The organism is Polaromonas aquatica (assembly GCF_050626995.1).
Taxonomy (GTDB): domain Bacteria; phylum Pseudomonadota; class Gammaproteobacteria; order Burkholderiales; family Burkholderiaceae_C; genus Polaromonas; species Polaromonas aquatica_A.
Genome location: NZ_CP192467.1, coordinates 667,813 through 723,712, shown reverse-complemented (window position 1 = coordinate 723,712; position 55,900 = coordinate 667,813). Strand labels below are relative to the sequence as shown.

At 60.6% G+C, this 55,900-nt stretch carries 54 protein-coding genes (2 of these 54 running past the window's edge); 23 read left to right on the top strand and 31 right to left on the bottom strand.

Annotated features, from left to right (window positions below):
* The 11 genes in view from ACQ4MS_RS03585 to ACQ4MS_RS03535 are tightly spaced (at most 23 nt apart) and all read left to right on the top strand, a layout consistent with a single transcriptional unit that may run on beyond the window.
* Positions 1 to 709 carry the 3' portion of an N-acetyl sugar amidotransferase gene (locus ACQ4MS_RS03585; RefSeq protein WP_431097781.1) on the top strand. 608 nt of this gene lie to the left of the window's left edge, so only the last 709 of its 1,317 coding nucleotides appear in the window; its start codon lies beyond the left edge, outside the window; its stop codon occupies positions 707 to 709.
* A gap of 4 nt (positions 710 to 713) precedes the next feature.
* Entirely contained in the window at positions 714 to 1,469 is a 756-nt protein-coding gene (gene hisF / locus ACQ4MS_RS03580; protein ID WP_431097779.1) for an imidazole glycerol phosphate synthase subunit HisF, read from the top strand.
* Entirely contained in the window at positions 1,466 to 2,110 is a 645-nt protein-coding gene (gene hisH, locus ACQ4MS_RS03575) for an imidazole glycerol phosphate synthase subunit HisH (protein ID WP_431097777.1), read from the top strand. The genes hisF and hisH overlap by 4 nt, the downstream gene beginning before the upstream one ends.
* Positions 2,110 to 3,078, top strand: a complete 969-nt coding sequence (locus ACQ4MS_RS03570; RefSeq protein ID WP_431097775.1) for a Gfo/Idh/MocA family protein — start codon at positions 2,110 to 2,112, stop codon at positions 3,076 to 3,078. The genes hisH and ACQ4MS_RS03570 overlap by 1 nt, the downstream gene beginning before the upstream one ends.
* Complete coding sequence (locus ACQ4MS_RS03565) at positions 3,075 to 3,764, top strand: acylneuraminate cytidylyltransferase family protein (protein ID WP_431097774.1); 690 nt, start codon at positions 3,075 to 3,077, stop codon at positions 3,762 to 3,764. Before ACQ4MS_RS03570 ends, ACQ4MS_RS03565 begins: the two co-directional genes overlap by 4 nt.
* Entirely contained in the window at positions 3,761 to 4,549 is a 789-nt protein-coding gene (locus ACQ4MS_RS03560; protein WP_431097772.1) for an SDR family oxidoreductase, read from the top strand. Before ACQ4MS_RS03565 ends, ACQ4MS_RS03560 begins: the two co-directional genes overlap by 4 nt.
* Positions 4,543 to 5,586 carry an N-acetylneuraminate synthase gene (neuB, locus tag ACQ4MS_RS03555; RefSeq protein ID WP_431097771.1) on the top strand — a complete coding sequence of 348 codons (1,044 nt, stop codon included), beginning with the start codon at positions 4,543 to 4,545 and terminating at the stop codon, positions 5,584 to 5,586. The genes ACQ4MS_RS03560 and neuB overlap by 7 nt, the downstream gene beginning before the upstream one ends.
* Positions 5,583 to 6,725 (top strand): UDP-N-acetylglucosamine 2-epimerase, encoded by a 1,143-nt coding sequence (gene neuC, locus ACQ4MS_RS03550; protein WP_431097770.1) that lies wholly within the window; start codon positions 5,583 to 5,585, stop codon positions 6,723 to 6,725. Before neuB ends, neuC begins: the two co-directional genes overlap by 4 nt.
* A 23-nt stretch (positions 6,726 to 6,748) precedes the next feature.
* On the top strand, positions 6,749 to 7,378 hold the full coding sequence (locus ACQ4MS_RS03545) for a NeuD/PglB/VioB family sugar acetyltransferase (protein ID WP_431097769.1): 630 nt from the start codon (positions 6,749 to 6,751) through the stop codon (positions 7,376 to 7,378).
* A complete protein-coding gene (locus ACQ4MS_RS03540; RefSeq protein WP_431097767.1) occupies positions 7,375 to 8,880 on the top strand; it encodes an aminotransferase class I/II-fold pyridoxal phosphate-dependent enzyme in 1,506 nt (501 codons plus the stop codon). Before ACQ4MS_RS03545 ends, ACQ4MS_RS03540 begins: the two co-directional genes overlap by 4 nt.
* Positions 8,867 to 10,675, top strand: coding sequence for a polysaccharide biosynthesis protein (locus ACQ4MS_RS03535; protein ID WP_431097765.1), 1,809 nt, complete (start codon positions 8,867 to 8,869; stop codon positions 10,673 to 10,675). The genes ACQ4MS_RS03540 and ACQ4MS_RS03535 overlap by 14 nt, the downstream gene beginning before the upstream one ends.
* Positions 10,676 to 10,690: 15 nt before the next feature.
* Here ACQ4MS_RS03535 and ACQ4MS_RS03530 read toward each other — a convergent pair whose 3' ends face one another.
* The 20 genes from ACQ4MS_RS03530 to ACQ4MS_RS03435 form a co-directional block, all read right to left on the bottom strand.
* Positions 10,691 to 11,353: an LON peptidase substrate-binding domain-containing protein gene (locus tag ACQ4MS_RS03530; RefSeq protein WP_431097764.1), complete on the bottom strand. Its 663-nt coding sequence runs from the start codon at positions 11,351 to 11,353 to the stop codon at positions 10,691 to 10,693.
* A 116-nt stretch (positions 11,354 to 11,469) separates the two neighbouring features.
* Positions 11,470 to 12,342 (bottom strand): acetyl-CoA carboxylase, carboxyltransferase subunit beta, encoded by an 873-nt coding sequence (gene accD / locus ACQ4MS_RS03525; protein ID WP_092131730.1) that lies wholly within the window; start codon positions 12,340 to 12,342, stop codon positions 11,470 to 11,472.
* A 128-nt stretch (positions 12,343 to 12,470) separates the two neighbouring features.
* A complete protein-coding gene (gene trpA, locus ACQ4MS_RS03520) occupies positions 12,471 to 13,289 on the bottom strand; it encodes a tryptophan synthase subunit alpha (protein WP_431097762.1) in 819 nt (272 codons plus the stop codon).
* A complete protein-coding gene (gene trpB, locus ACQ4MS_RS03515) occupies positions 13,286 to 14,587 on the bottom strand; it encodes a tryptophan synthase subunit beta (protein ID WP_431097761.1) in 1,302 nt (433 codons plus the stop codon). Before trpB ends, trpA begins: the two co-directional genes overlap by 4 nt.
* Entirely contained in the window at positions 14,565 to 15,296 is a 732-nt protein-coding gene (locus ACQ4MS_RS03510) for a phosphoribosylanthranilate isomerase (RefSeq protein ID WP_431099528.1), read from the bottom strand. Before ACQ4MS_RS03510 ends, trpB begins: the two co-directional genes overlap by 23 nt.
* Positions 15,293 to 16,087, bottom strand: a complete 795-nt coding sequence (truA, locus tag ACQ4MS_RS03505; protein ID WP_431097760.1) for a tRNA pseudouridine(38-40) synthase TruA — start codon at positions 16,085 to 16,087, stop codon at positions 15,293 to 15,295. Before truA ends, ACQ4MS_RS03510 begins: the two co-directional genes overlap by 4 nt.
* A gap of 50 nt (positions 16,088 to 16,137) precedes the next feature.
* A complete protein-coding gene (locus ACQ4MS_RS03500) occupies positions 16,138 to 18,789 on the bottom strand; it encodes a FimV/HubP family polar landmark protein (protein WP_431097758.1) in 2,652 nt (883 codons plus the stop codon).
* 317 nt (positions 18,790 to 19,106) lie between these two features.
* On the bottom strand, positions 19,107 to 20,246 hold the full coding sequence (gene asd / locus ACQ4MS_RS03495) for an aspartate-semialdehyde dehydrogenase (protein ID WP_431097756.1): 1,140 nt from the start codon (positions 20,244 to 20,246) through the stop codon (positions 19,107 to 19,109).
* A gap of 373 nt (positions 20,247 to 20,619) precedes the next feature.
* The gene (gene leuB / locus ACQ4MS_RS03490) at positions 20,620 to 21,705 is read right to left on the bottom strand and encodes a 3-isopropylmalate dehydrogenase (RefSeq protein ID WP_431097754.1); all 1,086 of its coding nucleotides are present in this window, start codon (positions 21,703 to 21,705) and stop codon (positions 20,620 to 20,622) included.
* A gap of 118 nt (positions 21,706 to 21,823) precedes the next feature.
* Complete coding sequence (gene leuD, locus ACQ4MS_RS03485; RefSeq protein ID WP_431097753.1) at positions 21,824 to 22,474, bottom strand: 3-isopropylmalate dehydratase small subunit; 651 nt, start codon at positions 22,472 to 22,474, stop codon at positions 21,824 to 21,826.
* Positions 22,474 to 22,614 (bottom strand): entericidin A/B family lipoprotein, encoded by a 141-nt coding sequence (locus ACQ4MS_RS03480; RefSeq protein WP_431097752.1) that lies wholly within the window; start codon positions 22,612 to 22,614, stop codon positions 22,474 to 22,476. Before ACQ4MS_RS03480 ends, leuD begins: the two co-directional genes overlap by 1 nt.
* A gap of 24 nt (positions 22,615 to 22,638) precedes the next feature.
* Positions 22,639 to 24,060, bottom strand: a complete 1,422-nt coding sequence (gene leuC, locus ACQ4MS_RS03475) for a 3-isopropylmalate dehydratase large subunit (protein ID WP_431097751.1) — start codon at positions 24,058 to 24,060, stop codon at positions 22,639 to 22,641.
* Positions 24,061 to 24,103: 43 nt separating this feature from the next.
* Positions 24,104 to 25,081 carry a LysR family transcriptional regulator gene (locus tag ACQ4MS_RS03470; protein ID WP_431097750.1) on the bottom strand — a complete coding sequence of 326 codons (978 nt, stop codon included), beginning with the start codon at positions 25,079 to 25,081 and terminating at the stop codon, positions 24,104 to 24,106.
* Between the two features lie 296 nt (positions 25,082 to 25,377).
* Complete coding sequence (gltA, locus tag ACQ4MS_RS03465) at positions 25,378 to 26,688, bottom strand: citrate synthase (RefSeq protein WP_431097748.1); 1,311 nt, start codon at positions 26,686 to 26,688, stop codon at positions 25,378 to 25,380.
* 27 nt (positions 26,689 to 26,715) lie between these two features.
* Positions 26,716 to 27,045, bottom strand: coding sequence for a succinate dehydrogenase assembly factor 2 (locus ACQ4MS_RS03460; RefSeq protein ID WP_431097747.1), 330 nt, complete (start codon positions 27,043 to 27,045; stop codon positions 26,716 to 26,718).
* Between the two features lie 107 nt (positions 27,046 to 27,152).
* On the bottom strand, positions 27,153 to 27,857 hold the full coding sequence (locus ACQ4MS_RS03455; protein WP_431097745.1) for a succinate dehydrogenase iron-sulfur subunit: 705 nt from the start codon (positions 27,855 to 27,857) through the stop codon (positions 27,153 to 27,155).
* Between the two features lie 66 nt (positions 27,858 to 27,923).
* A complete protein-coding gene (gene sdhA, locus ACQ4MS_RS03450; protein WP_431097744.1) occupies positions 27,924 to 29,717 on the bottom strand; it encodes a succinate dehydrogenase flavoprotein subunit in 1,794 nt (597 codons plus the stop codon).
* Positions 29,718 to 29,778: 61 nt separating this feature from the next.
* Positions 29,779 to 30,144 carry a succinate dehydrogenase, hydrophobic membrane anchor protein gene (sdhD, locus tag ACQ4MS_RS03445; RefSeq protein ID WP_431097743.1) on the bottom strand — a complete coding sequence of 122 codons (366 nt, stop codon included), beginning with the start codon at positions 30,142 to 30,144 and terminating at the stop codon, positions 29,779 to 29,781.
* A gap of 17 nt (positions 30,145 to 30,161) precedes the next feature.
* The gene (gene sdhC, locus ACQ4MS_RS03440; RefSeq protein ID WP_431097741.1) at positions 30,162 to 30,608 is read right to left on the bottom strand and encodes a succinate dehydrogenase, cytochrome b556 subunit; all 447 of its coding nucleotides are present in this window, start codon (positions 30,606 to 30,608) and stop codon (positions 30,162 to 30,164) included.
* A gap of 122 nt (positions 30,609 to 30,730) precedes the next feature.
* On the bottom strand, positions 30,731 to 31,528 hold the full coding sequence (locus tag ACQ4MS_RS03435; protein ID WP_431097740.1) for a GntR family transcriptional regulator: 798 nt from the start codon (positions 31,526 to 31,528) through the stop codon (positions 30,731 to 30,733).
* A 280-nt stretch (positions 31,529 to 31,808) separates the two neighbouring features.
* On the opposite strand from ACQ4MS_RS03435, the gene ACQ4MS_RS03430 reads away from it, so the two are divergent.
* The 7 genes from ACQ4MS_RS03430 to ACQ4MS_RS03400 all read left to right on the top strand — a co-directional run bounded on the left by ACQ4MS_RS03430 (position 31,809) and on the right by ACQ4MS_RS03400 (position 39,057).
* Positions 31,809 to 32,795, top strand: a complete 987-nt coding sequence (locus tag ACQ4MS_RS03430; RefSeq protein ID WP_431097739.1) for a malate dehydrogenase — start codon at positions 31,809 to 31,811, stop codon at positions 32,793 to 32,795.
* Positions 32,796 to 32,943: 148 nt separating this feature from the next.
* Positions 32,944 to 33,957: an HpcH/HpaI aldolase/citrate lyase family protein gene (locus ACQ4MS_RS03425; RefSeq protein ID WP_431097738.1), complete on the top strand. Its 1,014-nt coding sequence runs from the start codon at positions 32,944 to 32,946 to the stop codon at positions 33,955 to 33,957.
* 38 nt (positions 33,958 to 33,995) lie between these two features.
* Entirely contained in the window at positions 33,996 to 34,619 is a 624-nt protein-coding gene (locus ACQ4MS_RS03420; RefSeq protein ID WP_431097737.1) for a hypothetical protein, read from the top strand.
* A gap of 68 nt (positions 34,620 to 34,687) precedes the next feature.
* On the top strand, positions 34,688 to 37,303 hold the full coding sequence (locus tag ACQ4MS_RS03415) for a bifunctional aconitate hydratase 2/2-methylisocitrate dehydratase (protein WP_431097736.1): 2,616 nt from the start codon (positions 34,688 to 34,690) through the stop codon (positions 37,301 to 37,303).
* Positions 37,304 to 37,358: 55 nt separating this feature from the next.
* Positions 37,359 to 37,859 (top strand): BON domain-containing protein, encoded by a 501-nt coding sequence (locus ACQ4MS_RS03410; protein WP_431097734.1) that lies wholly within the window; start codon positions 37,359 to 37,361, stop codon positions 37,857 to 37,859.
* A 402-nt stretch (positions 37,860 to 38,261) separates the two neighbouring features.
* Positions 38,262 to 38,624 (top strand): DUF1428 domain-containing protein, encoded by a 363-nt coding sequence (locus tag ACQ4MS_RS03405; protein WP_431097733.1) that lies wholly within the window; start codon positions 38,262 to 38,264, stop codon positions 38,622 to 38,624.
* Positions 38,625 to 38,658: 34 nt separating this feature from the next.
* Positions 38,659 to 39,057 (top strand): VOC family protein, encoded by a 399-nt coding sequence (locus ACQ4MS_RS03400; RefSeq protein WP_431097731.1) that lies wholly within the window; start codon positions 38,659 to 38,661, stop codon positions 39,055 to 39,057.
* 16 nt (positions 39,058 to 39,073) lie between these two features.
* Here the strand turns inward: ACQ4MS_RS03400 and ACQ4MS_RS03395 are convergent, their stop codons facing one another.
* Positions 39,074 to 39,907 carry a helix-turn-helix domain-containing protein gene (locus ACQ4MS_RS03395; RefSeq protein ID WP_431097730.1) on the bottom strand — a complete coding sequence of 278 codons (834 nt, stop codon included), beginning with the start codon at positions 39,905 to 39,907 and terminating at the stop codon, positions 39,074 to 39,076.
* A 152-nt stretch (positions 39,908 to 40,059) separates the two neighbouring features.
* Between ACQ4MS_RS03395 and ACQ4MS_RS03390 the strand changes: the two genes are divergently transcribed.
* From ACQ4MS_RS03390 to ACQ4MS_RS03380, 3 genes are all read left to right on the top strand, one after another.
* A complete protein-coding gene (locus ACQ4MS_RS03390) occupies positions 40,060 to 40,473 on the top strand; it encodes a hypothetical protein (protein WP_431097729.1) in 414 nt (137 codons plus the stop codon).
* 106 nt (positions 40,474 to 40,579) lie between these two features.
* Positions 40,580 to 43,459, top strand: coding sequence for an aconitate hydratase (locus ACQ4MS_RS03385; protein WP_431097727.1), 2,880 nt, complete (start codon positions 40,580 to 40,582; stop codon positions 43,457 to 43,459).
* Positions 43,459 to 44,664 (top strand): FAD-dependent monooxygenase, encoded by a 1,206-nt coding sequence (locus tag ACQ4MS_RS03380; protein ID WP_431097726.1) that lies wholly within the window; start codon positions 43,459 to 43,461, stop codon positions 44,662 to 44,664. Before ACQ4MS_RS03385 ends, ACQ4MS_RS03380 begins: the two co-directional genes overlap by 1 nt.
* Positions 44,665 to 44,732: 68 nt before the next feature.
* Here ACQ4MS_RS03380 and ACQ4MS_RS03375 read toward each other — a convergent pair whose 3' ends face one another.
* The 9 genes from ACQ4MS_RS03375 to kynB all read right to left on the bottom strand — a co-directional run bounded on the left by ACQ4MS_RS03375 (position 44,733) and on the right by kynB (position 52,694).
* Positions 44,733 to 45,806, bottom strand: coding sequence for a hypothetical protein (locus tag ACQ4MS_RS03375; protein WP_431097725.1), 1,074 nt, complete (start codon positions 45,804 to 45,806; stop codon positions 44,733 to 44,735).
* Positions 45,807 to 46,007: 201 nt separating this feature from the next.
* Positions 46,008 to 47,720: a flotillin family protein gene (locus ACQ4MS_RS03370; RefSeq protein WP_431099527.1), complete on the bottom strand. Its 1,713-nt coding sequence runs from the start codon at positions 47,718 to 47,720 to the stop codon at positions 46,008 to 46,010.
* A gap of 64 nt (positions 47,721 to 47,784) precedes the next feature.
* Positions 47,785 to 48,024, bottom strand: a complete 240-nt coding sequence (locus ACQ4MS_RS03365) for a hypothetical protein (protein ID WP_431097724.1) — start codon at positions 48,022 to 48,024, stop codon at positions 47,785 to 47,787.
* A 23-nt stretch (positions 48,025 to 48,047) separates the two neighbouring features.
* Positions 48,048 to 48,668 (bottom strand): YqiJ family protein, encoded by a 621-nt coding sequence (locus ACQ4MS_RS03360; protein ID WP_431097723.1) that lies wholly within the window; start codon positions 48,666 to 48,668, stop codon positions 48,048 to 48,050.
* Between the two features lie 10 nt (positions 48,669 to 48,678).
* Complete coding sequence (locus ACQ4MS_RS03355; protein WP_431097722.1) at positions 48,679 to 49,344, bottom strand: PspA/IM30 family protein; 666 nt, start codon at positions 49,342 to 49,344, stop codon at positions 48,679 to 48,681.
* 14 nt (positions 49,345 to 49,358) lie between these two features.
* A complete protein-coding gene (locus ACQ4MS_RS03350; protein ID WP_431097721.1) occupies positions 49,359 to 49,853 on the bottom strand; it encodes a hypothetical protein in 495 nt (164 codons plus the stop codon).
* A gap of 39 nt (positions 49,854 to 49,892) precedes the next feature.
* The gene (gene kynA / locus ACQ4MS_RS03345) at positions 49,893 to 50,756 is read right to left on the bottom strand and encodes a tryptophan 2,3-dioxygenase (protein ID WP_431097719.1); all 864 of its coding nucleotides are present in this window, start codon (positions 50,754 to 50,756) and stop codon (positions 49,893 to 49,895) included.
* A complete protein-coding gene (gene kynU, locus ACQ4MS_RS03340) occupies positions 50,756 to 52,036 on the bottom strand; it encodes a kynureninase (RefSeq protein WP_431097718.1) in 1,281 nt (426 codons plus the stop codon). Before kynU ends, kynA begins: the two co-directional genes overlap by 1 nt.
* A 10-nt stretch (positions 52,037 to 52,046) precedes the next feature.
* Entirely contained in the window at positions 52,047 to 52,694 is a 648-nt protein-coding gene (gene kynB, locus ACQ4MS_RS03335; protein ID WP_431097717.1) for an arylformamidase, read from the bottom strand.
* Between the two features lie 225 nt (positions 52,695 to 52,919).
* Between kynB and ACQ4MS_RS03330 the strand changes: the two genes are divergently transcribed.
* A complete protein-coding gene (locus ACQ4MS_RS03330) occupies positions 52,920 to 53,684 on the top strand; it encodes an SDR family oxidoreductase (RefSeq protein ID WP_431097716.1) in 765 nt (254 codons plus the stop codon).
* A 101-nt stretch (positions 53,685 to 53,785) separates the two neighbouring features.
* Positions 53,786 to 54,934, top strand: coding sequence for a GntR family transcriptional regulator (locus tag ACQ4MS_RS03325; protein ID WP_431097715.1), 1,149 nt, complete (start codon positions 53,786 to 53,788; stop codon positions 54,932 to 54,934).
* A 53-nt stretch (positions 54,935 to 54,987) separates the two neighbouring features.
* Here ACQ4MS_RS03325 and ACQ4MS_RS03320 read toward each other — a convergent pair whose 3' ends face one another.
* Positions 54,988 to 55,900, bottom strand: the 3' portion of a protein-coding gene (locus tag ACQ4MS_RS03320) for an oxidoreductase (protein WP_431097714.1). The gene runs 146 nt beyond the window's last position; only the last 913 of its 1,059 coding nucleotides appear in the window; its start codon lies off the right edge, out of view — the gene reads right to left on this strand; its stop codon occupies positions 54,988 to 54,990.

The following is a 55,900-nucleotide window of genomic DNA, read 5'->3' as shown; positions in this document are numbered from 1 at the left end:
CGATATTCCCTTTGTCGTTTACGGCGAAAATGAGGCGGAATACGGCAATCCGATCGGTGATACAAATAGCGCCAAACGCGATTGGTCTTATTTCACCTCATCAGATAAGTCGCAAATTCACCTCGGGGGTACGGCTATCGAAAGCCTTTACACCGATTACGGTGTAGAGGAACAGGACTTACTGCCGTATCTGCCAGCTGATCCGCGGCAGGTTGAGAGGAAACAGATTGAAGTCCATTATTTGGGTTATTACCTGAAGTGGCATCCTCAGAGCTGTTATTACTACGCGGTCGAGCATGGTGGCTTCGAGGCTTCGCCGGAGCGTACCCCAGGCACTTACAGCAAATACAACAGTATTGATGACCGCATTGACGATTTCCACTACTACACGACTTTCATCAAATTTGGTATCGGTCGCGCGACTTACGACGCAGCGCAAGAAATTCGCTCACAAGACATCAATCGGGAAGAAGGCGTGGCATTGGTCAAGCGCTACGACGGTGAATTTCCGGAGCGATTTGCTGATGAGATATTCAGATATCTGAGTATTACGCAAAAGGATTTCCCTAGGGCGCACAAGATGTTCGAGAACCCGGTAATGGATCGTGGCTATTTCATGCGCTTAGCCGATCAGTTCCGCTCGCCTCACCTTTGGAAGCACGAACATGGGCAGTGGAAGCTGCGCCATTCGGTTTCGAACAACGTTTGAATGCATGGCAGGCTTGCGTATCATTCCGCGGTTGGATGTCAAAGGTTCCAATCTAATAAAAGGTATCAGACTGGAAGGCCTGCGTGTCGTTGGTGATCCTCACGAATTTGCGCTGCGATATTACGCCCAGGGAGCTGACGAAATCGTTTTCATGGATATTGTTGCTAGCCTGTATCAGCGCAACAATCTGACCGAGATTATTCAGCGCGCAGCCAATCGAATATTTATCCCGATCACCGTTGGCGGAGGCATACGTTCGTTGGATGACGTAAATACAATGCTGCGTTCGGGCGCCGACAAGGTCGCGATCAACACGGCTGCTATCGGGCGTCCTCAACTAATCTCCGAGGTTTCTAATCGTTATGGCTCGCAGTGCATGGTGCTTTCGGTCGAGGCCAAAAAAACAGCCACCCAGAAGTGGGAGGCCTACACTGACAATGGTCGTGAACACACCGGCCTCGACGTCGTAGACTGGATAGAGCGTGCCGTCGATCTTGGCGCAGGCGAGGTGCTGCTGACAGCTGTCGATCAGGAAGGAACCCGAAAGGGTTTGGATATCGAGCTGCTCCGTGCTGTCAATGCGCGCGTCAGTGTTCCAATTATTGCCAGCGGCGGTTTCAGTGATCCGATAGATCTCAAGCGAGCCAGCGAAGTTGGCACCTCGGCCGTGGCGATTGCAGACGCGTTGCACTGGCAGCGCACCACGGTCAACCAGATCAAGCGCCAAGCTCACAGCTTGGGGTTGGAGGTGCGTTTGTGAGCAAAGTCACCGTAATCGATTACGGCATCGGTAACCTGCTCAATGTGGTGAGAGCGCTGGAACATTGCGGCGCTGACGTTCGCATTGTGGATCGGGCCGATCAACTGCCTGTCTTGCCAGATCGGATGGTACTGCCTGGAGTAGGCGCTTTTGCTAACGGAATGTCGGAGCTTAAGGCAAGAGGCTTCGATGATCTTGTCAAACGGTACGTCGTTACCGAGCGGCCTTTCCTCGGCATATGTGTAGGTGCACAAATGCTCTTTGATGTTGGGGAGGAGTTCGGAGATCATCCCGGTTTGGGCCTAATTCCCGGTAAGGTTCAGGCTGTAGCCGCGTTCGATTGCAACGGCAAGCCACATAGGATTCCCCATATTGGGTGGAGTTCACTCCAGCGCCCCGCAACGCGCGCCTCTTGGAGAAATACCATCCTGAGCAAGATCACGCCGGGAGAGCCGATGTATTTTGTGCATTCATTTGCCCCATCGCCAGCAGATGAAGAGTATCGACTGGCCGATACCTATTACAACGGTCAGAGAATTTGTGCGGCGGTCGCCCGCGATGCCATCTTTGGTTGTCAGTTCCATCCGGAGCGCAGCGCTGAGCATGGCTTAAGCATTCTGTCTGCATTTATGGAGATGTGATGCCAAAACGAGTGCTTGTGACTGGCCGTGGCTCAATCGCGCAGCGACACGTCCGCCATCTGCGAGAGCTCGTGCCAGATGTAGATCTCGGAGTTGTTGCGAGCGTCGAACTCGGTTCGGTTTTTCAACCGTGCCGGCGCTTCGATAGTTTTGAGAGCGCACTAACCTGGTTGCCGGAAGCCGTGATAATCGCCAGCATTTCGAGCCGGCACGGTACCGAACTCGAATCGTGCCTGGCTCTGGGTCTCCCATGTCTCGTCGAAAAACCGCTAGTTACTTCACGCACGGAATTGAACCGGGTACGTGCGTTGCTGGAAGGAGCGCCGTTTACGGCGCTCGTTGTAGGTTGTAACCTGCGTCATCTGCCGGCACTGAAAAAGTTTCGCGCGGAGCTCGCGGGTAAGCTCGGGCGGCGTATTCTGCGCGCTCAATTTGAAGTTGGACAGGAGCTGACACAATGGCGGCCAGGTCGGAGCCTAGCGGATTCGTACAGTGCTATAGCCTCGCAGGGGGGGGGCGTTGTCTTTGACTTGGTGCACGAAATTGATATGGCGTTGTGGCTGTTAGGGCCATTGCACGTTGTGGCTGCAGTTGCCGGCCAGTTTAGCGAACTGCCTATAAATTCAGATGACGTGCATGTCGCGCTGTTACGGACAAATGACGGTGTACCGGTGGTGATCAGCCTGGACTATGTTTCGCAGCAGGTCGTGCGTCGCTACAGTATCGTGACCGAAATCGGCACCTATGAAATCGATATCCCTCGCAAGCACATCATCTTGCGCAAGCGTGACGGCAACCACATAGTTAACGATTGCGCTGAAGACTTCGATGTCGCATGCAGCTACCGTCTGCAAATGGCCGACTGGCTGGCTCTTATCGCCGATTCGGCTCACCATGTAGCTACGCCGATCGGTGATGCGTTGGAAACTGCTGGGTTGATGCTTGACCTGAAGGAAGCAGTATCATGAAGATCGTAAGTATCTGTGCACGTGGAGGCTCCATCGGCTTGCCCGGAAAAAACGTTCGCAAGCTTTGTGGAAAGCCGTTAATAGCCTGGAGTATCGAGCAGGCTTTGGCCTCAGGCATCGCTGATAGAGTGTATGTTTCGACCGACAGTGAGGAGATAGCTGACGTGGCGCGAACTCACGGTGCCGAGGTGCCGTTCCTGCGTCCCGCTGAGCTTGCGACCTCAACGACTGGTAAGCTGCCAGTCATTGGTCATCTGGTCAACTGGGTGGAGAAATATCACAGTTCAGTTGACACGATCATTGATCTTGATCCGACCTCCCCGTTGCGCGATGTCACCGACATTCAGATTTGTGCTGCCATGCTTGACATGGCGACCGATGTAGTGATCACGGGGTATAGATCTGATAAGAATCCGTATTTCAATATGGTTGAACAAAAGAGCAGCGGTTTCTTTGAGCGGGTCTGCAGGCCAGTCGACGAGGTATTGGGTCGGCAGTCGGCTCCTGAGGTCTATGCGATGAACGCTTCGATCTACGCTTGGCACAGGCATACCCTGTCATCATCGCTGTGGGATTTGCCGAGAATTCGGCTCCATGTGATGCCCCGCGAGCGGTCTATAGATATCGACCATCCTGTTGACTTCGACCTCGTGGAGCTGCTGATGAAACGGAAGGGCCTGGCATGAGCGACGAATTTGCTTTGGACGGGAAGGTGGTGGTATTGACTGGGGCGGCGGGGATCATCGGAAACCATGTGATCAAGGCATTTCTCGCATCAGGTGCTCGAGTCTTTGCGATTGACCGCGATGAAGAGGCGCTTGAAAAAAACTGCGGCTCATCACATGAGGGCCTGCTGACCTGCGTTGCCGATATCTCCTCATCGGACGCAGTCAAAAAGGCCTTTTTGACGCTAAGGTCCCATTGGGGCGAGCCGCATGTGTTGCTCAACAATGCCGCGACCAAAAGCGAAAACTTCTTCGAGCCTTTCGAAATCTTTCCAGTTGACGAATGGAACCAGGTGATGTCCGTCAATCTGACTGGCGCAATGCTTTGCGCGCAGGTGTTCGGGGGGGCAATGGCGAAACGTGGCGTTGGCAGTATTGTCAATACCTTGTCGATCTACGGGATCGTCGCGCCCGACCAGCGCATCTATGAAGGCTCGGAATATCTTGGACGAGCGATTAATACGCCCGCTATCTACGCAGCCAGCAAGGCCGGCTTATGGGGGCTGACAAAATACTTGGCGGCTTACTGGGGCCACCGCGGGGTGCGCGTGAATGCCGTGACACCGGGCGGCGTATTTAGCGGACAGAATAATAGGTTTGTGGAAAACTACTCTCGCCGTACTCCTCTGGGGCGCATGGGTGGAACCGATGACATAGTTAATGCAATGCGCTACCTCGCGAGCGACGCTTCCAAATACGTGACTGGGCACAATCTGGTCGTCGACGGCGGATGGACGGTATGGTGAGCGCCGCCCATGTCTTCGTCATCGCCGAGGCCGGCGTCAACCACAACGGCGAGATGGCTCTCGCGCTCGCCCTTTGCGACGCCGCGCGCGGGGCCGGCGCTGACGCCGTCAAGTTCCAGACCTTTCGCGCCGAGGACCTGGTCGTGCGCGGCGCGCCAACCGCCGAATACCAGGCGCGCCAGACCGGCGACCAGGATCAATTCGCGATGCTGCAGCGGCTCGAACTGTCCGAAGCGCAGCACCGGGAGATGCAGGCGCATTGCGCGACCATCGGCATCGAGTTCTTCTCGACGCCGTTTTCGGTCGGCGCCGTTGACATGCTGGTCAGACTCGGCGTACGCCGTCTCAAATTGTCCTCGGGAGAACTCACGCACCGCGCGCTGGTCGAGCACGCCGCCGCTACCGGGCTGCCGCTGTTGGTCTCGACTGGCATGGGCACGATGGATGAGATCCGCGAAGCGCTCGGCTGGATCGCCGGTGCCCGCGGTAACCTCGACGGTGTGCAGCTGCTGCATTGCACCTCGGCCTACCCGGCGCCCGACGAGGCGCTGAACTTGCGCGCGTTAGCGAGCATGGCGCGCGACCTCGGCCTCGCGACCGGCTACTCCGACCACAGCCTCGGCATCGTGGCGCCGCTGGCCTCGGTCGCGCTCGGCGCGACCCTAATCGAAAAACACCTGACCCTGGACCGCGCGTTGCCCGGCCCGGATCACGCAGCCTCGCTCGAACCCGAAGAGTTCGGCCGTATGGTTGCCGGCATACGCCGCGTCAGCGCGATGCTCGGCGACGGCGTCAAGGCACCGTTGCCGGCCGAACTCGACACAGCGCGGGTCGCGCGCCGCAGCGTCGTCGCGGCCGTCGACATCCCGGCCGGCCAGACCATCGCGGCGGCGCATTTGATCTGCCGGCGGCCAGCAACCGGCATCGCGCCGCGCGACTTGGATCTTGTCGTGGGACGGCGCGCGCGCGCCGCCATCGCCGCCGCGACGGTGCTGCAGTGGAGCGATTTTGAGCCGACTGTGGAGGCTCCGCGTTGAGCGGCCCGGTGCGCCGGAAAATCGTCTACCTGAGCGGCACGCGCGCCGACTTCGGCCTGATGGCGTCGACGCTCCGGCTGATCGCGCAGGTGGCCGACCTGTCGGTCGCCGTCACCGGCATGCACCTTGATCCGGTTTGGGGCCACACGATTGACGAGATCCGTGCGTCGGGTTTGCCGGTTTGTGGCGAGATCCCGATCGCGCTCGGCGCGCGTTCGGCGGCCGGCATGTCGCATGGTGTCGCTGCTTGCTTGGCCGGCGTTACCGACCTGCTGGCGCGCGAGCGACCCGATATGCTGCTGCTGCTCGGCGACCGCGGCGAGATGCTGGCCGGCGCGATCGCTGCGCTGCACCTGGGCGTCGTTTCGCTGCACACCCACGGCGGGGAGCGCTCCGGCACGGTCGACGAGCCGGTGCGCCACGCGATCAGCAAGCTCGCCCATTACCATTTTGCGGCGACCGAAGAGTCGCGCGGACGCCTGATCCGCATGGGCGAACTGCCTGAACGCGTCTTCGTGACCGGCGCGCCGGGCCTCGACCACCTGGCGGGGCAGGGCGCGGCGCTGTCGGCTGGGGAGTGCCGCGCCGCGCTGGGGCTGCCAGCCGGTCAGCCGTTCGTGCTTGTGCTGTTCCATCCGGTCGTGCAGCAGGCCTGCGATGCGGCCACACAGACCGGAGCGCTGCTGCGCGCGCTGCGCCAGACCGGCCTGCCGGTGCTCTGGGGCGAACCGAACGCTGATGCCGGTTCGGCCGGCATCCTGGAGGCGCTCGACACAATCGGCCTGCCCGACGGCTCGCGTCGCACTCGCAACCTGCCGCGCGCGCTGTTCTGCGCCGCGATGAAACATTGCGCCGTGATGGTCGGCAACTCGTCGGCCGGCATCATCGAGGCGGCAACTTTCGGCACGCCTGTCGTCAATGTCGGCGACCGCCAGCGCCTGCGCGAAAGAAACGCCAACGTGAACGATGCCACGCCCGAGCCGCAGGCGATCGCGACGGCGCTCGCGACGGCCCTCGTCGCTGGCAGGCGTCCATGTAACAATAGGTATGGAGACGGCCAGGCTGGCCCGCGCATCGCTAGGCTGGTGGCCGAGCTGCCGCTGAGCCCTTCGGTTCTGGAAAAAATCAACAGCTACTGAGCCATGACACCCGCGTTATCTGTATGAATCTGAACGACCTCCTATTTCAGGGCCACTTGCTGGTGTTCGGCGCGGGAGGTCACGGCAAGGTCGTGGCCGATGCGGCGCTGCTATGCGGTGCGCCGGCACTGGCTTCCGACCGCAACCCGGTTCTGTGTCACGGTGAGCTGTTGCCGGGGGTACGGCTGGTTGGGGTCGATGCGGTGCCGGCGGAAATCACGGCCGTGCATGTGGCGATCGGCAATAACCTCTGGCGCAAGCGCGAGGCAGACTTCTTTGGGCACGTGCGGCTGCGCTCAGTGATCCATCCGGCGGCCGTCGTCGCCGCGTCGGCGCGGCTCGGCGCCGGTAGTTTCGTTGCGGCGCTGGCTGTCGTTGCGCCCGATGCCTCGCTCGGCGTCGGCGCCATCGTCAACCATGGCGCGATCGTCGACCACGACTGCACGGTCGGCGCGTTCTGCCATGTCGCGCCGCACGCCACTCTCGGTGGCGCCGTCAGGTTGGGGCAGCGCGTGCTGGTCGGCTCCGGCGCCGTAGTGCTGCCTGGGGTCGAGATTGGCGACGACGTCGTCGTCGGCGGGGGCGCCGTCGTGCGCCATGACCTGAGAGAAGCCGGCACCTATGTAGGTGTCCCCGCAAGGAGAATTGCATGAGTCCAGACGGTCTTCAAGCTCTTTGTGTTGCGCCAGAGTTGACCCTGCGCGAGGCCCTGCTGCGCATGGACCAGACCGCGCGCGGCATCCTGCTGGTGCTGAATGCCAGCGGTGCGCTGCGCCACACGATCACTGACGGCGATCTGCGCCGTGCCATCCTCAAGAACGCCGGCGACTCGGTGCCGGTCGGTAGCCTGTCCGACACGGCGCCGATCACGGTCGGCGAGGAGGCCGACGCGGCATCGGTGCTGCTATGCATGGACCAGCACCAGATCGACCATATCCCGGTGCTCGACGGCGCTGGCAAGCCGGTCGACTTGATCTTCCGGCGCGAACTCTCGCAACGCGTCTGGCTCTCTTCGCCGCATCTCGGTGAGGAGGAAACGTTGTTCGTGGAGGACGCGTTCAAGACTAATTGGATCGCGCCGCTCGGGCCCCATGTCGACGGCTTTGAGGGCGAACTCGCCGCGCATGTGGGTGTTGCTCACGCCGCCGCCGTCAGTTCCGGAACCGCCGCCATTCATCTCGGGTTAATTTTGCTTGGGGTGAAGCCCGGCGATACGGTCTTTTGTTCTTCCCTGACCTTTGTTGGGAGTTGTAACCCGATTCTTTATTGCGGAGCGAAGCCCGTATTTATCGACTCCGAACCTGAGAGCTGGAATATGTCGCCGGCTGCGCTTGAGCGCGCTTTCGACTGGGCCCGGCGCGAGGGCCGAATGCCGTCCTGCGTCATCCTGGTTAATTTGTATGGCCAAAGCGCGGATATGGACGCGCTTCTTCCCATTTGCGAGCGTTATGGTGTCCCTGTACTTGAAGACGCTGCTGAGTCACTGGGTGCGCATTACAAGGGCAAAAGCAGCGGCGCCTTCGGAAAAATTGCCGTTTATTCGTTCAACGGAAACAAGATCATCACTACTTCGGGAGGAGGGATGCTGGTGGCTGATGATCCCGACCTTATCGCAAGAGCGCGAAAGCTCTCGACGCAGGCACGCGAGCCCGCTCCTCATTACGAGCACACCGAAGTCGGATTTAACTATCGCATGAGCAATGTTTTGGCTGGAATTGGACGAGGGCAATTGCGGGTTCTGGAACAGCGAGTCTCGCAGCGTCGGCGCGTTTTTGAGCGATATGTGGAAGCAATGGCGGATTTTCGGCAGATTCAGTGGATGCCAGAGCCGAAGGGTTGCCATTCGACTCGATGGTTGACTTGTTTCGCATTGCCGGGGACAGATGGTGAAGAGCGGAGCCGCCAGGTGATGAAGGCGCTTGAGAGGCACTTAATCGAGGCAAGGCCGGTCTGGAAACCTATGCATTTGCAGCCGCTCTTTGAGGGTGCTCCTTATTTTTCTCATGAACCCGGCGTTGATATTTCTGCAGACCTCTTTCGGAGGGGCATTTGTTTGCCGTCGGGCTCCAACCTCGGTTCGGTCCAGCAGGACCGTGTGATCGATCACCTGCAGCATGCCTTGCTCATGATGGAAGGTCATCATGCGCTTGCGTAAAGAGACTATTCCACTCTGGACTGCAGATCTCTTGCTGATTTGTCTGGGGTGGTGGGCCGCATTTTGGTTGCGGTTTAATTTTGACATTCCTGAGGAATTCCAAGTGCTCGCCCTTCAGAGCATGCCATGGGCACTGGCTGGGTCTACTGCCGGATTAGTCATCGCACGCGTTGACCGCCAAATCTGGAAGTACATTGGCTTACCCGAGCTGCGGCAGCTGGTTTGGGGAGTCTTTTTCGGTGGATTGCTGGCTGCTGCCGCGGTGCTGATGATCCGGTATCCGAATTTTCCACGGTCTGTACTTCTATTGCATCCACTGGTTGCACTGATATTGCTTGGCGGTGCTCGCGCTGCCTGGCGAACATTTGTCGAGCATGGGAATCCGTCGGATGAATCCCGGGCTCTATTGATTGTCGGATCACTGCATGATGCTGCAGATGCCTTGCGCGCGATCAAGGGATCCAGGCAGTGGCATTGCGTGGGCATTGCATCTTCCCTGGAGTCCGAGCAAGGGCGATATCTTCATCAAATACCGGTATTGGGATTTCCAGCGGCCATCGCCGATATGGCTGCTTCTACGGGCGCATCAACTGCCCTCATTGCCAGCCCACCGGGTTCTCGCGAGCGCCGCGAAGTTCTCATGCAGTCCAGTCCACTTGGGCTGACGCTGCTGACAATGCCGAGGCCGGATGAGTGGTTGCAGTCTGAAAGCGCAAGTCCACGAAAAATTGAACTGGAAGATTTGTTGGGCCGGCAGGCAGTAGAGCTGGACACGCAAGGGCTGGCGGAGCTTTTTTCGGGCCAAACAGTGTTTATTTCAGGTGCTGGTGGGTCTATCGGATCCGAACTTTGCCGCCAGATTGCGCGATTGGGTGTGGCCCGGTTGGTTTGTGTGGACGCTTCCGAGATTGCTATTTACAAGCTAGAGCAAGAGCTGCGGGAAGCGCACCCACAGATGCAGGGACTTTATTACACGGCCAATGTCAGGGAGCATGCCCGTTTGCTGGCCATTGCAATGCAGTACAAGCCCTCGGTGTTTTTTCATGCCGCAGCGTACAAGCATGTCCCATTGATGGAATTGAATAATGAGATTGAAGCGGTCCGAACCAATATTCTCGGAACCATTCATGCCGCCAAAGTGGCCGGTGCCTGCGGCGCCCAGAAGTTCGTATTGATTTCCACTGACAAGGCGGTGAATCCCACCAATATCATGGGAGCCACCAAACGCATGACGGAACTGGTGGTGCAGAACATTGCGCGCGAGTACGCCGACACCCAGTTTGTTTCGGTTCGGTTCGGGAATGTTTTGGGCTCCAGCGGTTCTGTAGTCCCCTTGTTTACAGAGCAAATAGCGCGCGGTGGTCCGATCACTGTGACGCATCCCGATATCGTGCGCTATTTCATGACAATTCCGGAGGCCGCCAAGTTAGTACTGCAGGCCGGACTAATGGGGCGCAGCGGCCAGATTTACGTGCTCGATATGGGTGAGCCTATGAAAATAGTGGATCTGGCTCGCATGATGATTCGCCTTTCGGGAAAATCCGAACACGACATTCCGATCACTTTTAGCGGTTTACGCCCCGGGGAGAAGCTGTTTGAAGAATTAATGGCTGATGACGAAACCACGGAGCCTACTCCCCATCCCAAACTCCGTGTCGCGAAATCGTCGGGTCACCAAGCCGTTGCTATCGATGACGTAACTGCATGGATCGCTGCTGCCGGTCCTGCACCATCTGGTGAAATGGTCAAGGCTTGGTTAACCAGCCATGTACCGGAGTACAGATCCCGAATCTGATTAACCGGTACTGGTCTAAAGTGAAATTCCTGTGCGATCCAAGATATCGCTGACCAATTCCAGCCGCATCAATGGGTTGTCCAGTTGCATCAGACGCTGTTTCAACTCCAGCGGCATCGGCAACAATTCACACCAGCGGTTGGCGACCCATCCGCAGTCGTTGAGCCGGTAGGGGGCCAATAGCGGCATTTGAGCCGGCGTCAACTCGCGTTCCTGCAGACTTTTGATCAGCTTGCCCAGCGCATTGGCCGTCGCCTGCAGGTCGGCAGGGACCTCCACCGGCTGGTCGTCTTCCAGGCGGGTAACGTCGGCAATCCACAAACCATGCTTGAGTTTTTCGCGGCGGGTGACTTCGAATCGTTGCGCCCCCGTGCAGCGAATGATCATCAGGCCAGGCTGGGGAATGGAGAATTCGGTGATGGTGGCCAAGGTGCCCACGGCACTGAAGGCCTCGCGCGCGAAGCCATCGCCGCTCGGGGCGCCGCTGCCGGCAGGCCTGCGCACCTCTGAGCCTTCGGTGAGCGAGACAATGCCGAAAGGCGCGCCGGCCTTGTGGCATTTACCGATCATGTCAAGGTAGCGAACCTCAAAAATGCGCAGTGGCAGCACGCCGCCGGGGAACAATACTGCGCCCAGCGGGAACAGGGGGAGGGAGGTCAGCATCAGGGCTTCTGGCATGGTCTCATCGTGCTTTGGAGTGCCGTGAACCACATCATCCCATGTGACCCGTGCGGTGAAATTTTCGTGCGGGTAATACGCCTTGCGTCAGGGGCTTTGCCGGACTGGCTGGACTTTCAGCTGACGGCATCCGCCGGCTGGCGCAGCAGCATCGCCAGCGAATTGGCGACTGTTTTGCGCAATTCCCTGCGGTCGCAGATCAGGTCGACCGCGCCTTTGGTCTGCAAAAACTCGGCGCGCTGAAAGCCTTCAGGCAAGGTAACACGTACGGTGGACTCAATGACGCGCGGGCCGGCAAAACCGATCAGGGCTTTGGGCTCGGCAATGACGATATCGCCCACAAAAGCGAAGCCGGCGCTCACTCCGCCCATGGTCGGGTCGGTCAGCACGCTGATATAAGGTAGGCCTTTTTTGGCCAGCCGCGTCAGGGCTGCGTTGGTTTTGGCCATCTGCATGAGGCTCAAAAGCCCTTCCTGCATGCGTGCGCCGCCGGTGGCGGTAAAGCAGATGAAGGGCACTTTTTGCTCGATAGCCGCATGCACGCCGCGCACAAAGCGCTCGCCGACCACGCTGCCCATGCTGCCGCCCATGAAGTCGAATTCAAAACAGGCGACCACGACGCCGATGCTGTGAACGGCGCCGCCCATCACCACCAGTGCGTCGGTTTCCTGGGTGTTTTCCAGGGCTTCTTTCAGGCGTTCGGGGTATTTGCGGCTGTCCTTGAACTTGAGGGCGTCGACTGGCAGCACTTCCTGGCCCAGTTCATAACGGCCTTCCGGATCCAGGAAGGCGTCCAACCGTGCGCGCGCGCCTATACGGTGGTGGTGGCTGCACTGGGGGCAGACATTCTGGTTTTTTTCCAGGTCGGTCTTGTAGAGCACGGCCTCGCAACTCGGGCATTTGATCCACAGACCCTCGGGTACGCTACGGCGCTCGGTCGGGTCGGTGGGGCTGATTTTGGGCGGGAGGAGTTTTTCTAACCAAGACATGGGTGTCAGTCCTTGTGGTGTCGGGCGGCGCCTAAGCGCTTTTCGCTTCTTATGCTTTTTGCCGGGCGAAAAGCGCAATTATGCGCCGGTTTCTCCCATGTTTCGCTCGGCAAAAACGGCATCGAAAGTCAGCCTAAAGCAGTACGGATTTCTTTCAAAAAGTCATGCGCCACCGCCGCTACCTTGTCGCGCGGCTGGTTTTCGATCAGCTGAATGATCTTGCTGCCGATGACCACAGCGTCGGCCACCTTGCCGATGGCTTTGGCCGTGGCGGCGTCGCGTATGCCGAAGCCCACACCCACCGGCACATTCACATGTTGGCGAATGCGCGGCAACATGGCCTCGACGGCGTCCACGTCCAGTGTGCCGGAACCGGTGACGCCCTTGAGCGAGACGTAATAGACATAGCCGCTGGCGACCTCGGCCACCTGGGCCATGCGCGCGTCAGTGCTGGTGGGAGCCAGCAGAAAAATCAGGTCCATGCCGTGCGCGCGCAGCCGGGCGGCGAATTCGACGCATTCCTCGGGCGGGTAGTCGACGATGAGCACGCCGTCCACGCCGGCCTGGGCGGCATCGCGGATGAAGGCGCTTTCGGTTTTGCTGCCGCCGTGCTTGATGTCGTAGCGTTCCACCGGGTTGGCATAGCCCATCAGGACCACGGGCGTTGTGCTGTCTTTGGCGCGGAACTGGCGCACCATGTCCAGCACCTGGGTCAGGCCCACGCCGAAGGACAGGGCCTTGTCGCCGGCTTTCTGGATCACCGGGCCGTCGGCGCTGGGGTCGGAAAACGGCACGCCCAGCTCGATCACGTCGGCGCCGCCGGCCACCATGGCGTGCATCAGTTCGGGCGTGACGTCGGCAAACGGGAAGCCGGCGGTGACGTAGGGGATCAAGGCCTTGCGGCCCTGGCTTTTCAGCGAGGAGAAGGTGGAGGCAATGCGGCTCATGACTGCACCCCGCTTCCCTTGGCGCCGCTGGCGTCGAAGGACGCCGGCGAAGCCGCCCCGCCCTTGACTGACAGGCCGCGCATGGACGGCCGGTCGTAGAAGTCGGCCCCCGAGAGGTCGGCCACCGTGCCAATGTCCTTGTCGCCCCGGCCTGACAGGCAGACGAGCAGGCTCTGGTCGCTGCGCATGCTGCGGGCCATTTTCATGGCGCAGGCCACGGCATGGCTGGATTCGAGCGCGGGAATGATGCCTTCGGTGCGGCACAGGTAGTGGAAAGCCTCCAGTGCTTCCTTGTCGGTGATGCCGACGTATTCGGCGCGGCCTATGTCTTTGAGGAAGGCGTGCTCGGGGCCCACCCCAGGGTAGTCGAGTCCGGCGCTGATGCTATGGGTTTCGGTGACCTGGCCGTCCTCGTTTTGCAGCACGTAGGTGCGGTTGCCGTGCAGCACGCCCGGCAGGCCGCGCTGGAGCGAGGCCGAATGTTTGCCGCTTTCCAGGCCCTCACCGGCGGCCTCGACGCCGATCAGGCGGGTTTTGGCATGCTGGATGTAGGGATGGAAGATGCCCATGGCATTGCTGCCGCCGCCCACGCAGGCGATCACCGCATCGGGCTGTTTGTCCCCGATGAATTCCGGCATCTGCTGCAGGCATTCGGCGCCGATCACGCTCTGGAAGTCGCGGACCATCATGGGGTAGGGGTGCGGGCCCGCCACCGTGCCGATGATGTAGAAGGTGTTGTCCACGTTGGCGACCCAGTCGCGCATGGCCTCGTTGAGCGCGTCTTTCAGCGTCTTGCTGCCGCTTTCGACCGGCACCACCGTGGCGCCCAGCAGGTTCATGCGGTAGACGTTGGGACTCTGGCGCTTGACGTCCTCGCTGCCCATGTAGACCACGCATTCCAGGCCGTAGCGTGCGCATATGGTGGCGGTGGCCACGCCGTGCTGCCCGGCGCCGGTCTCGGCGATGACGCGCGGCTTGCCCATGCGGCGCGCCAGCATGGCCTGGCCTATGGTGTTGTTGATCTTGTGCGCGCCGGTGTGGTTGAGGTCTTCACGCTTGAGATAGATTTGCGCGCCGCCCTGTTCGCGGCTCATGCGCGCAGCGTGGTAGATCGGGGAGGGGCGGCCGACGAAATGCGCGAGCTCGGACTGGAATTCGGCGATGAACTCCGGGTCGTGCTGGTATTTCGCGTAAGCGTCTTTCAGCTCGTTGATCGCGTGAGTCAGTGTTTCTGAAACAAAACTGCCGCCGTAAATTCCGAAATGGCCTGAAATGTCAGGCTGGTGGTACTCGTACATGGTTGGGACTCTTTGCAAGTAATTCGTCGGCAGTGCGCACGGCCGCGACGAACTGGTTGATTTTGTCGGCGCTTTTGATTCCCTTGGAAATCTCGACGCCGGAACTGACATCAACGGCCAGCGTTGTGCAACGCGGCCTGACTTGCAAAATGCCATCGATCACGTTTGCAGGCGTCAATCCACCAGACAAAACGAGGTGAGCGCTGACGTTTGGAGGAAGAAGTGACCAATTGAATGTTTTCCCGCCGCCGCCATAACCTTCGACATGGGCGTCGAGGAGGATGGCTTGTGCGGCCTTGAAGTCCTGGGCGTATTTTACGAGATCAAAGCCGCTTGAGGTGCTATGAGTGTCTTTGGTGGATCTTCCATCAAGTGGAATGCGTGCTGCACGCATGAAGGGTCGCCCTGCTTCCAGGCAGGTTTCGGGGGTCTCATCACCATGAAATTGCAGTACAGCCGTTGGTATATGTGCGCAAGTAGCTATTATTTTTATAGCAGGTGCGTTGACAAAAAGCAAAACCGGCGTGACAAAGGGAGGCAGGCGGCGGGCCAGCTCGGCTGCGCGCTCGGCCGTCACATAACGCGGGCTGGCCTCGTACATCACAAAGCCGACCGCATCCGCGCCGGCCGCTACGGCTGCATCCACGTCTTCCTCGCGAGTCAGGCCGCAGATCTTGATGCGGGTACGGGTGGTAGTGGGGGGCGTCATGGCAACCAATCATAGGCTGGTGTGCGAGCCGGGAGGCCGTAGTGGTTTTCGTAGACGGGCCCCAGAAAATACAGGCCATCCGGCGAAAAAGTCGGGGCGGCGGCGTCACGGCTGCGTGCGGCCATCACCTCCGCCAGCCAGCCCGGCGGGTAGTTGCCCTGGCCTATGGCGACCAGGCAACCCATGATGTTGCGGATCATGTGGTGCAAAAAGGCGTTGGCCTCGAATTCGAAGCGCCAATACCGGGCAGCTGGATCGCCACGGTGTGAAATCTCAATGCGGTTGATGGTTTTGACGGGAGACCTGGCCTGGCATTGGGCAGCCCGGAAGGAGCTGAAATCGTGCTCGCCGAGCAGGTGGGTAACGGCTTGCCGCATGGCCGCCTCGTCCAGGGGCCGGTAGACCCAGCCGACGCGCCCGGCTTCCACGCTGGGGCGCACCGGCGACTCAAGCACCACATAGGCATAGCGACGGGCGATGGCGCTGCCGCGGCAGTGAAACTGGTCGGGAACCTCCCGCGCCCATTGCACCGCGATGTCGGAGGGCAAAAAGGCGTTGGTGCCGCGCACCCAGGAGGTGATGTCGCGCTGCAGGGGGATATCGAAGTGCACCACCTGCATCAGGCCGTGCACGCCGGCGTCGGTACGGCCTGCGCACAGTGTGCGGATGGGCTGGGCGGCGAATTTGCCCAGCGCCAGTTCCAGCTTGTCCTGCACCGTGTTGCCCGAAAGCTGGCTTTGCCAGCCTTCGTAGCCGCTACCGCTGTAGCTGATGCCGAGTGCAATCCTCACGGTTTGACCCCGCTGGCGCGCAGTGAACGCAATGCGTTCAGGCTGCGTGCTCAGGACAAGGCGTTCAGGAACGCCTGTGCCTTGACTTTCAGGGGACCACTGGCTTCGGCCAGCACTTCTTCAGCCAGCGACCTGGCACCGTCGGTGTCACCCAGTGAGCGGAACTCTTCGGCCAGCATGAACTTGGTTTCAAGCGGGTCGTCCGACGACGATGCTTCAATCGCAGGAGCGGGGCTCTCGGTGACAGGGCCATTCAGGTCCAGCGAAAGCGAGCCCAGGTCGAATTCCAGCATGCCGCTGTCGGCTACTGCCGGTGCAGGCGCCGGAGCGGCGGCCGCCTTGACGGGTGGAACCGGCTTGGCAGGCGGAACGAAAGGCTCGGGTTCGAAGTTCAGCCCTTCGGACAGGAAGGAAATTTCAGGTGCTGCCTCGACCGGTTTCGCTGCAGCAGGAGCTGGCGGGGTGGCTGTGGGCATGGCAATCGTTGCGCTGCTGAAATCCATGTTCATGGCGCTGGCGGGTTCCGGCGTCTTGGCAACGGGAGGCGGCGCAACCGGTTTGGGTGCGACGGGTGCTGATATCGCCGCTGGCGCTGTGGCATCAGGCTCATCGCCGAGCGAGAAATCCAGGTCGAGATCGACGTCCACGGCCGGTGTTGGCGCGGGAACATTCACCGGCTGAGCCACCATGGCCACGGTACCACCCGGGCTGAAAGCCGAGGTTCCGGCGGCAGACGCTGCGCCCGCAGGTTGCCCGCCGGGCTGGTACATCGGGTTCGAAGGGTCGAGCTCGCGCCCCATTTCGGTGATGTAGGCCCATTCTGGCCCGCTGCCATGGGTGAGATTGAAGGCTTCGATTGCGACGGTTTCAAACGCCTTGCTGTCGCGGCGTTTGGCGTAGATTTCCATCAGCTTGGCGTGAATTGCCACCCGCATTGGGCTGGTACGCATCGCCTCTTTGAGGATTTCTTCAGCTTGCAGATCGCGTCCGTACGCAAGGTAGACATCGGCTTCGGCTACAGGGTCTACGTCGCCAGCGGCATCCAATTGACTCGGCGAATACACCAGGGACGAGCCTGTGGCGTTGCCTTCATTCGTGTCAATTCTTTGGCCGCCGCTGGCGCCGAAAAAAGAATCGGGTTGCAATCTGCTCTCAAGGAATGAGCTGTCAACCTGGCCCGCGCTGCCGCGCTGGCGGTAGCGATAAAAACCGAATCCAGCCAGCAGTGCGACCAGCAGACCTATGCCTGGCAGCACCAATGGGTTTTCCATCAGTTCGTCGATCAGGCTGGGTTCTGGTGGTGGCGGTGGCAAAACAACCGGCTTCTTGGGCGCTGCAGGAGCTGCGGCCACTGGCGCGGCGGGCTCGCTGGCTGTGGAGGCAGGTTGTGAAGCTGCTGCAAGCGGATCGGCACTGGCAGCCGTGGCGGAGGCTGCGGAGGCGGGAGCCATGGCCGCTGCAGGCGTCGTACCGGCAACTGCTGCGCTGGCGGCCGGTGCGGCTGTCACTGCTGCTGTGGTGGACGTTGTCGATGCGGGAGCAGACGATGCCGCCGTTGCCGGCGCCGCAGGTACCGGCAACGTGGTGCTGGACGGTGCGGGAACGGCTACGCCCGGTGTCTTGGCCGCGCTGGCTGCGGGTGCCGTTGCGGGGCTGCTCCCGAGCTTGTTGAGGTCGCTGATGTTCTTGGACAGCTCGGCGACCCGGGTCGAAGCTTCCTTGGCCTGTCTGTCTTTCGCAATCTTTTCTTCCGCTGCAGTCGCTGCTTTGCCCTGGACGGCTCCCTTGGACAGGGTGAGCTTGTCCGGGGTCGCGCTGGCGGCTGCCCGGTCTTCCACTTTGGCCTCTACTTTGCCGCCGGCCTGGCGGTCGGCGCTGGCTACCTGGGTAGCAGGTACGCCTTCTGCCAGCTTGCGGCGGAAAGTATTGAAGTCCTTGCTTTGCGCGATGATGGTCTGGGTGGCTTCGCTGGAAGAAATGGCGCTGGCCGATTCCGCACTCGGGATGTCCAGCACGGCACCGGACTTGATGCGGTTGACGTTGCCGCCAATAAAGGCATCCGGGTTGCTTCGTAGCAGCGCGACCAGCATCTGGTCCAGCGACACGCTGGCTGGCTTGTTCTGGGCTGCGATCTTGCCTGCTGTGTCACCGGATTTGACGGTGACTTGCGTTTCGCCTGCCGGGGCTTTTTCCAGGGGCCTGGCCGCTGGGGCGGGTCTGGTGGCACTGGCGCTAGGCCCTGCCGGGGAATAGGGAATAGATGCAATGCCCTTGGCAGGTGGCGCCACATTGGGCGAGGCGGGGCGGGACAGGATGGGCGCGGTTGCTGTGCTACCACTGCCGGACCGCAGGGCGGGTGGGTCGAACAGCATGGTGTAGTCGCGGGTGATCCGACCGTTTGACCAGTTGGCCTCCAGGATCAGGTCCACGAAAGGCTCGGTCACGGGGCGGTTGCTGCGCAGCCGCAGGAAAGCCTGCCCGTCAGCCCGGCGTTGCAGGGTGACTTCGACACCGGATACCACCGTGCCGTATTCCATACCTGCCACCCTGAAGGCCTCAGCCGGTGCAACGCCGGCCCGAAGGCTGGCTGCTTCGTCGGGTTTGATGTCCGATATTTCGATTTCAGCTCGAAGGGGCTCGCCCAGTGCCGATTGAACGGTGAGCCGGCCCAGCGCGAGCGCATGGGCTTCAAGACTTGCCAAACTGCCCAGTAGTGCGATTGCACTAGCCAAGGCGCCAATACGCCAACGACCGCGTTTATTCATGGGGTTGTGAGCCTCCAGTGCTCGGTCTGCATGTAACTTTATTCTGCTTAAGCGCACAAAAACCTCGATGCGAATTTTCGAAAAACAACCTTAACATCAAGGCATTAGGCTGACAAGCTAAGACACCACTTAAGTTTTGACACAGCGAGTTAGCATCAACTTACAAGTTCAGGATGTTGTCAGACGACAACGCATGGAAACAAGTGGTTACGGATGAGCGGCTGCATGTTGGCAACCGCTCACCTCAAAATAATTCAGCCTTGAAGCAGGATGCGCAGCATGCGGCGCAGCGGTTCCGCCGCACCCCACAGCAGCTGGTCACCCACAGTGAAGGCACCCAGATAATCGGGGCCCATCGCCAGCTTGCGCAGGCGGCCGACCGGAATCTGCATGGTACCCGTCACCGCCACGGGAGTGAGGTCCTTGATAGAGGCTTCGCGGGTGTTGGGCACGACTTTGACCCATTCGTTGTCGGCGGCGATCATTGCCTCGATGTCGGCCAGCGGTACGTCCTTCTTCAGCTTGAAGGTCAAGGCCTGGCTGTGGCAGCGCATGGCACCTATGCGCACGCAAAAGCCGTCAACCGGGGTTTCGGCCGTGCCGAAGCTGGCACCCTGGCCGAGGATCTTGTTGGTTTCTGCGCCGCCTTTCCATTCTTCCTTGCTCATGCCATTGCCCAGGTCCTTGTCGATCCAGGGGATCAGGGAGCCGCCCAGCGGCACGCCGAAATTGGCGGTCTCGTCGCCACTGAGAGATTGCTGCCTGGCCAGCACGCGGCGGTCGATTTCCAGGATGGCCGATTTGGGATCGTCAAGCAGCGCGCGGACTTCACTGTTCAGCGTACCGTATTGCGTCAGCAGCTCGCGCATGTGCTGTGCGCCACCGCCGGATGCCGCCTGGTAAGTCATGCTGGTCATCCATTCGACGAGACCGGCTTTGTACAGCGCGCCTACGCCCATCAGCATGCAGCTCACTGTGCAGTTGCCACCAATCCAGTTCCTGCCGCCTTTGGCCATGGCGTTCTGGATGACCGGCAGGTTGACCGGGTCCAGGATGATGATGGCATCGTCGTTCATGCGCAGCGTGGAGGCTGCGTCAATCCAGTGTCCCGTCCAGCCGGCTGCACGCAGTTTGGGAAAGACTTCCGAGGTGTAGTCGCCGCCCTGGGCCGTGATGATCACATCGCATTTTTTCAGCGCTTCAATGTCAAAGGCGTCTTTGAGCGTGGTTTCGTTCTTCGCTTGGGCCGGGGCTTTGCCGCCGGCGTTGGAGGTCGAGAAGAAAACTGGCTCGATGAGGTTGAAGTCGCCTTCGGCCTGCATGCGGTCGATCAGGACCGAGCCGACCATGCCGCGCCAGCCGACGAGCCCTGTGAGATTGCCTTTGAGTTTCATTGCATTGCCCTTCAAAAAGTCAAAAATAAGGCTTTTTGGCCCGGCTCATCGAGCCGGCAGGGCACGACGAACCAGGCTTGCTAGCCTTTAATGGTGGTCGTTTTGGTGATCTGGGCAAAAACCGGCGCAGCGCTGATCGCGCGCGAGGCGGCGATAAAGCGGGTGAGGGCGGGGTTTTTGCGCATGCTTCGATTGTAGCCAGGCTTGGCTTTACCCGGGCTGACAGCCGCCTCAAACCCGCTTTTTGCCCTCGGTTTGAGGCGATCTGCGGCGAAAAAACGTCAGGGATGTTTTTTCGCCGGGCCGCCCCAAGGAAAAATGCGCCCCCTCGGGGGCAGCGCATTACACGCAGAGAAAAGCGTGGGGGCCCTAGTTACCCTAGAGCCTTTACCACCGCATCGCCCATTTGGACGGTTCCTACCTTGGTCATGCCTTCGCTGTAAATGTCCGGCGTGCGCAGGCCCTGGCTCAGCACGGCGTCCACGGCTTTTTCGATGCGGGCGGCGGCTTCGGGCTGGTTCAGGCTGAAGCGCAGCATCATGGCCGCGCTCAGGATGGTCGCCAGCGGGTTGGCCACGCCTTTGCCCGCGATGTCGGGTGCGCTGCCGTGGCTGGGCTCGTACAGGCCCTGATTTTTGTCGTTGAGGCTGGCTGAAGGCAGCATGCCGATGGAGCCGGTCAGCATCGCAGCGGCGTCACTCAGGATGTCGCCGAACATGTTGCCGGTGACGACCACGTCAAACTTCTTGGGCGCCTTGACCAGCTGCATGGCGGCGTTGTCCACATACATGTGGTCCAGCGCAACGTCGGGGTACTCTTCGCCGACTTCGGTCACCACGTCTTTCCAGAGCTGGAAGGTTTCCAGCACGTTGGCCTTGTCGACGCTGGTGACGCGTCCTTCCCCACCCGAAGCTTTGCGCTTGCGTGCTGCCTGGAAGGCGACGTGGGCAATCCGCTCGATCTCGGGACGCGAATAGCGCATGGTGTCGAAAGCTTCTTCCGAACCGGGGAAGTGACCGTCAGGCGAGACGCGCCGGCCACGCGGCTGGCCGAAGTAGATGTCGCCGGTCAGTTCGCGGATGATGAGGATGTCGAGGCCGGACACCAGCTCGCGCTTCAGGCTGGAGGCGTCCACCAGCTGTGCATAACAAATCGCCGGGCGGAAGTTGGCAAAGAGGCCGAGGTTCTTGCGCAGGCCGAGGATGGCCTGCTCAGGACGCAGCGGCCGGTCCAGCTTGTCGTACTTCCAGTCGCCGACCGCGCCGAAGAGCACTGCGTCGGCTTCCTTGGCCAATTTGAGCGTACTGTCAGGCAGTGGATGGCCGTGGGCTTCATAGGCAGCGCCGCCGACCAGTGCACTTTCGGTTTCGAATTTCAGGTCGAGCGTCTTCAGCACTTTGACGGCTTCTGCGACGATTTCGGTGCCGATACCGTCACCCGGAAGAATTGCGATTTTCATGATTACTATCTTTTTTATAGCTACTTGCGCACGTCCCCTATTGGGCTGGAGCAAGATTTAATGGGTAAAAAGCCGTTTTAAGGGCCACTCAAAGCTGTTTTTGAGCTGATGAGCGGCTTCAGCCGGCTACGGTGTGGCTCAGCCATGGCTTGGTCGCCAGGCGCTCGGCTTCAAAGGCCTTGATCTTGTCGCTCTGGCGCAAGGTAAGGCCGATGTCGTCCAGGCCGTTGAGCAGGCAGTACTTGCGAAAAGCCTGCACGTCGAACGGGAGCTCTTCGCCTTGGGGCTTCACGATCACCTGGCGCTCCAGGTCAACCGTGAGCTGGTAGCCGGGGAAGGCCAGGGCTTCGTCGAACAGCTGGGACACCTGTGCCTCGGGCAACACGATCGGCAACAGGCCGTTCTTGAAGCTGTTGTTGAAAAAGATGTCGGCGTAGCTGGGCGCGATGATGGCGCGAAAGCCGTATTGGTCCAGTGCCCAGGGCGCATGTTCACGCGAGGAGCCGCAACCGAAGTTCTTGCGCGCCAGCAAGATGGAAGCGCCCGCATAACGGGGCTGGTTCAGCACGAAGTCGGGGTTGGGCCTGCGTGTGGCCGGGTCCTGGCCGGGAAAGCCCGCGTCCAGGTAGCGCCATTCGTCAAACAGGTTCGGGCCAAAGCCCGTCTTGCGGATGGACTTGAGAAACTGCTTGGGAATGATGGCGTCGGTGTCGACGTTCTCGCGGTCCATCGGGGCCACGAGGCCCTTGTGTACGGTGAATTTCTGCATTATTTTTTCTTCGCAGCGTCTTCGATTTTCTCGCCGACTTTTTGCACGTCTTGCCCGACACCCCGGAAGGTGTTGCACCCGGCCAGCAAGAAGGCCACGGACGCCAGCGACAGTGCAAACAGGGTGGTGATTTTTTTCATGGTGATGACTCCTGAGGGCTCGGGTTAGACAAACTTGCGGATATCGACAAAGTGACCATGCACGGCCGCCGCTGCCGCCATGGCGGGGCTGACCAGGTGGGTGCGACCACCGGCGCCTTGCCGGCCTTCGAAGTTGCGGTTGCTGGTGGAGGCGCAGCGCTCGCCCGGCTCCAGCCGGTCGGCATTCATGGCCAGGCACATCGAGCAGCCGGGTTCGCGCCACTCAAAACCCGCTGCGACAAAAATCTTGTCCAGGCCTTCGCGCTCGGCTTGTTCCTTGACCAGGCCCGAGCCCGGCACGACCAGCGCGAGCTTCACGTTCTTCGCAACTTTCTGGCCGATTCGTTTGATCACGGCTGCGGCCTCGCGCATGTCTTCAATGCGGCTGTTGGTGCAGGAGCCGATGAACACCTTGTCGACATACAGGTCGTTCAGCGCTTTGCCGGGCTCCAGGCCCATGTATTTCAGCGCGCGCTCGATGGCATCGCGCTTGTTCGCGTCTTTTTCCTTGTCGGGGTCGGGTACGCGGTCGTCAATCGACAACACCATCTCGGGTGAGGTTCCCCAGGTGACCTGCGGCAGGATCTCGCTGGCGTCGAGTTCGACCACGGCGTCGAACTTCGCGTCGGCATCCGAGTGCAGCGTGTTCCAGTACTTGACGGCCATGTCCCATTCGACGCCGGTGGGCGAGAGCAATCTGCCCTTGACGTAGTCGATGGTCTTTTGGTCCACCGACACCAGGCCTGCGCGGGCGCCGGCTTCAATCGCCATATTGCAGACCGTCATGCGGCCTTCCATGCTGAGCGCCCGAATTGCCGAGCCGGCAAATTCAATGGTGTAGCCGGTGCCGCCGGCCGTGCCGATCTTGCCGATGATGGCCAGCACAATGTCCTTGCCGGTGAGGCCAGGGGCCAGCTTGCCCTCGACCTTCACCAGCATGTTTTTGGCTTTTTTGGCCAGCAGGGTTTGTGTGGCCATCACGTGCTCGACCTCGCTGGTGCCGATGCCGTGCGCCAGTGCGCCGAAAGCGCCGTGGGTAGAGGTGTGCGAGTCACCGCAGACGACTGTCATGCCGGGCAGGGTAGCGCCGTTTTCGGGGCCGATCACGTGCACGATGCCCTGGCGCTTGGAGAGAAAAGGAAAAAACGCGGCCGCGCCGAATTCCTTGATGTTGCTGTCCAGCGTGGTGATCTGTTCCTTGCTGACCTGGTCGGTGATGCCGTCGTAGCCCAGCTCCCAGCCGGTAGTGGGCGTGTTGTGGTCCGCCGTCGCCACGATGGAGCTGATGCGCCAGACCTTGCGGCCGGCCTCGCGCAGGCCTTCAAACGCCTGCGGGCTGGTGACTTCATGCACCAGGTGCCGGTCGATGTAGAGGATGGCCGTGCCGTCTTCTTCGGTGTGAACGACGTGTTCGTCCCAGATCTTGTCGTAGAGGGTGCGTCCCATGGTTTCTTTCGTGGTCTCTTGTTGTCTGTCGTTTGGGGTGATTTTAGGCGGCTGCGTGGGCAGGGGCCGGGCTGCTCCTGCCGGGGCGGGCTAGTGTGGCTTCTGGTGTCGCAGGTTGTGCCAGGTGATCCACCAGCAGCCGCGCCGTCAGGGGCAGCGTGGAAAAGTCGCGCGCCACCAGCTGGATCTGGCGCTCGGCCCAGGCGTCGAGCAGGGGAATGGACTCGAGTTCGCCCACGCCGTGCATCAGCTCAAAGGCGCGTTGGGGCATCACGCCCACACCCAGGCCGTTGTGGATCATGCGGCACATGGCGTCCAGGCCTGTCACGTGGATGCGCAGTTTGATAGTGCGGCCCAGCCGGGCGGCCGCCTCGCGCATCGCCAGGTAAATCGAGCTGTTGGAGTGCAGGCCGACCTGGTCGTAGTCCAGGGCTGCTTCAAATTTGATAGCGCCTTGCGCACACAACGCGTGGCCTCTGGGCACAATCAACACCAATTTGTCGTTACGGTAGGGCAGCACTTGCAAGTCGCCCGCACCATCGGCGGTGTTGCAGACTCCCAGGTCGGCAGCGCCTTCCTGTACGGCACGGACGACTTCGGTGCTGAGATGCTCTTCCAGGTCAATCTTGATGCCGGAATGCTCCCGGGTGAAAGCGCCCAGGTCTTCCGGCAAAAACTGCACGATGGCCGAAATGCTGGCGTGCACGCGCACATGGCCGCGCACGCCGTCGGCGTACTCGCTGAGTTCGCTCTGCATCTTCTCAAGGCTGAACAGCACCGAGCGGGCGTGGTGCAGCAGGCTTTCCCCGGCAGGTGTCAGGTCGACCCCGCGGGTGTGGCGGTACAGCAGCGGTGTGTCGAGCGTGACTTCGAGGTCGCTGAGGCGCTTGCTCACGGCAGAGGCGGCGATGAACTCGCGCTCGGCCGCCTTGCCGATGCTGCCCAGCTCACACACGGCCACAAAGAGCTGGAGCGAGGTCAGGTCAATGCGGCGGGCAAAGTTGCGTTCGGAGCTTTTCATTAGAAGATTTGGTGCAAGGGCATCGTGTTCTACGATGATGGTTGGCTATTTTGCTACTAGAATTTCTCTATTGTCATCGCAATGCGCGATGCCCTGCTTGCCGGTAGGCGTTTTCACCCTGGATCGCCGATTTTTGAGCGTTTTAAGGCTCCAGCCCATTGAAAATGAGCGCGAGCAGCTATCAAAAGAATAGCAAGAAGGGCGCTCCTGCAACTCCTGGGTTGCGCGACAAAGCCGGGGCGTGAAAAAGCCCGCCGATGCTGCCACGGGCGGGCTTTGTGTCAACGCAAGGTCACTTAGCGCTTGGCCAGCGGCAAGACCTGACGGGTCGCGGAGCCGGTGAACAACTGGCGTGGGCGGCCGATCTTGTATTCGGGGTCGCCGATCATCTCGTTGAGCTGGGCGATCCAGCCGACAGTGCGGGCCAGCGCAAAAATCGCCGTGAACAGCGGCACAGGAATGCCGATGGCGCGCTGCACGATGCCGGAGTAGAAGTCGACGTTGGGGTAGAGCTTGCGTGACACGAAGTATTCGTCTTCGAGGGCAATCTTTTCCAGGGCCATGGCCAGCTTGAACAGCGGGTCGTTTTCCAGGCCCATTTCCTTGAGCACTTCCTTGCAGGTTTCCTGCATGAGCTTGGCGCGCGGGTCGTAGTTCTTGTAGACGCGGTGGCCAAAACCCATGAGTTTGACGCCGGAGTTCTTGTCCTTGACCTGCTTGATGAAGTCGCCGATTTTTTCGATGCCGCCAGCTTTCTGGATGTCGCCCAGCATGTTGAGTGCCGCTTCGTTGGCGCCGCCGTGGGCAGGGCCCCAGAGGCAGGCCACACCGGCAGCAATGGCCGCAAACGGGTTGGTGCCGGACGAGCCGCACAGGCGCACCGTGGAAGTCGAAGCGTTTTGCTCGTGGTCTGCGTGCAGGATGAAGATGCGGTCCAGCGCGCGTTCGAGTACGGGGTTCACTTTGTACTCTTCGCACGGCGTGGCAAACATCATGTGCAGGAAGTTGCCGGCGTAGCTCAGGTTGTTCTTGGGGTACATGTAGGGCTGGCCCACGGTGTACTTGTAAGCCATGGCGACCAGTGTCGGCATCTTGGCGATCAGGCGGATCGCAGAAATGTCGCGGTGCTCGGGATTGGTGATGTCGGTGCTGTCATGGTAGAAGGCTGACAGGGCCCCGACCAGGCCGGTCATGATGGCCATCGGATGCGCATCACGGCGGAAACCGCGCAGGAAAAACTGCATCTGCTCGTTGACCATGGTGTGGTTGGTCACGCGGCTGACGAAATCCTTTTTCTGCTCGACATTCGGCAGTTCGCCGTACAGCAGCAGGTTGCAGGTTTCCATGTAGTCGCAGTTGGTGGCCAGCTGCTCGATGGGATACCCGCGGTACAGCAACTCACCCTTGTCACCATCGATGTAAGTGATGGCAGACTGGCACGCCGCCGTCGACAGGAAACCGGGGTCATACGTGAACATGCCGGTCTGGGCGTAGAGCTTGCGGATGTCAACGACGTCCGGACCAACATTGCCCTGGTACACCGGCAGTTCGATGCTGGGGCTGCCGTTGCTGAAGGACAGGGTGGCTTTGTTGTCAGCTAGCTTCATTTCTTGCTTCTTTCTTTCGTATCAGTGTCAATGGGTGACGGTCGCGTAACCGGGGGCCGGCGCTGCGGGCTGCAGCAACTTTAAAACTTCATGGGCTTCAGAAGTAGAGGCGCTTGCCTTGGCCGCTTCATCGGGGAGCTGGCCGGCATTTTTTCGTTTTAACAGCAGGTCCAGCAAATCGTTGTCGGACAAATCCATTAAATCACTCAACCCTTTAGCCTGCCTGACGGTCAATGTGGCCTCATGGCCCTGGAAGAAGCGCTCGATCAGCAGGTCGTTCTCAAGCAAGCCGCGCCGGCAACGCCACTTAAGCTTGCTCAGGGCACGCTCGTCTAGCAGGGCTTCGGCGGTTTCCATGTTGATTAGACCGTAGAGGTTTCGCCGCCGGGCCGCCCCAAGGCGAAACGCGCCCCCTCGGGGGGCAGCGCAGTACGCAAAGCGACAAGCGTGGGGGCCATATTCTTTTAGACGGTTCGGAGAACCATCATTTCCTTGATCTTGCCGATGGCCTTCGTCGGGTTCAGACCCTTGGGACAGACATCAACGCAATTCATGATGGTGTGGCAGCGGAACAGGCGGTACGGGTCTTCGAGGTTGTCCAGACGTTCACCGGTGGCTTCGTCGCGGCTGTCGGCGATGAAGCGGTAGGCCTGCAGCAGGCCAGCTGGGCCGACGAACTTGTCGGGATTCCACCAGAAGCTGGGGCAGGACGTTGAGCAGCTGGCGCACAGGATGCATTCGTAGAGGCCGTTGAGCTCATCGCGCTCTTCAGGACTCTGCAGGCGTTCTTTTTCGGGCGGTACGTTGTCGTTGATCAGGTAGGGCTTGATCGAGTTGTACTGCTTGAAGAACTGCGTCATGTCGACGATCAGGTCGCGCACCACTGGCAGACCCGGCAGCGGTTTCAAGATGATGACCTCGGGCAGCGTGAGCATGTTGGTCAGGCACGCCAGGCCGTTCTTGCCGTTGATGTTCATCGCGTCCGAGCCGCAGACGCCTTCGCGGCACGAGCGGCGAAAGCTGATGGTCGGGTCCTGTGCCTTCAACTTCATCAGCGCGTCCAGCAGCATGCGTTCGTGGCCGTCGAGTTCTACCTCAATGGTCTGCATATAGGGCTTGGCATCGGTGTCCGGGTCGTAGCGGTAGATCTTGAAGGTACGTTTGGTCATGGGGTTCTCGCTTCTTGTAGGGTCGCAGGGCCGTCTGTCTTGTTCGTCGTCGTGTGCTTGGGGGTCTTAGAACGTACGTGTCTTCAGCGGCACGGAATCGACGGTCAGGGGCTTCATCTGCACCGGCTTGTAAGCCAGGCGGCTGCCTTCGCTGTACCACAGCGTGTGCTTGTGCCAGTCGGTGTCGTTGCGGCCGTTCGGGTGTTCGGGCGTGTCGCCGTAGTCGTCGACCGAGTGTGCGCCGCGGCTTTCCTTGCGGGCAGCTGCCGACACGATGGTGGCTTGCGCAGCTTCAATCAGGTTCTCCACTTCGAGCGCTTCAATGCGCGCGGTATTGAAGATTTTCGATTTGTCCTTGAGGCCGATGCTGTTGACGCGATCGCGCAAGGCGGCGATTTTGGTCACGCCTTCATCCATGATGGCCTGCGTGCGGAACACGCCGGCGTGCTGTTGCATGGCGGCTCGCAGGTCATTGGCCACGTCTTGCGCATACTCGCCGTCGGTTGTGTTGTCCAGGCGGGCGATGCGGGCCAGGGTCTTGTCGGCGGCATCAAGCGGCAAAGGCTTGTGCGTAGTGGTTTTGGCGAACTCGACGATGTGGTTGCCTGCAGCCTTGCCAAACACCAGCAGGTCCAGCAGGGAGTTGGTGCCCAGGCGGTTGGCGCCGTGCACGCTGACGCAGGAGCATTCGCCCACCGCGTAGAGCCCGTTGACGACCTGGCTCTGGTTGCTGGCGTCCTGCGTGACGACCTGGCCATGGATGTTGGTCGGGATGCCGCCCATCTGGTAGTGGATGGTGGGAACGACGGGAATAGGTTCCTTGGTGATGTCGACGTTGGCGAAGTTATGGCCGATCTCGAACACCGAGGGCAGGCGCTTCATGATGGCGTCCACGCCCAGATGGGTCATGTCCAGCAGGATGTAGTCCTTGTTGGGGCCGCAGCCGCGGCCTTCCTTGATTTCCTGGTCCATGGAACGCGACACGAAGTCGCGCGGCGCTAGGTCTTTCAGCGTCGGTGCATAACGCTCCATGAAACGCTCGCCGTTGCTGTTGCGCAGGATGGCGCCTTCGCCGCGGCAGCCTTCCGTCAGCAGCACGCCCGCGCCGGCTACGCCGGTCGGGTGGAACTGCCAGAACTCCATGTCTTCGAGCGGGATGCCGGCACGCGCCGCCATGCCCAGGCCGTCGCCGGTGTTGATGAAGGCATTGGTCGAAGCGGCAAAAATGCGGCCTGCGCCGCCGGTGGCCAGCAGCGTGGTCTTGGCTTCAAAGATGTGGACGTCGCCGGTTTCCATCTCGAGGGCGGTCACGCCCACGACGTCGCCGGCCGAATCACGAATCAGATCCAGCGCCATCCATTCCACGAAGAAGCTGGTTTTTTCCTTGACGTTCTGCTGGTACAGCGTGTGCAGCATGGCATGGCCGGTGCGGTCGGCTGCGGCGCAGGCACGTTGCACGGGCTTTTCGCCGTAGTTGGCGGTGTGGCCGCCGAAGGGGCGCTGGTAGATCGTACCGTCGGGATTGCGGTCAAACGGCATGCCCATGTGTTCGAGGTCATACACCACCTTTGGGGCTTCGCGGCACATGTATTCGATCGCGTCCTGGTCACCGAGCCAGTCGGAACCCTTGACGGTGTCGTAGAAGTGGTAGTGCCAGTTGTCCTCGCTCATGTTGCCGAGCGAGGCGCCGATGCCGCCCTGGGCCGCAACCGTGTGTGAGCGGGTGGGGAACACTTTGGAGAGAACGGCCACGTTGAGGCCGGCGCGCGCCAGCTGCAGCGATGCGCGCATGCCGGAGCCGCCGGCACCGACGATGACGACGTCAAATTTGCGCTTGGGGAGGTTGGATGTTGCGGTCATGATTTTGTGTGGGGTGTCGGTCTTCTTGTCGGGTCTGCGGGTCAATGGTGCAAGAGGCGATTCAGACGCGCCACAAGACCTGAATACCCCAGCCGGCGCAGGCTACCAGCCAGACGATGGTGAAAACATTCAGGACCAGCTTGAGGGATGCCGGCTTGATGTAGTCCATCCAGATGTCACGCATGCCGACCCACACGTGCAACAGTAGGGCGACGATGACCACAAACGTCAGCGTCTTCATCCATTGGGAGGAGAAAATGCCAGCCCATTTGTCATACCCGATGGGGCCTTTGCTGAAGATGACCTGGGCTAACACCAGCACGGTGAAGAGGGCCATCAGGGCGGCCGTGATGCGCTGCGCGAGCCAATCGCGCAAACCGTAGTGGGCACCGACAACGATGCGCTTGGAGCCGTAGTTAACTGCCATTTTTGTGCTCCTTCAGATCAGTAAAAGCCGAACAGCTTGGCGCCGAGGGCGAGCGTCAGGATGACGCTTGTGGCCAGCGTGAAAAGGGCGGACGATTTGCCGAACTCCTTGCTGACGGCGGCATGGCTGACGTCCATCCACAGATGGCGCAGGCCGGCAATGAAGTGGTGCAGGTAAGCCCAGATCAGGGCCAGGGCCACGAGCTTCCAGATAAAGCCTGGCAGGCCCAGCATGCCGATGTTGAAGGCTGCCTTGAATTTTTCAAAAGAGATTTCGGAAGAAATCGAGGTGTCAAACATCCAGATGATGAAGGGCATCAGCAAAAACATGATGAAGCCGCTGATGCGATGGAGGATGGAGACCCAGCCGGCAGGTGGCAAACGATAGGTGGGGAGGTCGGTGAGTGCGTTGATGTTGCGGAACTCGGGCCGCTTGGGACGCTGTTTGGATGCCAGCTCTGTCATTTTTAGGCTTTCGTGGGATGTAACTGGGTGGTAACCGGGGAAGCAATTACAGCTGAGACTCAAATTCTATTGCAACGCAGCAAATAAGCTTACAAACGTTTGCAGCTTCCTGATGAATCCCGTCAACTAAGGTCGTTTTTATAGTGGTGGGTGTCTGTGCGGTAGAGGCCCCGGCGCAGTTCCATGGGCAGGTCGTTGTAGGTATAGGCTGTGCGTTCCACGCTCAACAGTGGCTCACCTACCGGCACATCGAGCAGACCGGCCGAGGCAGTGTCGGCCGCGACCGCGCGGATTTTTTCTTCAGCGCGCACCATGTGCACGGCGAATTCGGTTTCAAAGAGCGCATACATCGGGCCGCGATAGCCGGCCAGGCGCTCGGCGGTCAGGCCTTTGAAGGGGCCGCCAGGCAACCACACGTCTTCAAGAATGGTCGGCGTGCCTTGAAAGGCCAATACGCGGCGAAGCTGCAACACGGCATCGCCGGTGCGCAGCGAGAGCGCGCGGGCGATGTCGGCTGGCGCGCGCAGGCGCTTGCAGTCGATGATCTGCCGTTCGGCGGGGCCTTCACTGGTGGTGTCGCCGCTGTCGGGGATCAGCCTCAAGAAACGGTATTGAACATGCTGCTCGGCATGCGTGGCCACAAATGTGCCTTTGCCCTGCCTGCGTATCACGAGGTTTTCGGCCGCCAGTTCGTCGATTGCCTTGCGCACCGTACCCTGACTGACGCGAAAACGCACGGCTAGATCCATCTCGCTGGGAATCGATTCACCAGGCCTCCACTCGCCCGCCTGCAGACTTTGCAGAATCAGGACCTTGATCTGTTGGTACAGCGGACTGAATGCCGGTGCCAAACCCGAACCGGCCGATGCATCGTGGGCGGGCGCGACGGTGTCAGTCAATGATGAGGGATTGATCGCCATGGGGCAGCAGGTTAAAAAGGTGCCGCAGCATCTACGCGGCCTTCCGGAAAACAAGCCCGGATAAAGTCTGAATCATATCTTATATAAGACATAAGACAAATTGACGCACATCACTTTTCAAGCGTAAAATCTTGGGCTGAGCCGGTGCCTGACCTGCCGTTTTGCGGTGATTTTGAGGGTGAAACCCGTCCTGACTTCTCCCAATGTCCCAGGCTCGCACCAGACAATCTCACATCACACCCTCATTCAACCGAATTTCAACTTCCTGGAGTCCTCCATCATGAGCAAAAAACCCGTCCGCGTTGCAGTTACCGGTGCAGCAGGCCAAATCGGTTACGCGCTGCTGTTTCGCATTGCTTCCGGCGAAATGCTCGGCAAGGACCAACCTGTCATCCTTCAACTGCTCGAAGTGCCGGTTGAAGGTCCGCAAAAAGCGCTCAAGGGCGTGATGATGGAACTCGACGACTGCGCCTTTCCGCTGCTGGTCGGCATGGAAGCCCACAGTGACCCGATGACCGCCTTTAAGGATGCCGACTACGCGCTGCTGGTCGGTTCACGTCCCCGCGGCCCCGGCATGGAACGCGCCGAGCTGCTCGCCGTCAACGGCGCCATCTTCACGGCGCAGGGCAAGGCGCTCAACGCTGTGGCCAGCCGCAACGTCAAGGTGCTGGTGGTCGGCAACCCCGCCAATACCAACGCCTACATCGCCATGAAGAGCGCGCCTGACCTGCCACGCAAGAACTTCACCGCCATGCTGCGCCTGGACCACAACCGTGCTGCCAGCCAGCTTGCTGCCAAAACCGGCAAGGCCGTGGCCGACATCGAAAAACTCACCGTCTGGGGCAACCACTCGCCCACGATGTACGCCGACTACCGCTTTGCCACCATCAAGGGCGAAAGCGTTGCCAAGATGATCAACGACCAGGAATGGAACGCCAACGTATTCCTGCCTACCGTTGGCAAGCGCGGTGCCGCCATCATTGAAGCGCGCGGTTCATCTTCTGCCGCATCCGCCGCCAATGCCGCCATTGACCACATGCGCGATTGGGCCCTGGGCACCAACGGCAAGTGGGTCACCATGGGCATCCCTTCGGATGGCCAGTACGGCATTCCGAAGGACATCATGTTCGGTTTCCCCGTGACCTGCGAAGGCGGCGAGTACAAACTGGTCGAAGGCCTGGAGATCGACGCTTTCAGCCAGGAACGCATCACCAAGACCCTGGACGAACTCAAGGGTGAGCAGGATGGCGTCAAGCACCTCCTGTAATCAGGTATGAGGCCGTCCCGCACTTTGACCGCATACCACCGCTGCCCCTCATGAGCGACTGGAACTCCGCACTCTGCAGCCGCTATGAGGGCACGTGTACGTGCCCGGCACGAGGGCAGCAGGTGCGTCTTCCACGGGTGCAGCCAGCATGAGCGCAGCAGCTGGCCTCTCCGCTGCTCATCCCGCGCAAGTTTTGCTCGGCGCACAGGCTGGCGCTGCGACGCTTCCCGTATGCGATCACTACAGCGGTGTCGAAGCCCGCATGCGTAAAAGCCTGCAGTTGCAGGCCGAGATGATCGAGGAGTTCGGCGCCTGTGTGTTTGATGTGACACTGGACTGCGAAGACGGCGCGCCCGTGGGCGGTGAAGCCGATCATGCTGCCATGGTGGTGGCTCTGGCGGCTCTGGCCAGCGACAAGGCCCGCGTCGCGGTGCGCATCCATGCCGTCGATCACCCCGCCTTTGATGCCGACATGGCTGTCATTGCCGGGAAATTGTCCCGCCACCTCTCGCACATCATGGTCCCCAAGGTGGAATCGGTTGCCGATGTGGTCAGGGCCGAGCAGGCTCTGCTTGCAGCATCAGCCGGCGGCCTGCCGCTGCACGTGCTGATCGAGTCTCCCCTCGCGGTGCGCAACGCTTTCGAGATTGCGGCGCATCCGCGCGTGCAGTCTATGAGCTTTGGCCTGATGGATTTTGTTTCGGCGCATGGCGGGGCGATCCCTGCCGACGGCATGAGCAGCCGTGGCCAGTTCACGCATCCGCTGGTGCTGCGCGCCAAGCTTGAAATCGCCTCGGCTTGCCACGCCCACGGCAAAGTGCCCTCTCATTGTGTTGTCACGGAATTCAATGACACTGAAACCATGACCACCGCCGCACGCCATGCCGCCCGTGAACTGGGTTACACCCGCATGTGGAGCATCCACCCCAACCAGATCCGGCCTATCCTGGCGGCTTTTGCGCCGACCGGGGATGAGATTGAAAGTGCTACAAAAATAATAGCGGCTGCCGCCCATTCTGACTGGGCTCCCATCAGTTTTGAAGGCAAGCTGCACGACCGCGCGAGTTACCGCTACTTCTGGCAGGTTCTGGAGCGCGCGCACCAGACCGGCCGCGTTTTACCGTACGAGGCGCAGGCGTATTTTTCTGCCCCGACTCACTGACTCCTCCGATTGACAGTTGACCCTTCCAAAGGATCCCCATGAAATATCTCGTTCTCTCTGCCCTGGCCTTGGCCACCCCCACCTTGCTGCTCGCCCAGACCGCAGCCCCCAAAGCGGCCGTACCTAAAGCTGCCGCGGCTGACCAGCCGGCCCAAGCCGCCAAGCGCGCACCGATCAGGCGCTCTGCCGCCAAGGTGGTGGAAGAAAGGACGCCCATTGACGATGACCCGTCTGTCACCTTGACCCCTGAAGACCTGGAACTCGCCAAGCGGGTTTATATCGGCACGATTCCCTGCGAGCTCGGGGCCTCCGTGACCATCACGCCGAACGAGAAACGCCCGGGCTTCTTCCTGGTGCAGACGGGCAAGACACGTTTTCGCATGCACCCAGTCGGAAGCCGCACCGGCGCCATCCGCCTGGAAGACGGCCGTGCAGGCGCCATGTGGCTCCAGTTGGGTAACAAGTCGATGCTGATGAGCCAGAAATTAGGCCAACGCCTGGCTGACGAGTGCATGAGCCCGGCACAGGTGACTTTTGCCGATGACATGAAGAAGAACCCCCCGGCCAGCATTCTGGATGCCCTGCCTGCCGCCAAAGCTGCACAAGCTCAGGCTGGCACAGGTTCTGCTCAGCCAGAAACAGCACCGGCCAAAGCCCCCTAAACAGTCCAGACACACCGCGACCGCACGCGCATTGACCGTGCATTTTTTGAGTACAGGAGAAGAAAACCATGATGCCCGAGTTCATACAAACCTACCGCAACCATGTGGCCGAGCGCGCCGCGCTGGGGATTCCCCCGCTGCCACTCTCGGCCAGGCAGACCGGTGAGGTCATCGAGCTGCTGAAGAATCCGCCCAAAGGCGAGGAAGCCTTCCTGGTCGAACTCATCACCCATCGTGTTCCGGCTGGCGTTGATGACGCGGCCAAGGTCAAGGCCAGTTACCTGGCGGCTGTGGCACACGGCACCGAAAAATGCGGACTGATCTCGCGCGAAAAAGCCACGCAACTGCTGGGCACCATGCTGGGCGGCTACAACATCAGTCCGATGATTGAGCTGCTTGATGACGCAGAAGACAGCGTTGCCACGCAAGCCGCCAGCGGCCTGAAGAACACGCTGCTGATGTTCGACCAGTTCCACGATGTCCAGGAAAAAGCCGACAAGGGCAACAAATATGCCAAGGCCGTGCTGCAAAGCTGGGCTGACGCTGAGTGGTTCACAAGCCGCCCGGAAGTACCCGAGTCGATCAAGCTCACCATTTTCAAGGTGGCCGGCGAGATCAATACGGACGACCTGTCGCCCGCACCGGACGCATGGAGCCGCCCCGACATTCCACTGCACGCGCTGGCCATGCACAAGAATGCCCGCCCCGGCATCACGCCTGAAGAAGACGGAAAACGCGGGCCGGTGAAATTCATCGAGGAACTCAAGGCCAAGGGCAACCTCGTGGCCTATGTGGGCGACGTGGTGGGTACCGGTTCCTCGCGCAAATCCGCCACCAACTCGGTGCTGTGGTTCACCGGTCAGGACATCCCTTTTGTGCCGAACAAACGTTTCGGCGGGGTTTGTCTCGGTTCCAAGATCGCCCCGATTTTTTACAACACCATGGAAGACTCCGGCGCACTGCCGATCGAGCTCGACGTGAGCCAGATGGCCATGGGCGACGTGATTGAGCTGCGCCCTTACGAAGGCAAGGCGCTGAAGGACGGCAAGGTCATCGCCGAGTTCAAGCTGAAAAGCGACGTGTTGTTTGATGAAGTGCGCGCCGGTGGCCGTATTCCGCTGATCGTCGGCCGTGGCCTCACGGCCAAGGCGCGTTTTGCGCTGGGCCTGCCGCTATCTACCCAGTTCCGCCTGCCGGTCAGCCCTGAAGACAACGGCCGCGGCTTCACGCTGGCACAAAAGATGGTCGGCCGCGCTGTCGGTCTGCCTGAAGGCCAGGGCGTACGTCCCGGCACCTACTGTGAGCCGAAGATGACGTCCGTGGGCTCCCAGGACACCACCGGCCCCATGACACGCGACGAACTGAAAGACCTGGCCTGCCTGGGCTTTTCGGCCGACCTGGTGATGCAGTCTTTCTGCCACACGGCCGCCTATCCCAAGCCGGTGGACGTCAAGATGCACCACGAGTTGCCCGAGTTCATGAGCGACCGCGGCGGCATCCCGCTGCGCCCCGGCGACGGCATCATCCACAGCTGGCTGAACCGCATGCTGTTACCCGATACCGTCGGAACCGGCGGCGACAGCCACACGCGTTTCCCCATCGGCATCAGCTTCCCAGCCGGCTCCGGCCTGGTGGCTTTCGGCGCCGCCACCGGCGTGATGCCGCTGGACATGCCCGAGTCCGTGCTGGTGCGCTTTAAAGGTGAAATGCAGCCTGGCATTACGTTGCGCGACCTGGTCAACGCGATTCCGCTGTACGCCATCAAGGCTGGTTTGCTGACGGTTGCGAAACAAGGCAAGAAGAACATCTTCTCGGGCCGCATCCTGGAAATCGAAGGCTTGCCTGACCTCAAAGTGGAACAGGCGTTCGAGCTCTCCGATGCTTCCGCCGAGCGTTCCGCCGGCGGCTGCACGGTGCACCTGAACAAGGAACCCATCATCGAGTACATCAACAGCAACATCACGATGCTGAAGTGGATGATCGCGACGGGTTACTCGGACGTGCGCACCATCAAGCGCCGTATCCAGGCGATGGAGGCCTGGCTGGCCGATCCGCAACTGCTCAAGGGCGATGCGGATGCCGAATACGCCGCCGTCATCGAGATCGACCTGGCCGACATCCACGAGCCCATCGTGGCTTGCCCGAACGACCCTGACGATGTGAAGACCCTGAGCGAAGTCGCCGGCAGCAAGATCGACGAAGTCTTCATCGGCAGCTGCATGACCAACATCGGCCACTTCCGTGCGGCCTCCAAGCTGCTCGAAAACAAGCGCGACATCCCTGTCAAGCTGTGGATGGCGCCGCCCACCAAGATGGACGCCAAGCAACTCACGGAAGAAGGCCACTACGGCGTGCTCGGCTCAGCCGGCGCCCGCATGGAAATGCCGGGTTGCAGCCTGTGCATGGGTAACCAGGCGCAGGTGAAAGAGGGCGCGACGGTGTTCTCCACCTCCACGCGCAACTTCCCAAACCGCCTGGGCAAGAACTCCAACGTCTACCTTGGCTCCGCCGAGCTGGCCGCGATCTGCTCCAAGCTGGGCCGCATCCCTACCAAGGCCGAGTACATGACCGACATGGGCGTGCTGACAGCTGCCAGCGGCACGGTCTATCAGTACCTCAACTTCGACAAGGTCAAGGACTACACCGACATGGCCGACACCGTGAAGGACAGCGTGCCGGCTTGAGCTGACACGCTGCCTGCGGCTTGACAGCCGCTGGGTGAAATGGAAGGATGAAGTGATGCTGAAACTGTCACTTCTTTCCTTCCTTTTTTTTGCCCTTTTTTCGCCAACGGGTGTGACAGCCCAGCAAGCGCGCACCAACGCTTTCAATGACCCCTTCGTTCAGGTCACTTCGGCTATTGCCAGCTGTCCGATTCCCGAAGGGCCGCTTTACACCGGGCAGGAAGTACGCGATGCAGCCCATGTCCGGGCGCAGCACGGCGGCAGCTGCTATCGGGCGGGGCGTTGCCGGTTGCCCAACTCGTATTTGTACGATGCCGAAATCATTCCGCGCGTTTCACAATACATCAAACTCGACGGGCGTTTCGACGACACCAGCGTGTGGGTCCAGGGCGAACGGCGGCTGGTTTTTCTCAAAGGCTGTGTGAAGACGCGTGAGCAATCAGAGGCGCTTGAAAAAGCCGTTTGGCTGGTCGATGACGTGATGGGCGTGGTGAACTATCTGCGCGTGGGTGATGAGCCCGTGCGTTACGTACCCGCGCAGCCGGACAAGAAATAGATCATCCGTTTAAATTTCAAACGAAAAGCCCTGCAAGAAAACGGCGGGGCTTTTGATTGAGAGAACGCTACAGACCCGAGGGAAGCGGATCCACGACCCGCAGCCGGGCGCAATACGCTCCTGAAAAGATAGCACTGCCGCATTTTTTCAGTACCGGATTTCACGGTCAACGCGGCCGCGATGCGGCCCATGATCAAGGCGGCGACAAGCTTTGTTACTTCTTTTCAGATGCCGTCGCTGTTCTTTTTCCAGGATATTGTGTACGCTGTACACAAGTTGCGGCATGTCCTCAGGCATAGCCTTCCAAGCCGCAACTGACTCTTCCAGTCCGGAATCGCCGCAGGTGGTCCCACCTGCTTTTTTCCTGGTTTTTTTGCCATACCCATGCAAGGAGATTTCTTTATGGCTCGTTATGTAGATGGATTCATCGTCGCCGTCCCCGCCAGCAAAGTGGAGGCCTACCGCAAGCTGTCCCGCAAGGCCGGCAAGATCTGGATGGAGTACGGCGCGCTCGAATACACCGAATGCGTCGCCGATGATGTGAAACCCGGCAAGCTCACCTCCTTTCCGCAAAGCGTCAAGCTCAAGAAGGATGAAGTGGTGGTGTTCTCATGGATCACCTACAAATCGCGCAAGCAGCGCGACAGCGTCAACAAAAAGGTCATGTCCGACCCTCGCCTTGAGGCCATGATGGATCCAAAGAATCTTCCCTTTGATGGCAAACGCATGATCTGGGGCGGCTTTAAAACGATTGTGGAACTCTGAAGCCCCCGTTGGCGCTAATTCCTGAAAGGAAACCATGCGAATCTACGTGACGAGCGTCTTTGTCGATGACCAGGCCAAGGCGTTGGACTTCTACACCCAAAAGCTCGGGTTCGAACTGAAGAATGATGTGCCCGTCGGCGCCTATCGCTGGCTGACTGTCGTGTCGAAAGAACAGCCGGGCGGGACTGAGCTCTTGCTTGAGCCCGGCGCCCACCCCGCCGTACCGCCTTACAAGAATGCGCTGGTCAAGGACGGGATCCCCGCAACCTCATTCCAGGTGGATGACGTGGACGCTGAATTCCAGAGGCTCAAGGGCATGGGGGTCAAATTCACCCGCGAGCCCATGGATGCGGGGCCTGTGCGGGTGGCCGTCCTTGACGACACCTGCGGCAACCTCATCCAGCTGATGCAGATGAAGGGCCAGCCGCAGTAAGCCTGCCCAGGCCGTTCTAGGCCTGCGCTGCCAGCGCCAGCAGCGCCTGGCGTGTGAAGTCATCGGCCGGAAAAAACGTCTCCATCGCGAGTTCCTGCAGCGTCACGTCCACCGGCGTGCCGAAGATGGTGGTGGTACTGATAAAGCTCAGCATGCCGGCCGGTGTCCTGAACAGGAACGGCATGACAACGCCCGGGTGTTCGCCTTCGAGGTGTTCGTTTTTCGTTTCCTCAGGCACGGGGTAGGCCTTGAGTTCTTCGAGCAAGGCGGCCAGCACCGCGTCAGCCGTGGCCGCGACCTGCTGGCGCAGGCGCTCGAATATATGCGCGCGCCACTGCAACAGGTTGGCGATGCGCGGCGCCAGCCCCAAGGGATGCAGGCTCAGGCGCAACACATTCACCTGCCCTTGAAGCAGCGAGGCATCGGCGCCTTCCATCAAATGCGGCACCATGCTGTTGGCGGCCACCAGGTTCCAATGCCGATCCACCGCGAGGGCGGGGTAGGGCTCATGGCTTTTGAGCAGCAGCTCCACGGCCTGCCGGGCCGAGGCCAGCGCCGGGTCGTCCAGCGGCCGCTCGCGGTACATGGGTGCATAGCCGGCCGCCACCAGCAATGCATTGCGCTCGCGCAGCGGAATGTCCAGTCGCTCCGACAGCCGCAGCACCATCTCGCGGCTGGGGACTGAACGGCCGGTTTCCACAAAACTCAGGTGGCGCGTCGAAATGTCGGCCTCATGGGCCAGGTCCAGCTGGCTCAGGCGCCGGTGCTGGCGCCAGTGGCGCAGGTGGTCGCCAAACGGTTGGGCCGCGCGCGGCGCGGGGCGGCTGGGGTGGTGAATGCTGGCGGTCATGGCGCCATCGTAAAGGGATTGAGGCAGGTTTCCATTACCTCCGAGGTTATCGACGGGCCGCTGCGGCGCAGGAATGATGACCTCATGCGCACCGATCCGGCGGCCCGGCGCGCTAGTTAAACATTTCGGCCGCTGCTTCAAGGAGTTTTGCCATGTCTTCGAGTTCCATCCTGTCTTCCCCCAACTTCCTGCGCAACGTGCTGCGTGTGGATGCGCTGTCATGCATTGCCTGCGGCGCGCTGCAAGTCGCTTTTCCGGCCGCGATGGCCCGCTTGCTCAACCTGCCTGAGGGCCTCATCGCCTACACCGGCGAGTTCCTGCTGGTCTATGCGGCAGTGGTGGCTTTTGTTTCAACGCGTAATCCTCTGCCGCGCGGCGTACTCTGGGCACTGGTGGCGGGCAACATCGGCTGGGCGCTGGCCTGCGTGCTGCTACTGGTCAGCGGCCGCGTGTCGCCATCCATGCTGGGCATGGCTTATGTGGTGATGCAAGCGCTGACTGTGGCGGTGCTGGCGGAGCTGCAGTACTTCGGCCTGCGCCGCGCGACACCTCAACCAGCCTGGTGAGAAGGCGCAAGACTGGGTAGAAGGACAGGGTATGCGGCGCCAGGCTCCCGCGGGGCCGCGGTGCCTGCCAGAATGGGGGCTGCCGTCAATAAAAAAGGAGTCCGCCATGGCCAAACCGCCTCCCCACGCTTTTTCGTCCACGCTCAAAAGCTTCAAGACCGCCTCCGGTAAAACCGGCAAGTTCTACTCCCTGCCCGAGCTCACCAGACAGTTCCCCAAAGTCGCCCGCCTGCCGGTGTCCATGCGCATCGTGCTCGAATCGGTGCTGCGCAACTGTGACGGCAAAAAAGTCACAGCCGAACATGTAGTCCAACTGGCCAACTGGTTGCCCCAGGCCGAGCGCAGCGAAGAAATCCCCTTTGTCGTCTCGCGTGTGGTGCTGCAAGACTTTACCGGCGTGCCGCTGCTGGCCGACCTGGCCGCCATGCGCAGCGTGGCGCTCAAGCTGGGCAAGAACCCCAAGGCCATCGAGCCGCTCGTGCCGGTCGATCTGGTGGTTGACCACTCCATCATGGTCGACTACTACGGCAAGAAGAATTCGCTGGACCTCAACATGAAGCTGGAATTCCAGCGCAACCGCGAGCGATATGAGTTCATGAAATGGGGCATGCAGGCCTTTGACACTTTCGGCGTGGTGCCGCCGGGCTTCGGCATCGTGCACCAGGTCAACCTTGAATACCTGTCGCGCGGCGTGCACAAGACCAAAGACAACGTGTACTACCCCGACTCGCTGGTGGGCACCGACAGCCACACCACCATGATCAACGGCATCGGTGTGGTGGCCTGGGGCTGCGGCGGCATCGAGGCCGAAGCCGCCATGCTGGGCCAGCCGGTCTACTTCCTTACACCCGACGTGGTCGGCTTTGAACTGACCGGCCGCCTGCGCGAAGGCGTCACCGCCACCGACCTGGTGCTGCGCGTGACAGAGCAACTGCGCAAGGAAAAGGTCGTCGGCAAGTTTGTCGAATTCTTCGGCGAGGGCACACGCACGCTGGCCCTGCCGGACCGGGCCACCATCGGCAACATGGCGCCTGAATACGGCGCCACCATGGGTTTCTTCCCGGTCGATGAAAAGACCATCGACTACTTCAAGGGCACGGGCCGCACAAAAGAAGAGATCGAAGCCTTCGAGGCTTACTTCAAGGCGCAAGGCCTGTTCGGCGTGGCGCAAGCCGGCCAGATCGACTATTCGCACGTGGTCAAGCTCGACCTGGGCGACGTGACACCCAGCCTGGCGGGCCCCAAGCGCCCGCAGGATCGCATCGAGCTCGGCAACGTCGCCGGCCAGTTCAAGTCGCTCTTCAGCAAGCCGATCGCCGAGAACGGCTTCAACCAGCCGCCGGCCATGCTCAACACACGCCACCTGGTGCGCCGCACTGACGAAGGGCGGCTGGACACGCTGCCCTCCGCACCACCCACCCCTGCGGGTGCCGCGCGCCCCGTGATGGAAATGGAAGGCAACCGGCCCACGCTGGCCCATGCGAAGGCCACCGGTGAGACGCACCTGGCCACTGCGGCCTCCAGCGCGACGGATACCGGTATCACGGTGGGCAACGGCGATGTGCTGATCGCCGCCATCACCAGCTGCACCAACACCTCCAACCCCAGCGTGCTGCTGGCCGCGGGCCTGCTGGCCAAGAAGGCGGTGGAAGCGGGCCTGAAGGTGCAGCCGCACATCAAGACCTCACTGGCGCCCGGCTCGCGCATCGTGACCGAGTACCTGACCGAGACAGGCCTCTTGCCTTACCTGGAAAAGCTCGGCTTCGCGCTGGCCGGCTACGGCTGCACGACCTGCATCGGCAACGCCGGCGACCTGACGCCGGAGCTCAACGAAGCCATCAGCAAGAGCGACCTGGTCTGCGCGGCGGTGCTGTCGGGCAACCGCAATTTCGAGGCGCGTATCCATCCCAACCTCAAGGCCAATTTCCTGGCCAGCCCGCCGCTGGTGGTGGCCTACGCGATCGCCGGCACGGTGATGCGCGACCTGATGACCGAGCCCGTCGGCAAAGGCAAGGGTGGCAAGGACGTGTACCTGGGCGACATCTGGCCGACCAGCGACGAGATCTACAAGCTCATGAAGTACGCCATGAACGGCAAGGCATTCCGTGCCAACTACGCAAAAGTCAAGACCGAGCCCGGCAAGCTCTGGGAAAACATCAAGGGCGTCAAGGGCACGTCGTATACCTGGCCCGCCAGCACCTATATCGCCGAACCGCCGTTCTTCAAGGGCTTCACCATGGAAGCGGGCGAGGCCAAAAGCGTATCAGTCAAGGGCGCGCGCATCATGGCGCTATTTGGCGACTCCATCACCACCGACCACATTTCACCAGCCGGCTCCATCAAGGCCAGCTCGCCTGCGGGCCTGTGGTTGCAGGAAAACGGTGTGCAGAAGGCTGACTTCAACAGCTACGGCGCGCGCCGCGGCAACCACGACGTGATGATGCGCGGCACGTTTGCCAATGTGCGCATCAAGAACCTGATGATTCCGCCCGACGCGGAAGGCTCACGTGAAGAGGGTGGCGTGACGCTGTTCCAGCCCGGCGGCGAGAAAATGTTCATCTACGACGCCGCGATGAAATACATGGACCAGGGCACGCCCACGGTGATTTTTGCCGGCGAGGAATACGGCACCGGTTCGTCGCGCGACTGGGCCGCCAAGGGAACACAGCTGCTGGGCATCAAGGCCGTGGTGGCACGCAGCTTTGAACGCATCCACCGCAGCAACCTGGTGGGTATGGGCGTGCTGCCCCTGCAGTTCAAGCCGGGCGAATCGTGGCAGACGCTCAAGCTGACGGGTACCGAGGTCATCGACGTGATCCCGCACCCCGAACTCAAGCCGCAAAGCGAAGCCAAACTCGTCATCACGCGCGCCGACGGTTCGCGCGAGGAAGTCACCGTGATCCTGCGCGTGGACACGCCCATCGAGGTCGACTATTACCGCAACGGCGGAATTTTGCCGTTTGTGCTTCGGCAGTTGCTCGCTTGATGTTCAGACAAGCCCTGATAGCCGGCGGCGGCATCGGCGGATTGGCGGCGGCGCTCGCGGCATCGCGTGCCGGCTGGGATGTCCGCCTGTTTGAACGTGCAAGCGCCTTCAGCGAGGTCGGCGCCGGTATCCAGCTCGGCCCCAATGTCGTCAAGGTGCTGCACAGCTGGGGGCTTGCTGACGCGCTGCAGGCTGTGGCTGCGTTTCCAGAACGTCTGCAGGTGCGCAGCGCTGTGTCTGGGCAGTTGCTCGGTGAGTTGCCTATGGGTGCCGCCATGGCCCAGCGTTACGGCGCGCCTTACCTTTCCATTCATCGCGCAGACCTTCACGGCCTGCTGCTGCATGCCGTGCGACAGCACGCCGACGTGAAGCTGCACCTGAGCCGGCCGCTGCAATCCTTCAGCCAGACCGCGCAAGCCGTTACCGTGCAGGCCGACGACGGCCCCGGCATTGAAGGCGATGCCCTCATAGGCGCAGACGGCATCTGGAGCACGGTGCGCCAGGAATTGCTGGGCGACGGTCTGCCGCGCCGCACCGGCCACCTGGCTTACCGTGCCTTGGTGCGGCAATCCAATCTACCTGAATTGCTCAGGAGCCGGCAGATCACCGTCTGGCTGGGGCCGCGCATGCACGTGGTGCGCTACCCCGTGCGCGGCGGTGAATTTCTCAATGTGGTGGCCATCGTGCATGGTGAGGTGGCGGCTGAAGCCGACCTCTGGGACCACAGCGCCAACGCCGCCGGCCTGGCTTCAGCGACAGTCGGCGGTTGCGCCGCCCTGCGCGAAGTGATGGACGCCATTGAAGGCTGGCGCCTGTGGGTGCTGCATGACCGCGCACCCATGCAGGGTGCCCACCAGCATGCCGTGGGCCGCGTAGCCCTGCTAGGCGACGCCGCCCATCCCATGCGCCCCTACCTGGCGCAAGGCGCCGGCATGGCGATTGAAGACGCCGCCGAACTGGGCCATGCCCTTGCCCAGGCGCTGGATCCGGCCCTGGATGTGCCCACCATGCTGCAGCGCTATGCCCTCAACCGCTGGCAGCGGAATGCGCGGGTTCAAGCCAGGGCGTTGCGCAATGGGCAAGTATTCCACGCTGACGGTCTGCTGCGCTGGGGCCGCGACGCTTCGCTCAAACTGCTGGGTGAGAAGCTGCTGGATATGCCTTGGCTGTATGGGGCAAGTCCGGCCTGCGTTGATGGGCGTTGAGCCCTTGTAACCCAGCAACTGTTTGCGTACGTCCTATGGCGACGTTCGCAGGTACGCCCACTACTTGTTCACGAGATCTTGTTTTTCTCGGACTTTGGAACTTGTATGTACTTCTTCATCCTGTCGAATTTTTCATCGTAGATGAGCACAGTGTCCCTCTGTTCGGGCCGGAGAATTCTCAAGCTGTTGTACCTGGTTTCCACTTTCTCTTCGGTGTTCATAAAGACCTTGTGGTCCCACCGCTCTTCCGGGTCTTTATAAACAGTTTCGATGATCACCTTGCCATGAAATACTTCATTAAATGCAATGTAGTACTCTGGATGAAGAGAGGGATCATTCTTTCTGAGAAACACCAGGAGGAGGTAGCTATCGTCCAGTTCTTCCCGCGTGTCCTTGAGCAGAATGGCGATTTCCTTTTTGTCTTGGCCGCTGAAATCGCCTTCTCTCAACAGGCTTGAATATTTGAGGTTTCCGGAATTCAGGAATCGGTAGCCCGTTCCAGCGTCGGATGAATAGAAATCGAGGAGCTTCTCTTTGACGCCATACGGCAATTCCTTGAGATAAAACGCATCGAAGTCGCTGCCGTATTTCCGCCCAAAGTCTTCTGCAGACACCAGGTAGTTGTCATTAAGCAGTGTGGGCAGCAGGGTGGGGTATTCAACAGCGCCTTTTATTGCCAGCTTTAAATAAGCTTTCCAGTTTTCCTGACCCACCCTCGGCTGATACTTTTCTAAGTCCTGAGGCGTATTCGTTTCAATCACCGAATACCCGTGTTGCTTTTCGCTTTTGCCGTCTTTGCAGGTCACGCAATAAATGGTTTCACCAAAGCTGAGGGCGTAGAGTTTTTCAGGAAGCTGGTCGTATTCTTTTTTATAGCTTGCATCCAGGAGTTTGCCTTTGGTGATATGACCTGTATCACCGGTAAAGATGGCGAGTGCCTTTGACTCGGCGACAGCCTTTGCCACCGTGTCTCCCGTCGTGTCCGCTAAAGCGGCATATCTCTCCGTTTCAGGGGTGAAGTCGTAAACGTAGTATTTGAAATATTCAAAATCGTTCCTGGCAAAGAAAAAAGCGAGCGCCAGCACAATCAATGCAAGCGCCGATAAAGTTCTTTTGGTCTTAGACAGAGTCGAAAATTTCATGGGCCGAATGGGTGATAGGTGTTTGAAACAACACACGAATAGTGACTGTTGATTGAAGGAAGTGATGCTGTTAGCGCAGGCGGCGGTCGACTGGAGAAGGGATATATCGCTGGTTATTTTGACCGCTGCTCTTTTCCAACAAAAAAAGGAGCCCTTTCGGAAGGCTCCAGTTCGACACTTCAACGCAGTGCGGCAGGTATCTCAGGACTGCGGTTCGGCATGAGGCACTACTACCGCAGGCACCTGCGGCATTGCCACCATGGCCGCCACGGATTCGGCAATCCCCGTCAGTGACGGATTGCTGAGGCCTGCGTCTTTCATGATGGCATCCACGATCGGTTTGGCGACCTGGTATTGAAGCGCGGAGTTGACGACCTGTTCGGGCAAGGTGCCCGCGCCGCCGGAACCGCCGGCCTGGCCCGTACCGCCGGTACCATTGCCCGTGGGCATGCCGTTGACTTGGAACAGGCGAATCGACTCGATCTTCTCGAGTGGCTTGACCGACTGCTGGATGATCAGCGGCAGTGACTGGATCAGTTGCAGGCGCACGGCAAGGTCAATCTGCGCAGCGCCCAGGCGATTTTTTGCTTCGTTGATAGCGGTGATGCCTTCTGCTTCAGCGAGGGCCGCGGCGCGCTTGGCGTCAGCTTCGACCTTCAGCGCGAGTGCGCGATTTTCCGCGGCCTCACGTTCGGCGGTGGCCGCCACCGTTACCGAGATCGCCTGCTGTTCCGCCTCCCGCGCCGCGTCGATGAGCTGGATGGATTTTCCGCGTTCGGCGATTGCCACTTCGCGTGCAGTGTTGACAAGTTCTTCGGATTTCACGGCATCGGCGCGCGCAGTGTTCGCGGCGGCGTCAGCCTGCGACTGTTCCTGCGACTTCTGGGCGATGGCAATCGCGGCGGTCTGGTTGGCGAGCTCGATCGACTGGCGTTGTTCCGCCTGCTTGACCTTGGTTTCACGGTCAGCCTCGATTTGCTTCTTCTGAACTGAAAGATTTTTGTCGATCTCTGCACTGTTGACGGTGCGGTCGGCTTCAATGCGCCGTTCTTTCACGAGACGATCGGCGTTGATGCGGACCTCTTCGGCTTCGCGTTGGCGCTCGGCTTCGATCTTGGCGATGGCAGTGGTCTGGTCGGCCTTGGCGTTGGAGATTTCCTGTTGCTGAGTCAAGGTGGCAAATTCCTGCTCCTTGGAAATCGTCAGCTTCAGGCGTTCGGCTTCGAGGTTTTTGGTGCGCACCTGGACTTCGGTGTCTTGCTCGATGTCGTTGCGCTGTTTGCGGCGGCTTTCGGTTTCTTCAGTCAGCCGCGTCAGACCTTCCGCGTCGAAGGCATTGCTGGGGTTGAAGAATTCCTTGGCGGTCTGATCCATGCTGGTGAGCGAGACGGATTCCAGTTCCAGGCCGTTCTTCTCAAGGTCTTCCGCCACGGCGTTCTGAACCGCCTGGACGAACTCCCGGCGCTTGTCCTGAAGCTCGCGCATCGACATGGTGGCCGCGGTGGCGCGCAGGGCATCAACAAACTTGTCTTCAACGAGAACCTTGAGCGCTGCCGGTTCCATGGTCTTCCGTCCCAGGGTCTGGGCGGCGGTGCTGACGGACTCCGCAGTCTGTTTGACACGCACGAAGAAGGCGGCGGCGACGTCCACACGCATGCGGTCCAGCGCGATCAGACTCTGCTCTTCGCGCCTCGAGACTTCGAGCTTGAGCGTGTTCATGTTCACGGGAATGGTTTCGTGAAAGATCGGCAGCACGATGGCACCGCCATCCATGATGACCTTCTGGCCTCCTAGGCCGGTACGCACAAAAGCGGTTTCTTTGGTGGCGCGGTGGTAAAGCCGCGCAAAGATGATGCCGATCAGCAGCAGCGGGAAAAATACCAGTGCTGCCGGGATGGCGATATTTATAAGCATGTCGATCACGTTCACTCCTCCGTTTTTTTGATATTGAACAAACCTTTAACAGGTTTGCCGGCCTTTAAGCCGCTTTTGTCCACTCGATCTCAAGCTCTTCGCTGCCAGTCATGGCCTGCGTCAGCATGGCCAAGAGACCCGCATCTGCACCTGCCTCACGCATCAATTCCAGTGTTTCAGGATTGAGCCAATAGTCCTGGTCGTCCTCGCTTTCTTCTTCCAGGAACCCGACCAGAAAGGCCAGTTGTTCCTGGGTGATGCTGCCAATAGGCGACGAGGTTTGTTTGTTGCGCAATTCGATCAAGTCGTTTCTCCAGTTGTTGGGGTTTAAAGCAGCTCAGGGTGCGGGTTGCGTATGCACTTGAAGCGGGCGCCGGCTTTGCGCACCAGCACGATGGCCGTGCCTTCGTCGAGCGTTTGCTCCGCGATGTCGGGTTCGACCATCACATAGTGCGCACGGCCATTCGCATCGCGGACCTTGGCCTCGGCTGCCACGCCATCGCGCGCATGGCCTTTGACGATGACGCCGGCGCGGCCTATCAAGGTCTGCTCACTGACCGCGCTGGTTTCATCGCCGGGCACGATCTTCGCCAGCAGTCCACCCACGCCGTTGACCGTTGAGGTGCCCGCGAGGAAAGCCGGGATGCTTGCCAGCCATGCGGGGAGCAGGGAGCCGGCCAAGCCGTGGGCGACGGACTGGATTACATAACCGGATACGGTAAATCCTGCCAGGAACAGTATCAGCAGCACCAATAGCGGTACCTTTCCGACATGCAGCCAGCCCAGCGGGCCGTCGGCGCTGTCGGGCATCTCAGGCAGCAGGTTGTCAAGAATGTGCGAGGGGCTGTGCGCCAGCATCAGCCCCGCTCCCTCCACAATGCTCAAGCCGACCATCACGGCCAGCGCGGCGCCAAAAGGCCAGGTTTCCGGTGCGGTGAAGATGATCATCGCGGCGGCTTCAATGGCTCGCCTTGAGCTGGGCCAAGCGCTCGCTGATCTTGTTGTCGCGCACCAGCTGGTTGAGTTCGTTGAGCTTGGCCGCCTGCTCCAGCCCGCCGCTGGCGGCGCCGTCCAGGCCGGTGTGGCGCCGGAAGGTACGGTCGAACGCCGACTGGGCGGAATTCATCCTCGCTTCGGCGGTGGCGGCGGGGTTTTTGCGCAGGTTGCTGGTTTCGGCGAGGCGGCGCGATGACTCGAAGTCCTGGATGGTTTTCTCCATCTCGCGCTTCTTGCCCATCAGCGCATCCACGAAGCCGGATAGCTCCTTGTCCTGCTGGCTCATTTCACTGAGGCTGGTTTCCAGGATGGGCAACTGGGCTTCGATGTCCAGCTGGCGGGCGATCGCCTGTTTGGCCAGGTCTTCGCGGTTTTCGGCAATCGCCGTGGTGACGGAGGCCGACAAGGCATCGTGTTCCTTGTTGAGCTGCAGGTGCTGCTGCTGGGCGAGGTGCCGGTTCGCGACGATGCGCCCGAGTTCGGCCCTGACCTCGTCGGTGACCTGTTCGACCTCGCGCACCGATTGTTCGAGCACGGCGACAGGCGCGGCATCCTCTATTTTGTCGAGTAGCGCATGCGCGCCGCCCGTGATCACGCGGGTAACCCGGGTACGTAAGCTGTCGGCCATAAAAACCTCCCTTTTTAGCGTGGTGACGAAATCAGTCGCGCCAACTCGAGCACACGAGTCGAATTATCAATGATGACTTTTTCATCATAAGCGGCGGCGCGCGCGGTAACCGCTTGTCTCAGCAGTGTCTCTGCCAGTTGCATGGTGCGTTTGACCAGGACGGCTTCCAGTTCCTTTGCACTGTTGGGAGACGAGGCTTGGCTGGCATGCAGCATGGCGATCAAAGCCGGAAGATGCTCCATGAACGCCGCCAGCACTTCAGAGTGCTGGCCGGTCTTACGTTCGAGCTGGGCGATCTGTTCGCGTGTGTTGCGGCCCAAGTCCCGGTACATCGAGAGGGCGCCCAGGTAATCGGCGTCGCCGTCATGCATGCGCTTGAGGTGGAGTACGGCGACACGGAGCTTGTCGCTAAGGGTAGTCGCGTCTTCCATCGGAAGCGTCGACAGCCACTCATAAAGATCGTCGGGGAGTCGGGCGGAAATAGGTACCATGTTGACGATTGTATTCAAATGAATACGTTCGTCAACAGATAAATAAGTGCCGGATTTTCAGAGGTCGGTACGCAATTTCCAGATTTCTGGAAAGAGCACCACGTCCAGCATCTTGCGCAGGTAGCTCACGCCGCCGGTCCCGCCGGTGCCGCGCTTGAAGCCGATCACCCGCTCCACCGTGGTGACGTGCCTGAATCGCCAGAGCCGGAACGCGTCTTCCAGGTCGGTGAGCTCCTCGCCAAGCTGGTACAGGTCCCAGTATTTCTTCGGGTCGCGGTAAACCACCAGCCAGGCCTGCTCGACGGCATCGCTCTCGATATAGCCCAAGGTCCAGTCGCGCTGCGTATGACTGGCCGGCACGGGCAGGCCGCGGCGGGCCAGCAGGCGCAGGGCTTCGTCGTAGAGCGACGGGGCTTCGTAGGCGGCTTGCACCTGTGCCAGCAGGTCGGGGCGGTGCGCGTGGGGCTTGAGCATGGCGGCGTTCTTGTTGCCGAGGGCGAATTCGATACAGCGGTATTGCGCGCTCTGAAAACCGCTGGAGTTGGCGAGGTAGGGGCGTATCGCGCTGTACTCGGGAGGGGTCATGGTGGCCAGCACGTCCCAGGCGTGGACCAGTTGCTCCATGATGCGGCTCACGCGCGCCAGCATCTTGAAGGCGCCGCCTAGCTCGTCTTTCGCAACGTCGGCAATTGCCGCGTGCAACTCGTGCAGCATCAGCTTCATCCAGAGTTCGCTGGTCTGGTGCTGGATGATGAACAGCATCTCGTTGTGGTCGGGCGAGAGCGGCTTCTGTGCACCCAGGATCGCATCAAGCTGCAGGTAGTCGCCATAACTCATCGATTTGCTGAAGTCGAGCTGCGCTTTTTCGTCGCGCACGATGTCTTCGGGCGCTTGGGATTTGTTGTTGTCGCTTTTGTTCATCATGTGACCGCGTGCTTTTGGTTGAACTGGGCTTGCTGCCATTCGGCGGTTTCCAGCACTTGCTTCAAATGTTCGACGGCGTTCCAGACGTCTTCAAAGCCGACGTAGAGCGGGGTGAAGCCGAAGCGAAGGATGTCGAGATGCTTGCCGACCTCGCCATCACCGGCACGGTAGTCGCCGATCACGCCGCGTGCAATCAGGGCCTGCACGATGGCATAGGCGCCTTCTGTTTTGGTCAGGCACACCTGGGAGCCACGCTGGCTGTGTTCGCGCGGTGTGGCCAGGCCCAGGCCGTGCCCTGCGCAGCGCTCTTCAACCAGCCGGATAAACAGGTCAGTCAACGCCAGGGACTTTTTGCGCAGGGCCTGCATACCGCCCATCGCTTCAGCGGCGAGCACGGTGTCCAGCCCGCACTCCAGCGCCGTCATGCTCAGGATGGGCTGTGTGCCGCAGAGGTAGCGGGAGATGCCTGCCGCAGGCTTGTAGTCGGGGGTGAACTGAAACGGCGCCGCGTGGCCCCACCAGCCGGCGAGCGGTTGCCAGAAGCGGTCGGCGTGTTTGGGATTGACCCAGACAAAGGCCGGCGCACCGGGGCCGCCGTTGAGGTATTTGTAGCCGCAGCCGATGGAGAAATCCGCTTTGGCCGCATTCAGGTCCACCGGCACGGCGCCTGCGCTGTGGGCCAGGTCCCAGACGGTGAGCACGCCTGCGGCATGCGCCGCGCTGGTCACGGCGGCCATGTCATGCATGGCGCCGGTGCGGTAGTTCACGTGGGTCAACATCAGCACGGCGACATCTGCGGTGAGTGCGGTGGTGATCTCTTCGGGCTCGACGAGCTCCAGGCGAAAACCGCGTTCACGGCACAGGGCTTCGGCGATGTAAAGGTCGGTGGGGAAGTTGCTGCGCTCGCTGATGATCACCTTGCGCGCGGGCGCGTCTTGCGCGGCGATATGCAGCGCGGCGCTCAGCACTTTGTAGAGGTTGATGGAGGTGCTGTCGGTGGCCACTACTTCGCCGGGCGCCGCGCCTATCAGCCGCGCGATCTTGTTGCCCAGGCGCTGCGGCAGCTCAAACCAGCCGGCGCTGTTCCAGGAGCGGATCAAGCCCTGGCCCCATTCGGCTGTCACCGCTTCGGCGACGCGGGCGGCGGCTGTCTTGGGCAAGACACCCAGCGAATTGCCGTCAAGGTAGATCACGCCTTCGGGCAGTATGAACTGCTGGCGCAGCGCACGCAGCGGGTCTTGCGCATCGAAGGCGCGGCAGTCTTGCAGAGTGGTCATGGAGTGATCTTCAAAGGAGTTCGCGCAAGACTGCGCGAACGGGTGAGGCATCTGCCCGGGTGAGCTTGAGCGGCAGGGCAATGAGTTCGTAGTCGCCTTCAGGTACATCGTCGAGCACCAGGTTTTCGAGCACGCGCAGGCCGTGTGCCAGCAACTGGTGGTGGCTGGGCAGATCCTGGCTGGTGGCCGGGTCCACGCTGGGGGTGTCTATGCCGATAAGTGCTATGTTTTTAGTAGCTAAAAACCCAATTGTTTCCTGAGCTACAGCCGTAAATGACTCCCAACTTTGGCTGGCGACGCGCGATGTGCGCAGCAGCACGCGTGCCGGCAAGTTGTCGAGCGCGTGGGCAATGTGCTGGGGCAATACCAAGGGGCCGCAGCCGATGCAGTGGATCACGCGGCAAGGCCCAAGGTAGGGGGCGAGACCCACCTCGCCGATGGAGGCCTCGCCATTGGCATAGTGCAGCGGCGCATCGGCATGGGCGCCGGTGTGTGGCGACAACGTGATGCTGTTGACATTGACCGGGCAGCCCGGCTCCAGCGTGAAATGCAGCTGTTGCGAGTAGGCCGTGTCGCCGGGAAACACTGCAGCGTTTCCATCCACTGGCGGTGAGATGTCCCAGAGTTTTCGCGGTGGTGATGTGATGGAAGCAGGCATGGATCCAAAGGTAGCACCGGCAAAAATGCCGTGGTGTCGGTTATTTCCAACAATCTCAAAAAATGTTGAAACCTAAAGTACTTTGACTGGGACGAGCCGCGCCACGGCTGCGTGTAGCCTGTGCAATTCGCCAGCCTCGGGCACAATTAAAGGCTGTAGCGCTCATTGCTGCATCGATTTACCAGAACACCTTTACAACCCCCTTCAAAGAGACAAAGGCGCACCATGAATTCCGAGAACAGGTCCAACGGCAAAGTCGCACTCGTCACCGGCGCGGGCACAGGTATCGGCAAGGCTGTGGCCCTGGCCCTGCTGCGTGAAGGCTATAGCGTGGCGCTGGTGGGGCGCCGCGTGGAGCCGCTCAACGAGGTCGCCAGGGAGGGCGGCACGGATCGCGTGCTGGCGCTGCCGACCGACGTGAGCAAGCCCGAGTCCGTGGCGGCGGCGTTTGCCAAAGTAAAAGAAAAGTTCGGCCGCCTTGACCTGTTGTTCAACAATGCCGGCGTGGGCGCGCCGCCCGTGAACATCGAGGACATCACGTTTGAGCAGTGGACCAATGTGGTCGACATCAACCTGACCGGCTCCTTCCTTTGCGCGCAGGCAGCCATCAGGTTGATGAAAGACCAGACGCCCCAGGGCGGCCGCATCATCAACAACGGCTCGATCTCCGCCCACGCGCCCCGGCCCAATTCAGCGCCTTACACCTCGACCAAGCACGCTATCACAGGGTTGACCAAGTCAATTTCGCTGGACGGGCGCAAGTACAACATTGCCTGCGGCCAGATCGACATCGGCAACGCCATGACAGAACTTGCCGCGCGCATGGCAAAGGGCGTGCCGCAGGCCAACGGAGAGATCGCCATTGAGCCGATGATGGATGCGAAAGAAGTGGCCGATGCGGTGGTGCACATGGCGTCGCTGCCGCTGTCGACGAACGTGCAGTTCATGACCATCATGGCCACGAAGATGCCGTTTGTGGGTCGCGGTTGATAGCGCCGGCACGTTGAACCGGGGCCTCCGTGGGTCCCGCTGTTGCGCTCCTGTCATCGTGCCCGGCGCCGATTTTGCCAGCGTGAAATGTGTTGTATTGTATGTATATGAGCAATACAGCATCTGATCTGGAACAGTATCTCGAAGAGCTGGCCCGTACCGCCCGGCCCGGAGATCGCCTTCCCACCATTCGGGATTTGATGCGCCGGTTCGCGGTGTCCCAGATGGTGATTCAGCGCGCATTCCAGGGCCTCAAGGCCAGGGGGCTGATTGCATCGGAGGTGGGGCGGGGAACCTACTTTCGCCTGGAAGGCGAGGCCGCCGGCAGCCCTGGCGCCCCGTCGCCAGCCGGAAGATCAGTGCTGCTGCTTCGCCGTTCAATCAGCATCACCCGCGGACGTGTGTTGATAGAAGGGTTGCAGCGTCGCTTTACCGCGGACGGCCACCGTGTACTGGAAGTTTCTTACACCGATCCCGCTCATGCCCGGACTATATTGAAGGGTTCGCCCCGCTTTGACGCCTGTGTGGTTCAGTCGAGCTACAAAACCATCACGATTGATTTGCTTGCTGCGCTGAAGGAAAAATGCGATGTGTTGGCCGTGGATGGCGCGGCGCTCGCCGGGGCCGACGTCGAGGTGGTCGGCATGGAATGGGGAGAGCCCCTGGCTGTGGCGATCACGCTTTTGCAGCGGCGCGGCCATAGCCGCATTGCGTATGCAACGACGTCGCAACCATTTCTGGCAACCCAAATGGGCCGGCGGCGGTTCGACCACCTGCAGGCGACCCTGACGGGGACCGAGTTGCAGACGATCGCCGTACCGCACTTGCCTGATGAGAACTACGAAGCGGTGCTTGTGGAGATGATCAAGGCAGGGCTGGATGCCTCTGGAAAGCTACCGTTTACCGCGTTGGTGGCGTGGGGTATCGAGGATGGCGCCAGATTTCGGGCGCTGCTGCAAGAAGCCGGAATTGCCATACCCTCACAGCTGGGCGTGGTGTTGCTGGGACGTACGGATCTTGCGAACGAACACGCCAACTTCTTTGACACGATCGGATGCAGCGTAGCCGATCAGATCGAATATTTGCATCAGGCCATTAATGCGCGATGGACCGACCCCTCTCTTCCCTATGGCGTGCGCCTGATTCCTGTAACAACCTATGAGGGTCAATCGATAGGCACGCCGCCGACGGCTGATGCGCTGCGGAAGTCCGTCAAGACTCGCGGCGAGGCGTTTGCGGCTGGTTCCTGATCATCGCTGCGAATGCCGGCGTTTGCTTTCAAGCTTGTATCAAGCGCGACCTGTCACGCCTGGAATTCAACGCTGGAAACGGGCATTGTGCGACCTTCCCGCGCACTCCTAAGCCCTAGCTCAATCAGACCGATGACCTGCATCGCCTCATTGGCCGTGACGGGGTTGATTCCCTTACCGTGGATGGCATCTCGCACGGCGCGGTAGTAGGCGGGGTAATCGCCCTCAACGCAGGTTATTTCGCGCCTGACGCAAGCGCCGTCAGCCCAAACGGAAACCGCGGCAGGCAGCTGATCAACGCCCCAGTCCGGCGCTGGCGGGCGCTTTCCGGCTTTCAGCGCATCTTCTTGAGGATCAAGCCCCATCTTGACGAAGCTGCCCAGGTTTCCGTGCACTGTGAAGCGCGGTCCCGGGGTCAGCGCCAGGGCACTGCCATGCAGAATGATCCGGCTTTGGCCATAGTGCAACACGGCGTGAAACCAGTCGGGAGTCTTTGCCCCATCGCGTTGCTGTGCGAGGTCGAGCATGATCGATTCGGGAAGTCCGAATAGCTGCAGCGCCTGGTCCAGCAGATGTGCTCCAAGGTCGTACCACAGTCCGCCGCCCGTATCGGCGTGTTCGCGCCAACGGTTGAGCACTTCCGGCCGGTATCGATCGAAGTGCGATTCAAAATGAACGATTTGCCCCAGTTCACCGGAGGCGATTACTTTGCGCACAGTCAGGAAGTCCGCATCCCAACGCCGATTGTGGAAGACGGAAAGCAGACGCCCAGCGGCCTGCGCTCTTGCCTGCAGCTGCCGTGCTTCGTCCGACGTGACCGTAAAGGGTTTGTCCACTACCACGTGCTTGCCTGCGGCCAGCCCTGCACAAGCGAGCGGAAAATGTGTGTCGTTGGGTGTGGGTATCACCACAAGGTCAATGTCCGCACGGGCAAAAAGCGCCGCTGCTGTTGCCTCGACCTGCACA

What these genes read in the sequence shown, in the direction of transcription:
- hisF (WP_431097779.1), top strand. Translation starts at nt 714, where the DNA reads ATGGCAGGCTTGCGTATCATTCCGCGGTTGGATGTCAAAGGTTCCAAT.
- ACQ4MS_RS03570 (WP_431097775.1), top strand. Translation starts at nt 2,110, where the DNA reads ATGCCAAAACGAGTGCTTGTGACTGGCCGTGGCTCAATCGCGCAGCGA.
- ACQ4MS_RS03565 (WP_431097774.1), top strand. Translation starts at nt 3,075, where the DNA reads ATGAAGATCGTAAGTATCTGTGCACGTGGAGGCTCCATCGGCTTGCCC.
- ACQ4MS_RS03560 (WP_431097772.1), top strand. Translation starts at nt 3,761, where the DNA reads ATGAGCGACGAATTTGCTTTGGACGGGAAGGTGGTGGTATTGACTGGG.
- neuB (WP_431097771.1), top strand. Translation starts at nt 4,543, where the DNA reads ATGGTGAGCGCCGCCCATGTCTTCGTCATCGCCGAGGCCGGCGTCAAC.
- ACQ4MS_RS03545 (WP_431097769.1), top strand. Translation starts at nt 6,749, where the DNA reads ATGAATCTGAACGACCTCCTATTTCAGGGCCACTTGCTGGTGTTCGGC.
- ACQ4MS_RS03540 (WP_431097767.1), top strand. Translation starts at nt 7,375, where the DNA reads ATGAGTCCAGACGGTCTTCAAGCTCTTTGTGTTGCGCCAGAGTTGACC.
- ACQ4MS_RS03535 (WP_431097765.1), top strand. Translation starts at nt 8,867, where the DNA reads ATGCGCTTGCGTAAAGAGACTATTCCACTCTGGACTGCAGATCTCTTG.
- ACQ4MS_RS03530 (WP_431097764.1), bottom strand. Translation starts at nt 11,353, where the DNA reads ATGCCAGAAGCCCTGATGCTGACCTCCCTCCCCCTGTTCCCGCTGGGC.
- accD (WP_092131730.1), bottom strand. Translation starts at nt 12,342, where the DNA reads ATGTCTTGGTTAGAAAAACTCCTCCCGCCCAAAATCAGCCCCACCGAC.
- trpA (WP_431097762.1), bottom strand. Translation starts at nt 13,289, where the DNA reads ATGAGCCGCATTGCCTCCACCTTCTCCTCGCTGAAAAGCCAGGGCCGC.
- trpB (WP_431097761.1), bottom strand. Translation starts at nt 14,587, where the DNA reads ATGTACGAGTACCACCAGCCTGACATTTCAGGCCATTTCGGAATTTAC.
- ACQ4MS_RS03510 (WP_431099528.1), bottom strand. Translation starts at nt 15,296, where the DNA reads ATGACGCCCCCCACTACCACCCGTACCCGCATCAAGATCTGCGGCCTG.
- asd (WP_431097756.1), bottom strand. Translation starts at nt 20,246, where the DNA reads ATGAAACTCAAAGGCAATCTCACAGGGCTCGTCGGCTGGCGCGGCATG.
- leuB (WP_431097754.1), bottom strand. Translation starts at nt 21,705, where the DNA reads ATGAAAATCGCAATTCTTCCGGGTGACGGTATCGGCACCGAAATCGTC.
- leuD (WP_431097753.1), bottom strand. Translation starts at nt 22,474, where the DNA reads ATGCAGAAATTCACCGTACACAAGGGCCTCGTGGCCCCGATGGACCGC.
- ACQ4MS_RS03480 (WP_431097752.1), bottom strand. Translation starts at nt 22,614, where the DNA reads ATGAAAAAAATCACCACCCTGTTTGCACTGTCGCTGGCGTCCGTGGCC.
- leuC (WP_431097751.1), bottom strand. Translation starts at nt 24,060, where the DNA reads ATGGGACGCACCCTCTACGACAAGATCTGGGACGAACACGTCGTTCAC.
- ACQ4MS_RS03470 (WP_431097750.1), bottom strand. Translation starts at nt 25,081, where the DNA reads ATGAAAAGCTCCGAACGCAACTTTGCCCGCCGCATTGACCTGACCTCG.
- gltA (WP_431097748.1), bottom strand. Translation starts at nt 26,688, where the DNA reads ATGAAGCTAGCTGACAACAAAGCCACCCTGTCCTTCAGCAACGGCAGC.
- ACQ4MS_RS03460 (WP_431097747.1), bottom strand. Translation starts at nt 27,045, where the DNA reads ATGGAAACCGCCGAAGCCCTGCTAGACGAGCGTGCCCTGAGCAAGCTT.
- ACQ4MS_RS03455 (WP_431097745.1), bottom strand. Translation starts at nt 27,857, where the DNA reads ATGACCAAACGTACCTTCAAGATCTACCGCTACGACCCGGACACCGAT.
- sdhA (WP_431097744.1), bottom strand. Translation starts at nt 29,717, where the DNA reads ATGACCGCAACATCCAACCTCCCCAAGCGCAAATTTGACGTCGTCATC.
- sdhD (WP_431097743.1), bottom strand. Translation starts at nt 30,144, where the DNA reads ATGGCAGTTAACTACGGCTCCAAGCGCATCGTTGTCGGTGCCCACTAC.
- sdhC (WP_431097741.1), bottom strand. Translation starts at nt 30,608, where the DNA reads ATGACAGAGCTGGCATCCAAACAGCGTCCCAAGCGGCCCGAGTTCCGC.
- ACQ4MS_RS03435 (WP_431097740.1), bottom strand. Translation starts at nt 31,528, where the DNA reads ATGGCGATCAATCCCTCATCATTGACTGACACCGTCGCGCCCGCCCAC.
- ACQ4MS_RS03430 (WP_431097739.1), top strand. Translation starts at nt 31,809, where the DNA reads ATGAGCAAAAAACCCGTCCGCGTTGCAGTTACCGGTGCAGCAGGCCAA.
- ACQ4MS_RS03425 (WP_431097738.1), top strand. Translation starts at nt 32,944, where the DNA reads ATGAGCGCAGCAGCTGGCCTCTCCGCTGCTCATCCCGCGCAAGTTTTG.
- ACQ4MS_RS03420 (WP_431097737.1), top strand. Translation starts at nt 33,996, where the DNA reads ATGAAATATCTCGTTCTCTCTGCCCTGGCCTTGGCCACCCCCACCTTG.
- ACQ4MS_RS03415 (WP_431097736.1), top strand. Translation starts at nt 34,688, where the DNA reads ATGATGCCCGAGTTCATACAAACCTACCGCAACCATGTGGCCGAGCGC.
- ACQ4MS_RS03410 (WP_431097734.1), top strand. Translation starts at nt 37,359, where the DNA reads ATGCTGAAACTGTCACTTCTTTCCTTCCTTTTTTTTGCCCTTTTTTCG.
- ACQ4MS_RS03405 (WP_431097733.1), top strand. Translation starts at nt 38,262, where the DNA reads ATGGCTCGTTATGTAGATGGATTCATCGTCGCCGTCCCCGCCAGCAAA.
- ACQ4MS_RS03400 (WP_431097731.1), top strand. Translation starts at nt 38,659, where the DNA reads ATGCGAATCTACGTGACGAGCGTCTTTGTCGATGACCAGGCCAAGGCG.
- ACQ4MS_RS03395 (WP_431097730.1), bottom strand. Translation starts at nt 39,907, where the DNA reads ATGACCGCCAGCATTCACCACCCCAGCCGCCCCGCGCCGCGCGCGGCC.
- ACQ4MS_RS03390 (WP_431097729.1), top strand. Translation starts at nt 40,060, where the DNA reads ATGTCTTCGAGTTCCATCCTGTCTTCCCCCAACTTCCTGCGCAACGTG.
- ACQ4MS_RS03385 (WP_431097727.1), top strand. Translation starts at nt 40,580, where the DNA reads ATGGCCAAACCGCCTCCCCACGCTTTTTCGTCCACGCTCAAAAGCTTC.
- ACQ4MS_RS03380 (WP_431097726.1), top strand. Translation starts at nt 43,459, where the DNA reads ATGTTCAGACAAGCCCTGATAGCCGGCGGCGGCATCGGCGGATTGGCG.
- ACQ4MS_RS03375 (WP_431097725.1), bottom strand. Translation starts at nt 45,806, where the DNA reads ATGAAATTTTCGACTCTGTCTAAGACCAAAAGAACTTTATCGGCGCTT.
- ACQ4MS_RS03370 (WP_431099527.1), bottom strand. Translation starts at nt 47,720, where the DNA reads ATGCTTATAAATATCGCCATCCCGGCAGCACTGGTATTTTTCCCGCTG.
- ACQ4MS_RS03360 (WP_431097723.1), bottom strand. Translation starts at nt 48,668, where the DNA reads ATGATCATCTTCACCGCACCGGAAACCTGGCCTTTTGGCGCCGCGCTG.
- ACQ4MS_RS03355 (WP_431097722.1), bottom strand. Translation starts at nt 49,344, where the DNA reads ATGGCCGACAGCTTACGTACCCGGGTTACCCGCGTGATCACGGGCGGC.
- kynA (WP_431097719.1), bottom strand. Translation starts at nt 50,756, where the DNA reads ATGAACAAAAGCGACAACAACAAATCCCAAGCGCCCGAAGACATCGTG.
- kynU (WP_431097718.1), bottom strand. Translation starts at nt 52,036, where the DNA reads ATGACCACTCTGCAAGACTGCCGCGCCTTCGATGCGCAAGACCCGCTG.
- kynB (WP_431097717.1), bottom strand. Translation starts at nt 52,694, where the DNA reads ATGCCTGCTTCCATCACATCACCACCGCGAAAACTCTGGGACATCTCA.
- ACQ4MS_RS03330 (WP_431097716.1), top strand. Translation starts at nt 52,920, where the DNA reads ATGAATTCCGAGAACAGGTCCAACGGCAAAGTCGCACTCGTCACCGGC.
- ACQ4MS_RS03325 (WP_431097715.1), top strand. Translation starts at nt 53,786, where the DNA reads ATGTATATGAGCAATACAGCATCTGATCTGGAACAGTATCTCGAAGAG.